The sequence below is a fragment of the Shewanella sp. A22 genome (assembly GCF_053850585.1).
Window position 1 is genome coordinate 1 of the sequence record NZ_JBSQBN010000008.1, and the last position, 57671, is coordinate 57671.

40 protein-coding genes and 1 tRNA gene (1 of these 41 running past the window's edge) are annotated in these 57671 nt (G+C 40.3%); 22 read left to right on the forward strand and 19 right to left on the reverse strand.

The window, feature by feature from the left end; translation table 11 throughout:
• Positions 1 to 222: 222 nt before the first annotated feature.
• The 3 genes from ACWXWT_RS02845 to ACWXWT_RS02855 form a co-directional block, all read right to left on the reverse strand.
• Positions 223 to 939, reverse strand: a complete 717-nt coding sequence (locus tag ACWXWT_RS02845) for a 3'-5' exonuclease (protein ID WP_456040108.1) — start codon at positions 937 to 939, stop codon at positions 223 to 225.
• 17 nt (positions 940 to 956) lie between these two features.
• Positions 957 to 2834 (reverse strand): DUF294 nucleotidyltransferase-like domain-containing protein, encoded by a 1878-nt coding sequence (locus tag ACWXWT_RS02850; protein WP_456040109.1) that lies wholly within the window; start codon positions 2832 to 2834, stop codon positions 957 to 959.
• A gap of 366 nt (positions 2835 to 3200) precedes the next feature.
• On the reverse strand, positions 3201 to 5018 hold the full coding sequence (locus tag ACWXWT_RS02855) for a hypothetical protein (RefSeq protein ID WP_456040110.1): 1818 nt from the start codon (positions 5016 to 5018) through the stop codon (positions 3201 to 3203).
• A 1133-nt stretch (positions 5019 to 6151) separates the two neighbouring features.
• On the opposite strand from ACWXWT_RS02855, the gene ACWXWT_RS02860 reads away from it, so the two are divergent.
• Positions 6152 to 6577: an Hsp20/alpha crystallin family protein gene (locus ACWXWT_RS02860; RefSeq protein ID WP_456040111.1), complete on the forward strand. Its 426-nt coding sequence runs from the start codon at positions 6152 to 6154 to the stop codon at positions 6575 to 6577.
• Between the two features lie 102 nt (positions 6578 to 6679).
• On the opposite strand, the gene ACWXWT_RS02865 is transcribed toward ACWXWT_RS02860, so the two are convergent.
• The gene (locus ACWXWT_RS02865; protein ID WP_456040112.1) at positions 6680 to 7651 is read right to left on the reverse strand and encodes a methyl-accepting chemotaxis protein; all 972 of its coding nucleotides are present in this window, start codon (positions 7649 to 7651) and stop codon (positions 6680 to 6682) included.
• Between the two features lie 710 nt (positions 7652 to 8361).
• Positions 8362 to 9762, reverse strand: a complete 1401-nt coding sequence (asnS, locus tag ACWXWT_RS02870; protein WP_456040113.1) for an asparagine--tRNA ligase — start codon at positions 9760 to 9762, stop codon at positions 8362 to 8364.
• 180 nt (positions 9763 to 9942) lie between these two features.
• On the opposite strand from asnS, the gene ACWXWT_RS02875 reads away from it, so the two are divergent.
• A complete protein-coding gene (locus tag ACWXWT_RS02875; protein ID WP_456040114.1) occupies positions 9943 to 10278 on the forward strand; it encodes a hypothetical protein in 336 nt (111 codons plus the stop codon).
• 51 nt (positions 10279 to 10329) lie between these two features.
• Here the strand turns inward: ACWXWT_RS02875 and ACWXWT_RS02880 are convergent, their stop codons facing one another.
• Positions 10330 to 10920 (reverse strand): CoA pyrophosphatase, encoded by a 591-nt coding sequence (locus ACWXWT_RS02880; RefSeq protein ID WP_456040115.1) that lies wholly within the window; start codon positions 10918 to 10920, stop codon positions 10330 to 10332.
• 1085 nt (positions 10921 to 12005) lie between these two features.
• On the opposite strand from ACWXWT_RS02880, the gene malQ reads away from it, so the two are divergent.
• The 6 genes from malQ (at position 12006) to ACWXWT_RS02910 (ending at position 24188) form a co-directional block, all read left to right on the forward strand.
• Positions 12006 to 14222, forward strand: a complete 2217-nt coding sequence (gene malQ / locus ACWXWT_RS02885; RefSeq protein WP_456040116.1) for a 4-alpha-glucanotransferase — start codon at positions 12006 to 12008, stop codon at positions 14220 to 14222.
• Between the two features lie 13 nt (positions 14223 to 14235).
• Positions 14236 to 16449, forward strand: a complete 2214-nt coding sequence (gene glgB / locus ACWXWT_RS02890) for a 1,4-alpha-glucan branching protein GlgB (RefSeq protein WP_456040117.1) — start codon at positions 14236 to 14238, stop codon at positions 16447 to 16449.
• A gap of 52 nt (positions 16450 to 16501) precedes the next feature.
• Positions 16502 to 18601 carry a glycogen debranching protein GlgX gene (gene glgX, locus ACWXWT_RS02895; RefSeq protein WP_456040118.1) on the forward strand — a complete coding sequence of 700 codons (2100 nt, stop codon included), beginning with the start codon at positions 16502 to 16504 and terminating at the stop codon, positions 18599 to 18601.
• Positions 18601 to 21117 (forward strand): glycogen/starch/alpha-glucan phosphorylase, encoded by a 2517-nt coding sequence (locus ACWXWT_RS02900; RefSeq protein WP_456040119.1) that lies wholly within the window; start codon positions 18601 to 18603, stop codon positions 21115 to 21117. The genes glgX and ACWXWT_RS02900 overlap by 1 nt, the downstream gene beginning before the upstream one ends.
• Positions 21118 to 21212: 95 nt before the next feature.
• Positions 21213 to 22475 carry a glucose-1-phosphate adenylyltransferase gene (gene glgC / locus ACWXWT_RS02905; RefSeq protein WP_456040120.1) on the forward strand — a complete coding sequence of 421 codons (1263 nt, stop codon included), beginning with the start codon at positions 21213 to 21215 and terminating at the stop codon, positions 22473 to 22475.
• 9 nt (positions 22476 to 22484) lie between these two features.
• Positions 22485 to 24188, forward strand: coding sequence for a glycogen synthase (locus tag ACWXWT_RS02910; protein ID WP_456040121.1), 1704 nt, complete (start codon positions 22485 to 22487; stop codon positions 24186 to 24188).
• Positions 24189 to 24259: 71 nt separating this feature from the next.
• On the opposite strand, the gene ACWXWT_RS02915 is transcribed toward ACWXWT_RS02910, so the two are convergent.
• The 5 genes from ACWXWT_RS02915 to pabB form a co-directional block, all read right to left on the reverse strand.
• Entirely contained in the window at positions 24260 to 25324 is a 1065-nt protein-coding gene (locus ACWXWT_RS02915; protein ID WP_456040122.1) for an NAD(P)H-hydrate dehydratase, read from the reverse strand.
• A 433-nt stretch (positions 25325 to 25757) separates the two neighbouring features.
• Complete coding sequence (locus ACWXWT_RS02920; protein ID WP_456040123.1) at positions 25758 to 28151, reverse strand: TonB-dependent receptor plug domain-containing protein; 2394 nt, start codon at positions 28149 to 28151, stop codon at positions 25758 to 25760.
• Between the two features lie 239 nt (positions 28152 to 28390).
• Positions 28391 to 30112, reverse strand: a complete 1722-nt coding sequence (locus ACWXWT_RS02925; RefSeq protein WP_456040124.1) for a phospho-sugar mutase — start codon at positions 30110 to 30112, stop codon at positions 28391 to 28393.
• A 245-nt stretch (positions 30113 to 30357) separates the two neighbouring features.
• A complete protein-coding gene (locus ACWXWT_RS02930) occupies positions 30358 to 31035 on the reverse strand; it encodes a glutathione S-transferase family protein (protein WP_456040125.1) in 678 nt (225 codons plus the stop codon).
• 604 nt (positions 31036 to 31639) lie between these two features.
• Complete coding sequence (gene pabB, locus ACWXWT_RS02935; RefSeq protein WP_456040126.1) at positions 31640 to 33061, reverse strand: aminodeoxychorismate synthase component I; 1422 nt, start codon at positions 33059 to 33061, stop codon at positions 31640 to 31642.
• A 193-nt stretch (positions 33062 to 33254) separates the two neighbouring features.
• Between pabB and ACWXWT_RS02940 the strand changes: the two genes are divergently transcribed.
• From ACWXWT_RS02940 to ACWXWT_RS02985, 10 genes are all read left to right on the forward strand, one after another.
• The gene (locus ACWXWT_RS02940; RefSeq protein WP_456040127.1) at positions 33255 to 34814 is read left to right on the forward strand and encodes a fumarate hydratase; all 1560 of its coding nucleotides are present in this window, start codon (positions 33255 to 33257) and stop codon (positions 34812 to 34814) included.
• Positions 34815 to 35005: 191 nt separating this feature from the next.
• Positions 35006 to 37057, forward strand: coding sequence for a dipeptidyl-peptidase 5 (locus ACWXWT_RS02945; RefSeq protein WP_456040128.1), 2052 nt, complete (start codon positions 35006 to 35008; stop codon positions 37055 to 37057).
• Between the two features lie 548 nt (positions 37058 to 37605).
• Positions 37606 to 38229 carry a YchE family NAAT transporter gene (locus tag ACWXWT_RS02950; protein WP_456040129.1) on the forward strand — a complete coding sequence of 208 codons (624 nt, stop codon included), beginning with the start codon at positions 37606 to 37608 and terminating at the stop codon, positions 38227 to 38229.
• Between the two features lie 230 nt (positions 38230 to 38459).
• Positions 38460 to 38549: transfer RNA gene (locus ACWXWT_RS02955), tRNA-Ser, on the forward strand.
• Positions 38550 to 38745: 196 nt separating this feature from the next.
• Entirely contained in the window at positions 38746 to 40062 is a 1317-nt protein-coding gene (locus ACWXWT_RS02960) for a DEAD/DEAH box helicase (RefSeq protein ID WP_456040130.1), read from the forward strand.
• Between the two features lie 609 nt (positions 40063 to 40671).
• On the forward strand, positions 40672 to 42471 hold the full coding sequence (locus tag ACWXWT_RS02965) for a DUF885 domain-containing protein (protein WP_456040131.1): 1800 nt from the start codon (positions 40672 to 40674) through the stop codon (positions 42469 to 42471).
• 158 nt (positions 42472 to 42629) lie between these two features.
• Positions 42630 to 43292: a response regulator transcription factor gene (locus tag ACWXWT_RS02970; RefSeq protein ID WP_456040132.1), complete on the forward strand. Its 663-nt coding sequence runs from the start codon at positions 42630 to 42632 to the stop codon at positions 43290 to 43292.
• A 101-nt stretch (positions 43293 to 43393) separates the two neighbouring features.
• Complete coding sequence (locus ACWXWT_RS02975; RefSeq protein ID WP_456040133.1) at positions 43394 to 44518, forward strand: M14 family metallopeptidase; 1125 nt, start codon at positions 43394 to 43396, stop codon at positions 44516 to 44518.
• 56 nt (positions 44519 to 44574) lie between these two features.
• On the forward strand, positions 44575 to 44892 hold the full coding sequence (locus tag ACWXWT_RS02980) for a zinc ribbon domain-containing protein (RefSeq protein ID WP_456040134.1): 318 nt from the start codon (positions 44575 to 44577) through the stop codon (positions 44890 to 44892).
• A complete protein-coding gene (locus ACWXWT_RS02985) occupies positions 44889 to 45170 on the forward strand; it encodes a YeaC family protein (protein WP_456040135.1) in 282 nt (93 codons plus the stop codon). Before ACWXWT_RS02980 ends, ACWXWT_RS02985 begins: the two co-directional genes overlap by 4 nt.
• A gap of 129 nt (positions 45171 to 45299) precedes the next feature.
• Here the strand turns inward: ACWXWT_RS02985 and ansA are convergent, their stop codons facing one another.
• Positions 45300 to 46313 (reverse strand): asparaginase, encoded by a 1014-nt coding sequence (gene ansA / locus ACWXWT_RS02990; RefSeq protein ID WP_456040136.1) that lies wholly within the window; start codon positions 46311 to 46313, stop codon positions 45300 to 45302.
• A gap of 132 nt (positions 46314 to 46445) precedes the next feature.
• Positions 46446 to 48290, reverse strand: a complete 1845-nt coding sequence (gene sppA / locus ACWXWT_RS02995) for a signal peptide peptidase SppA (protein WP_456040137.1) — start codon at positions 48288 to 48290, stop codon at positions 46446 to 46448.
• 163 nt (positions 48291 to 48453) lie between these two features.
• Between sppA and ACWXWT_RS03000 the strand changes: the two genes are divergently transcribed.
• Positions 48454 to 50469: an oxidoreductase gene (locus ACWXWT_RS03000; protein ID WP_456040138.1), complete on the forward strand. Its 2016-nt coding sequence runs from the start codon at positions 48454 to 48456 to the stop codon at positions 50467 to 50469.
• A gap of 115 nt (positions 50470 to 50584) precedes the next feature.
• Here the strand turns inward: ACWXWT_RS03000 and yghU are convergent, their stop codons facing one another.
• Both yghU and ACWXWT_RS03010 read right to left on the reverse strand, forming a co-directional pair.
• Positions 50585 to 51442, reverse strand: a complete 858-nt coding sequence (gene yghU, locus ACWXWT_RS03005; RefSeq protein WP_456040139.1) for a glutathione-dependent disulfide-bond oxidoreductase — start codon at positions 51440 to 51442, stop codon at positions 50585 to 50587.
• A 144-nt stretch (positions 51443 to 51586) separates the two neighbouring features.
• Complete coding sequence (locus tag ACWXWT_RS03010; RefSeq protein WP_456040140.1) at positions 51587 to 52267, reverse strand: haloacid dehalogenase type II; 681 nt, start codon at positions 52265 to 52267, stop codon at positions 51587 to 51589.
• Positions 52268 to 52506: 239 nt separating this feature from the next.
• Here ACWXWT_RS03010 and ACWXWT_RS03015 point away from each other — a divergent pair, with 239 nt between their 5' ends.
• Positions 52507 to 52800: a hypothetical protein gene (locus ACWXWT_RS03015; protein ID WP_456040141.1), complete on the forward strand. Its 294-nt coding sequence runs from the start codon at positions 52507 to 52509 to the stop codon at positions 52798 to 52800.
• A 62-nt stretch (positions 52801 to 52862) separates the two neighbouring features.
• Here ACWXWT_RS03015 and ACWXWT_RS03020 read toward each other — a convergent pair whose 3' ends face one another.
• Positions 52863 to 53234, reverse strand: a complete 372-nt coding sequence (locus ACWXWT_RS03020; protein ID WP_456040142.1) for an EF-hand domain-containing protein — start codon at positions 53232 to 53234, stop codon at positions 52863 to 52865.
• Between the two features lie 281 nt (positions 53235 to 53515).
• Positions 53516 to 54379, reverse strand: a complete 864-nt coding sequence (locus ACWXWT_RS03025) for a PA4780 family RIO1-like protein kinase (protein WP_456040143.1) — start codon at positions 54377 to 54379, stop codon at positions 53516 to 53518.
• Between the two features lie 472 nt (positions 54380 to 54851).
• Between ACWXWT_RS03025 and ACWXWT_RS03030 the strand changes: the two genes are divergently transcribed.
• On the forward strand, positions 54852 to 56000 hold the full coding sequence (locus ACWXWT_RS03030; RefSeq protein WP_456040144.1) for a BamA/TamA family outer membrane protein: 1149 nt from the start codon (positions 54852 to 54854) through the stop codon (positions 55998 to 56000).
• Between the two features lie 120 nt (positions 56001 to 56120).
• Positions 56121 to 56840, forward strand: a complete 720-nt coding sequence (locus ACWXWT_RS03035) for a hypothetical protein (protein WP_456040145.1) — start codon at positions 56121 to 56123, stop codon at positions 56838 to 56840.
• 32 nt (positions 56841 to 56872) lie between these two features.
• Here ACWXWT_RS03035 and yfaE read toward each other — a convergent pair whose 3' ends face one another.
• Together yfaE and nrdB are read right to left on the reverse strand one after the other, a co-directional pair.
• On the reverse strand, positions 56873 to 57271 hold the full coding sequence (gene yfaE, locus ACWXWT_RS03040; RefSeq protein WP_456040146.1) for a class I ribonucleotide reductase maintenance protein YfaE: 399 nt from the start codon (positions 57269 to 57271) through the stop codon (positions 56873 to 56875).
• Positions 57261 to 57671, reverse strand: partial view of a class Ia ribonucleoside-diphosphate reductase subunit beta gene (gene nrdB, locus ACWXWT_RS03045; protein WP_456040147.1) — the final stretch only. Its footprint extends 720 nt past the window's final position; the window shows 411 of its 1131 coding nt (coding positions 721–1131); its start codon lies off the right edge, out of view — the gene reads right to left on this strand; it ends in the stop codon at positions 57261 to 57263. The genes yfaE and nrdB overlap by 11 nt, the downstream gene beginning before the upstream one ends.

Consider the following 57671-nt stretch of genomic DNA (forward strand, 5'->3'; position numbering starts at 1 on the left):
GAATGTGTTATTTTTTATGGAAAAAAATAGACCATGCAGTCGTATTTTGAAAGCATCTAACGAAGCATAAAGGACTTTGAAACCCGCCAGAATGGAGTCTCTCAGGTATTCCACTTCTGTGTTACATTGATTTAAAAGGCAACAACCATTTCTACATCAATGTGCCTTGAATTGAAAAACCTGAGAGACTCTGAACTGACCAGATATTTAATGAGATTGGTATTATAACCATAATTTTTTAATCTCAGTGTCTGGACTAAAATGATACCTAATTTGAGCTTGCAGCAGTTCTGCAGTGGCTATCGCATCGGTTAAAGCATTGTGTGACGAATAGGCGGGCAAATTGTAACGTTCACGGCTGTTAGCAAGACGAATTGAAACGGGACGTTTTCTTTTAAAGGCATTCCATAACCCCTGAGATTTAGCTCGTTGCAAATTAGCCTCTATTTGCATGGTATCGATAACTGGAAAGATAATCCCTTCATCAATTAACTGGCGTAGTGTATGGTCAAGGAAATCTCGTTCGATGTGTCTATAATGCACCACGACAACTTTACCTGCCAATTCATCTAACAATTGTTCCAAAATCAATAAAAGGTCGGGTGCACCTTGTAAATCTGAATGGGTAATTCCATGAATAATAATCGAGTTTTCTTGTAGCTTATCTTGTGGATTGAGATACCACTCTTTTGCTTGGCGGCAATAAATTCGCTGTATATTAAATGGCACCAAACCAATACTAATAATGCTGTTCTGTTGTGAATCAAGGCCTGTGGTTTCAAAATCGAGAGCGACAAACTCGATATCACTTAATGGCGTTTCATTATGGTAAGTTCCCGTATTATAAAAATCGAGTAAGCGGCGATCTTTACTTTCCATTGCTTGTAATTTTAGAAAGGCTTCCCAATTTAAAATCTCTTGGTTATTGAAATTGTCCATGAGTTAACCTTTAACCTTTAACGTTTATTGGCATTGTAGCGATACTTTAAAAAGTTTTGTGCATTGCTAAGCACTAAAAAAGCATCTTTTAAGTTACGTCTTTCAAAATCAGACATGCTTTCTGGTTCAATATTATTATCAGGTTCGATGCCAGACTCTATATCTGTTGACTGATGTCGCAAACGTACTAAAGAAATAAGCTCCATTGCATGTTGTAAGTCTTCGCCCTTAGATGTGGGCAGAATACCGGCTTCGATAATATCTTCTAAGCGCTCAAAGGAGTTTTGCGATAACGAACCAATTGCCAAAGCGTGCACGCGAATAAGATCCGCCAATGGTGCCGTTCCACGACGCTTTAAATTGATAGAATTATTATGACGACCATCTTTTTCCATCACGAAATCTTTGAAAAATCCAAGAGGAGGGGTACGGTTTAGGGCATTGTGAGCTAAACAAGCTAAAAAGCGGTTATTTTTCTTGGCTTTACGACGAATAAAAGCATTTAATTGTTCTGCCCACTTAACTCGGCCATAGACTCCAGTCAGGTCAAAAAAAATAGAGCAATTCAATAATGCTTGAGGATTGGGGTTATCTATCCAGTCACCAAAACATTCTTCCCACTGCGAACGAGTTTTACGGTACTCAGGGTTACTGGCCATAATATCGCCGGTACAATAACTGTAACCGCAGGCGGCTAAACCATCACAAACAAAATTCGCTAGTTTTTCAAAATATTCACCGTGCAATGCTACTTTGTAGCTATTATCAAGAATGATGGCATTATCTTGGTCGGTCACCATGAGCTGTTCGTCTCGGGCCATTGAACCTAGTGCTAAAAAGCAATAAGGAACAGGTGGAGGACCAAACTTTTCTTCTGCAAGCTCTAATAAACGTTGTTTAAAGTTGCGGCCAATTTCAGACATTGCTCGTCCGACCATATGTGAATTGGCATCTTCATTAACCATACGCACAAAACAGTCTTTTAACTGTGCAGAAAGCAACACTAAATCTTCGCTGCTTTTTTGTTGGAAGATACTACTGACAAATAACAGACTATTTTGCGATTCGTAACGGATAATATCTGCAACTTCAATTAATCCGATCGGTTTTTTGTTTTTCAGTATAGGCAGATGATCAATATTATTCCGAAGCATGAGCAGCATTGCTTCAAAAATGTAAGCGTTGTGATCAAGTGAAACTAGGTCGGTAGACATGACTTGTGAAATGGGGGTATCAACACTTATTCCAGAAGCGACGACCTTAGCGCAAAGATCATGTTCGGTAATAATACCAACAAAACTATTTTCTTGTTTATCCTCACTATTAGGATCATTAATTAATACTGCCGAAATATTTTCTTCGGCCATGATTTTGGCAACATCTTGTATGCTGCTATTACAAGGAATAACCAGTGGTTCTCGTGTCAGTAACGTTTTTACTTTGGACGTGGTCAAAGCATTAGCATTATCTGTGTTGCCTTTTACCGCCTGTTTTAAACGGGTGCTATCCTCAACTTCAACAAAATCAGCAAAGTCGTCATAATGCTCGCACAACTCATTGAATACAGCTTCTGGGATACTGTATACAAGGGTATCTTTTACTGCTTTAGCAGGGAAGCGGACTTTATTATTAGTAAGTAAACCCATTTGTCCAAATAATTGGCCCTGATCAAGGCGATTATACAATTCACCTTTACGGCGATATAACTCAACAACCCCGCTGCGGATCATATAAAGTTCATGAATTCTGTCATTGAAATTAATAATCATACTATCAGTACGGTAATAAGAGATTTCAACACTTTGTGCAACCTCTAGTATTGCTTGTTCAGGAAGCTGATCAAAAGGGGCATGTTGAGAAATAAAGCTTTGAATTTCGAGGAGTTCAGCTGTCATTTATGGGCCTGCTATTTATCGATGACTGGGGCTTGTGATTATGTAATCTAAGCTCGGGATAATATGGCTTATTTATCCCATCCCTTATTCGAGTTGCGGTTATTTGTTTATTATACGAGTAAATGCCAGCATATGTGAGCGATAATTATTGGCCAATATATCGTTAGTATTCAGCTTTTAGAGTTGTTTACATAGGATGTGAGGCGAATAGTAAAAAACGTCGTATTATGGCATCAATTGTCGTTACCATTAAGCGTAAATTACACTGTTGTTTCAAGCCGACTTTCTTGCATTATTGCTGGCTTATTTGACGGCTAATAAGGTAAATCAGTCGTCAAATAAGCTTGATTAAGATGTGGTTAGACGTTATTTGTACTTAGCGAGTTTTTCTGCAACGTCTTCATTAATCATTTTGCGATTCATTTCAAATATTGGCTTTACCAATTCCCATGCGCGAGTGCTATTTGATTTATTCATTCGGCTTGTGATCGGGTAATCCATAAATAAAAGTGTAAAAAATGACAACAGACCTAAGCCCCAATGCTCTAATGAATAAGAGAACGTGGGTAGTGCGAAATGAGTTATTTGATATTGTGCGCTATTAATCACATCAAAGTTATAGCCAATGAATATCGCTAACACAAAATAAGCATAAGGTAGTAGTTGCTCAAGAATTGAGTTTTGTTGGTAATCGCGAATGTCGTAGGGTAATGAGCGAATATTCTTGGTAATATTATGAGCTATCATTCGATAGTTTGTAGGCTCTTGATGACCATGTTGAATGTTTTGATGAGCTAAAAATAAGTAATCACCCGCATCGAGTGTGCCGAGTATTTCAGAATAAACGGTTAGCTCTTCAATGTTGCCATCATGGTCTTCAACTAGCACCTTACCATCGATATCAACTTTGGTGGTTATTGTTGTGTGACTTGAATTAACGCTTGTTCCAACATAGCCACCAACAGAGTTACGTGTTTCCGTATAACTGACTTGAGTACTTGATGATGTGTTTTTACCTGCATATAGTGTACGGTCTAATACGCGATAAGTACGGGCTTCTGCGCTACATAAAAAATGTTCTGTGGTACCTAAAAATTTATGGTATTCAAATTTTTGTTCTGGTATATCGCATTGGTATTGCTTCATCAATGCCAATCTTTTGTCTTTAATAGATGTGCCGGTGGCATTGTTAAGAGGTTCTGGTGTGAGATCTGAAGTCTCCAGTGAATCTTGGTTAATGCTCTGCTCAAGTGGTTCTGTTTGCTGTGCAGTGCCACAAGAAAAACAATGTTTTAGATGTTGAGGAAGTCGTGTGTCACACGAGTTGCAGAATGCATCCGTGTCAGATTTTTTAGGGGAATGCTGGTGGTAGCCTAATTCTTTATAGGTTACATCCATCAGTGTTTCAATGACTTGATCATAAGCTTCAACAGTGGCGAAGTGTTGTTGCGCACGGGTAAGGTGGACATAATACCCAATGCCTCCCGTGATAGCACAAATGATTAACGCTATTTTGGGTGCGTCTTTAGAGTCTAATATGGGCACTAAATCAATGAGATCAGGAAAAGCAGGGCCCATCCAAATACACATGAATGCAATAAAGCCAGTTAAAAGAGAGACCATAAAACCATTTGCAAATGCTTTTACAATGGAGGGTTTAATTGGATTAAAATTTTCAGAACAGTTCTTTTTTGAATAACGAGTACCGTCTTGGTTATGAACAATAAATGCATCGGCTAATCTATTATTGAGCATATGACTAATACCACCTGGTGCAGGCATCGTAATAGTCAGATTAGTGGGTTCCAATATTGAAATGGCATCGCCAACGTGTACTTTATTTGCTGCTTGGCCATTGCCGTCAATGTTTAATTTAACGGTTTCCCCATTTTCAGTCTCAACCGTAATGAAGTTAAAGGCTTCTTCAAAGGTTTCTGTGGTGGAATCTTTATAGGTACCAGATTTAACCGTTTTGGATCGTGTATACAGATGGGTGTCTAATACAAGACCCGTAAATGTAGTGGTATTTGGGTAAAAAGGTTTGATTGGATCAAGTGCGTTGGGCTTTATTTTTTCTGCATTACTCAGTTTAGGGATATTGTCGAGTTTATTGCCGCAATCTGGACAGTGTTTATAGGTTGAAAAAATTGTTGTGTCGCAATGAGACATCATTCCTGTAGACATATATCATTCCATTATGTAAAAGCAAAATTGGGTAATGTTTTTTAGTTCTATAATTATTCGCTCAATAATTAAACAATTGCGACTTAGTTATTAAGAGCCATAGTAATGTTGTTATATATAACATAAAAGTGGTTGTGAGCAAGGTGAATGTTCACATATTAAGTCATTAATAGATAAAGTATTCATTTATCTAAAGTACTTTAGATAAAAATCATACTACCTTAAATAATAAAAAGTGTTCAATATTTACTATTGTTAACAGTGTAAAGATAATCGCTCTCTGTTAACTATCTGATTATATGGATAATAATCAACAGTGGCGATAAAGGGGGGCAACTGTTCGAATAGCATCAATTATATAATAATTAACTAAGTAAATTACTTTTTTCTAATATTAATTCTTTAATATGGTTATAAATAACCGTTTACTTAACCTTATAAGGAATAGAGGTGTAGAGGTATATAAGTATTATATTGTCAAATATTGTACTGAGCTTAATATAGTATTTATTGTTAAAAGTTTCCCTGTAATTACACGGATAAAACCACTATCACTCGATTTTTGAAATCGACAGTGATAAGTTGGTGTTGGTTGATTATTAATCGATTATAAACTCCATGAGTATGTTATTTACTGCATATTCCAATGTATTCTTTTAGTGAATAGACGCTACGGTGGCAGCCTTGTTATTCCCCATCAGCATTTACGTCAACCGAACACGCTTTATTTGATTGAGATTGTCTTTAAAAATGTCTGCAGTGAGATGGTAGGCGGGCGGTATCAATACCATTTGGCTTGACAGCGCTATTGTACGCTTTGCCTCTTTAATGCATTTTCCAATATCATTATCTCTAAGGTTGAGAAAGTATCATCTCCTTATTTTTATTTTTTTGACAGATTATCAGTAGCTTATGTTTTAATCGCTAGGGGTTACGTTGACTTTAAACGAGGTTATTTACTGAGCAAAAAATCATATAAGTATTACCTTACAATGGCAGTAATGTTTGATCTATATCATGTTGAGTGGATAATTTGACCGTTAAAATTGATAGGTCAGCTGAGGTTTGGCTAAGCGAATTAGCTAAAGCACTCAACTTTTTCAACCTGATTATTGATAAAAGGAGATTTTGTTATGAACATAATTCCTAAAAATTCACTATTTGATATGACGGACTTTTTTGGAAATTTCTATTACCCCACTCTTGAAAGTGACAGAGATTTGGACTTATTTAGCCCACGAGTCAACATCAATGAAAAAGAAGATCACTATGATATTACTGCCGATTTACCCGGTGTAGATAAAAAGGATCTTCAGGTATCACTTGATGGTGATGTGCTCACCATAGAAGCCACGACAACCAAAGAAAATGAAGAAACAGACAATGGACGAGTGATAAGAAAAGAACGTCGCTCTGGGAAATATGTCCGCCGTTTTACGTTAGGTGGCAAACCGAATGAAGAAGATATAAAGGCGTCATTTAATAATGGGGTGTTGCAGCTTCTTGTGCCTAAAATGGATGGAAAAACAGCTGAGAGCAAGAAAATAACCATATTATAAAAAATCGATATATTTTTTTTTGCTGTTCACGTATAAAAGCCCGCTTATTTAGCGGGCTTTTTATTTATATCACAGGTTAACTTATTATTTATCGGGGTAAAATCATATTTGAAACTGATTTATTTGTGTTCTGAGTTGCTGCGATAATTGATCAACTTGGACACTGGCTGCATGTGATTGTTCGGCATTGGCGACTGTTAAATGAGTTTCATCGCGAATATTCACAATATTACGGTTAATTTCGTCACTTACCGCAGTTTGCTCTTCTGCAGCGGTTGCGATTTGGGTCGCCATATTAGCGATAGTCGCAACTGACTGGGTTATTCTTGTTAATGCTTCCCCCGCCTGAGCCGCTTGTTTTGTGCTATTTTTTGCCTGTTGGCTGCTTGTTTCCATAACAGATACCGCGCCTTTCACGCCAGCTTGCAGTTCATCAATCATCTGTTGTATTTGATTGGTAGAATCTTGTGCACGTTTAGCTAAAGTACGTACTTCATCTGCCACAACAGCAAAACCGCGGCCTTGTTCTCCAGCTCGTGCAGCTTCAATTGCAGCATTTAATGCCAGTAAGTTAGTTTGGTCTGAAATACCCCGAATCACGTCTAAAATAGTGCCAATATTATTGGTATCGCTTTCTAATTTATAGAGTGCACTGGCTGCTTGCTCAACCCCTTTTGCTAGGTGATCAATTGAATCGATAGTTTGGCGAACAACCTTGTCTCCTTGTAGTGCTTGTGCATCTGAATCATGTGCTGCTTGCGTGGTAAATTGTGGCGCAAATTCAATCAGCTTATCGATATGGTGCAAAGCATCTTTCATACTATCAAGTGCTTCTGCTTTGGCTTCATCACTTTTAGTGGCGCCAACATCGGTTAAAAATTGTTGTATTTGTACTACATAATAGCGAGTATCTTTTAATGCAAAAATTGCATGTACTTGTTGTTCTTCACGTTCAACGTCCAAATGAATGCGATCTTGTTGGATACTCATCACCCAAGACAATAACGCTAACGCTGACAGCGTCAGTAAGATGGTGATTTGGAGCATTCTCTTAATCGAGAACGTAATATTCATATATAAAATACCTATAAATAATAAGGACTAGTGCTTCGATTGGTAATAGCATAGCGTGTTATATAATGTAAGTCATTTAAGCTTTTAGTCTTTTTAGATCTATCTCTAATAAATCTTTACATTTGTTAACGTTGAGTACTGTGATGTTAACGCTTCAATTTGTTAAGCAAGGGGAAATGGTTCACTGAAGTGAAAAAATGGTCGTAAGGCTTTTTTCTACATCAATTAACCTATACCAAGTTCAGTTATGTTCTTTAGGTTTATTGGTGTTTATCGGCTTAATATTATGAAATTATTGGAAACATTTACGAACGCGATGAGTTAGGCAGATGGGTTGGGATATCACTATCTAATAATACCAATCCTATTAACTATGTGATCTTTCAGCGGGAGTTCAAAGTGCTGTAGGCAAGGCAAATGATTGAAGCGAATAGTGATTTTATTTTGAAAGCATCTAACGAAGCATAAAGGACTTTGAAACCCGCCAGAATGGAGTCTCTCAGGTATGCCACTTCTGTGTTACATCGATTTAAAAGGGAACAACCATTTCTACATCAATGTGCCTTGAATTGAAAAACCTGAGAGACTCTGAACTGACCAGATATTTAATGAGATTGGTATAAGATTGGTATAACAAAAAAGATAAAAATTTATAACAAAAAACGCGCCGTTAGGCGCGTTTTGACAGTTTAAAATCATGATGGCGATAATTAGAAACTGGCTGAGCGTGGCGCACGTGGGAAGGGGATAACATCACGAATGTTGTTAACGCCAGTCACATAGGATACTAAACGCTCAAAACCTAAACCAAATCCTGAATGAGGCACGGTGCCATAACGACGTAAGTCTCGATACCACCAGTAATCTTCTTGGCTTAAATCCATTTCAGCTAAACGTTTATCAAGCACATCTAAACGCTCTTCACGCTGTGCTCCACCGATAATTTCACCTATACCAGGGGCTAATACGTCCATCGCGGCAACGGTTTTACCATCGTCATTTAAGCGCATGTAAAAAGCTTTAATGTCTTTCGGATAGTTTTTCACTACCACAGGGGCTTTAAAGTGTTCTTCAGCTAAGTAGCGCTCGTGTTCAGATTGTAAGTCAATTCCCCATTCAACTTGGAATTCAAATTTTTTGCCACAGTTTTTAAGGATTTCAACGGCATCAGTGTAATCTACTTGAGCGAAGTCACTGCTAACAAATGACTCTAAGCGTTGAATGACCGTTTTATCCACTCGTTCATTAAAGAAGCTTAAATCATCCATGCGTTCTTCAAGTACCGCTTTAAATGCGAACTTAAGCATTTTTTCAGCTAACTCAGCCGCATCATCTAATGTGGCAAATGCGACCTCTGGTTCAACCATCCAGAATTCTGCAAGGTGGCGAGTGGTGTTTGAGTTTTCTGCACGGAATGTTGGTCCAAAGGTATATACTTTAGACAACGCACAAGCATAGGTTTCTGCGTTTAATTGACCCGATACGGTTAAGAATGATTCTTTGCCGAAGAAGTCTTTATCATAATCCACTTTACCATCGGCAGTGCGAGGTAAATTTTCCATGTCTAATGTTGACACACGGAACATTTCACCCGCACCTTCACAATCAGATGCAGTAATTAATGGGGTCGATACCCAAATAAATCCTTCTTCATGATAGAAGCGGTGAATGGCTTGCGATAAACAGTTACGTACACGGGCTACAGCACCAATAATGTTGGTACGTGGACGTAAATGGGCAAGTTCACGTAAATGCTCAATTGAGTGGCGTTTGGCCGACATTGGATAAGTGTCTGGATCGTCAACAAAGCCTGTTACTACAATTTCAGATACTTGTAGTTCAAATGCTTGCCCCGCACCTGGCGAGGCGACTATTTCACCAGTCATTACGACAGAGCAGCCAGCAGTCAATTTCAATACATCGTCATTGTAATTGGCTAGGCTATTTGGCACGACACCTTGAATAGGGTCGAAACATGAACCGTCATAAACGGCCAAGAAAGAGATACCCGCTTTTGAATCACGACGAGTTCTTACCCAGCCACGGACAGTGACTTGCGAACCAACGGCGTGTTCACCTTTAAATACAGAAGCGACAGATGCAATGCTCATTGTTGCTTTATTCTCCAACGTATCGAATATAAATAAAAAATTGGGGTTTATCTTACCTTGCTGGTGGCTTTTCTCAAGCTGAAAACGCTATTCTATAGTGATTATTGTGATACTTTTAAGTAAGTCGGTTAAATATATGGCGAATTAGGCTTATATTCTCTCGTTAACCAAGGAAAGACCATGTCACGTTTAGGTATTATACAAGTCGTGTTGACGATTTTGTCGTTGTTAGGCTGGAGTTTAGCAATATACGCGTTGATTATATTTGGTGAAGCAAGACCCGATCGCGCAGTAGGCTATTTTTTGAGTAAAGGGGTGTCAGTACGGTTAAACTGGGATCCAACATTAACCATTCAGTTAGAACATCTCATTTGGTGGTGCGCGGGCATTAGTTTTCTTAACTTATTAGTAAACTTCTATGCAAAAACAACCGAAAGAATTGGTTTTTGGGTCAATATTCCATTGTTGTTTTTGGTGTCACTGTCTGCGGGTTTATATATTCGCTACGTAGTATAAAGCAAAGTACAGAAGAAACACTTTTGGGGTTCGTTTGTTTAAGTGCAATAATTAACTACTCTGTGACTCATTAACGTCTACGTGCCTACACAACAGATCAATGATGGCAGCGGTTACGCCCCAAATAAATTTGTCTTCAAATGGCATAAAATGCACTTGATAATGTTCGCCGTGGCGGTAATAGAACATTTTATGATGGTTACTGCGCTCGATAAAAAACTTAAGCGGCACTGAAAAACAGTCATCGACTTCTCCTGGATCGAGTACAAGTTGAAATGGGTGTTTTACCATTGCCACAACAGGAGTTATCTCAAATCCTGTAAATGTTTTATGGGGCGGGAATACGCCTAACACATCAACATTTTTTGGTGATAAGCCAATTTCTTCGTGGGCTTCCCGAAGTGCTGTATGGATGCTATCAACATCTTCTGGCTCAACTTTACCCCCTGGAAAACTGATTTGTCCTGGATGATGGCGTAAATGCATTGGACGCCGGGTTAATATGAGGTGCAGTTGTTGTTCTATTTCAATAACAGGAATTAATACCGCAGCTTGGCGGCCAAGATATGATTGCGGCGCCGAGGGGATGCTCGAACCCAAACGATGTAAATTATAGCGTAAGGTGAACTCGTGTTTATTCATTATTTTTTATATCCATTTATACCAATCTCATTAAATATCTGGTCAGTTCAGAGTCTCTCGGTTTTTCAATTCAAGGCACATTGATGTAGAAATGGTGTTCCCTTTTAAATCGATGTAACACAGAAGTGGCATACCTGAGAGACTCCATTCTGGCGGGTTTCAAAGTCCTTTATGCTTCGTTAGAAGCTTTCAAAATACCACTGCATGGTCTATTTTTTCCATAAAAAATAACACATTCCCACCATCCATGGCGGTCAGATACTGGAGGTAGAGTAACGCAGGAGCTTGTTACCGAGGATCACTATTCGCTTCAATCATTTGCCTTGCCTACAGCACTTTGAACTCCCGCTGAAAGACCACATAGTTAATAGGATTGGTATTAATAGGTTATTAGGTGTTAAATACTCGGAAATGAGTGTCGCCCAATGACCCATTAAATCAAGCCTGAACCAGCCTATCAGAATGCTCAATTATTTGTGAATTTTGTTTTGTACCCGTTTAATGGTTTCCACAAATACTAATTATCTACACAGTAACCTTCGTCATAATAAGTATAGGGACTGTTGATCTACAAAGGTTGTTTTTACAGCGAATTATTGGTCATTACTTAAACATGAGCGACAAGACAGAGGTTTTGTTGTGTCGTTATTCTACATTAAAAGCCGATAACGCAGTAGAAATGACCACAAACGCTGCCTGACGGGGCGGCTAAAAACATTTTACTCTTAGTTAGGTGCATCTTCTCGAAGTGATAGTTGCTTAGATTGCTAGGCTGCAATCAACTCGCCTTGATTAACACGTTTTTATCTCGAAAAACATTTGACTTGCAAAGTTCAACAGCTCCAAGTGACTTTGATTGCTTAATTGCACCATTTTGTGACCTATGCACGGTTATCGTGCGTAAAATGCTCCTAAAATGATTGAGTGTTCAAACATTCCCGCGTTAACAATAATGGATAAGTGATTGATTTTTATTCAATCGTCGTTGTCATTTTATTGCCATTAATCTGTCTTCAATTTGTTATGATTAACTGGCATGTTAACTGCTGGAATTAATGCAGTTAATCATCGCGAGGAAGACAAATATGGGACTGGAGAAGTTGCTATATTTGCAAGGCGTAGGGGCAGAATTTATCGATTGTTTCGGTAATGTTGTTCATATACCCGCTAAGGACAGACAGGGTATTTTAACCACTATGTTGTTGGAACCATCGTTTTATCAACAACTCCAGAAAACGAGTTTGTCGACATTAAGTGCACAATCGTTAACGGAACATTATTTATCACAACAAAACATTGTCGCTAGAATTGAGCAACTTGATGTGTTGCCTTGGTTGATGCCGCTGCATCAATTTCAATGGTGCTCTATCGATAAGCCTTATGTTGAAATTTATCTACCTGATAATTATTTATTTCCTTTTGTGGTGACCATCAGTGGCGACAACATTGATACCACTTCGATAAATGTTCATGTAAGCGACTGCATTATAACGGGGGAATATCATGTTAATGAACAACGATATTGCCAATATCGATTATTGCTAGATAAACCACCGCGACATGTTGGTTATCATCAAGTTAGCCTAGCGTTTTTGAATGACCCCGCAAGAACTGAGATTCTACACGGACAATGGATGGTTGCGCCTTCTATGGCCTACCAGGGGCGTTTTGAACATAAGCCAACTGGTAGTAGAGAAGCGTGGGGCTTGAACGCTCAACTGTATGCATTACGTAATGATGCTCAGTGGGGAATAGGTGATTTTGGCAATTTAGCTGAATTGATTGATTACGCCGCTAATGCAGGGGCTGATTTTATTTTACTTAATCCACTGCACGCGTTAGATGTCGGCCAGCCAGACAACCCAAGTCCATACAGTCCAACAGATCGTCGTCGGTTAAACCCGTTATACATTCAAATTGAAGCCGTTTATGAATATAACGCCCTTAATGGGGAGTTATTATCACAAAAATGGCAGCAAAAAAGGCTTGTGTTGAATCAAACCCCTTTGATTAATTATGAAGAAGTTCAAAGCCTAAAATATGCAGCCTTTGATAAGTTGTATCAAGTCTTTTGTTCACACCACATTAAATACGAAACGCCGAGATATAAAGCCTTCTTAGCGTTTGTTGAACAAGATAAAGCAGCGTTAATGCAGTTTGTTGATATTGAAATAAAATTAGCATCTAAATATGTTACCAAAGATGCCGATTTCTATTTGTATCTGCAATTTATTGCCAATGAACAATTACAAGCGTGTCAACTCAATGCTAAGCAGTGTGGTATGAGTATCGGGCTTATTCGTGATTTAGCTGTGGGAGCGGTGAGCCATGGTGCCGAAATTATTGCGAATGCCGATTTGTTTTGCGCTAACGCCAGTATCGGAGCGCCTCCAGATCCTTTTGCTGAACATGGACAAAATTGGGGGTTAACACCCGTTGATCCTGTTAAATTGAAACAGAATGACTTTAGCCATTTTATTCAGTTACTTAGAAGTAATATGCAACATTGCGGTGCGCTGAGGATTGATCATGTTATGGGCCTGCTACGTCTATGGTGGTGGCCATTACAAGAAGAACTTGGCAATGGCAGTTATGTTTATTATCCGCTTGACACCTTATTAGCGATTGTTTGCTTAGAAAGCCAGCGTGCACGTTGCATTATTATTGGCGAAGATTTAGGCATAGTACCACCCGAAATTGTTTCGCGTTTACGTGATGCAGGTATTTTTTCGAATGAATTATTTTATTTTTGTAAAGAACATCATGGCTTTAAAGCGCCTAAAGACTATAAGCGTCAAAGCTTGATGATGCTTGCTAATCATGATGTGCCAACACTTGCTGCATGGTGGACTGGCGCAGATTTACGCTTAAGGCGTCAACTGGATTTAATTGAAACCGATGACAAGTTACAAGTCGTTATGGCCCAGCGTCAGCAGGAAAAGCATCAATTAATTGATTTGCTAATACGTGAACACGGGTTTGAACTCTCTGACCCCACGGCATCCGTTGATCAATTAGATTTTGAACAAGTGTTGCTGGCATGGATAAGCGTTGCCGCCAAAGGAAATGCCCAATTGTTTAGTGTCCAGCTCAGTGATTTGGTGGCGGATAAGCATGGCGTCAACATTCCTGGAACATGGAAAGAGTTTCCAAATTGGCAGCGCCGGTTACCTATGTCAATTAAGCAAATGTCTCAAAGCCCTAAAGTGCAGCAACGCCTCAACACTATTGGTTCTGCGAGAAAATTACGTAACAAGACTAGCACTGCAGCTCCTTATCCATCCGATAAACTTGCCTATTAATGGATTATTGAATATGACTTTAGCGACCCCGTATTTTCAACAAGGTAGTGAAATAGCCTTATTAAATGGTGAATACACAGATGTGTTTTCGCTACTAGGAATGCACAGTATTAATGACGGTAAATCTTTAGTTGTCCGTTGCTTGCTTCCTGGTGCTCTGAGTATTGATGTACTGAGCGCCAAAGATCAGCGAAAAGTCGCGACACTTGAACAAGTAAACCCGCAGGGCTTATTTGCAGGAAAAATGGGCCGTCGAGTTAAGCCTTTTCGGTACTTATTACGGGTGCAATATCCGTTGTGTGAGCAGCTTATTCATGACCCATATCAATTTGATAGTTTATTGAACCCTGATGATGTGTATTTGTTTGGCGAAGGAAGTCAATTGCAAACCTACCGATTCCAAGGCGCTAATTGGCGCCAACATCAAGGGATCAATGGCATCCACTTTTGTGTTTGGGCTCCTAATGCTAAACGAGTGGCCGTGATAGGTGATTTTAATTTATGGGACTCTAAGCGTCATACATTGCGTCATCACCCCGCGAGTGGCTTGTGGGATATTTTTATAGCTGATGTCGAAGCAGGGCAACATTATAAATTTGCTATTTACGATGTGCATGGTCATGAGGTTATTAAATCTGATCCTTATGCTGTTTCGATGCAGCCATCGCCCCATAATGCGTCAATCATTCCGAACCCCGATGGTTATGATTGGCACGATTCACAATGGTTAACGCATAGAGCCAATCAACATCCTCATGCACAACCCATGTCAATATATGAAGTGCAACTCGCCTCATGGCGTCGTACCGGTGAAGATGGCCACGGTTATACCGATTACTCACAGCTCATTGCAGAGTTGGTGCCATATGTTAAAGAAATGGGTTTTACTCATTTGCAATTAATGCCGATCAGTGAGTATCCATTTGATGGATCTTGGGGGTATCAACCCGTGGGGTTGTTTGCGCCAACTTATCGATTTGGTGACGCAAATGGTCTTAAGGCGTTTATCGATGAATGCCATTTACAAGGTATTGCAGTATTGCTTGATTGGGTTCCCGCGCATTTTCCTCGCGATCCTCATGGCCTTGTACGGTTTGATGGCAGCTGCTTGTATGAACATGAAGACCCTCGTAAGGGAGAGCAACCTGATTGGAATACCTTGATTTATAACTATGGTCGCGCAGAAGTTCGCAGTTTTTTATACAGTAACGCTTATTACTGGTTAAACGAATTTCATTTTGACGGCTTACGCCTTGATGCCGTGTCGTCCATGTTATACCTCGATTACAGCCGTAATGCAGACCAATGGATCCCCAATGAACTCGGTGGGCGTGAAAACCTACAAGCCATTAGTTTTTTACAAGAGTTAAATGCGCGTATGTATCAGTGTTTCCCTGGCATTAACATGATTGCTGAAGAATCAACGGCTTGGCCTGGCGTGACCCAAGCCACGAATAATAATGGCTTAGGTTTTGGTTTTAAATGGAACATGGGATGGATGAACGACACGCTTCGTTATATCAGCTGTGATCCCCTCTTTAGACGTTATCATCATGGTGAGCTGACATTCAGTTTAGTGTATGCCTTTACTGAGCAATTTATTTTGTCTCTTAGCCATGATGAAGTGGTTCATGGCAAGGGATCTTTATTGCATAAAATTCCCGGAGATGATTGGCAAAAATTTGCCACATTACGCGCCTATTATGGCTTTATGTGGGCACATCCCGGCAAAAAACTGCTGTTTATGGGGAATGAGTTTGCACAACGTAATGAATGGAATCATAACCAAAGCCTTGATTGGCATTTGCTAACCTATGCACCTCATCAAGGCATTCAAGATTGGGTGCGCGATCTCAATCAATGCTATCAGCAATATCCAGCATTATATCAACTTGATCACCATAGTGACGGCTTTAAATGGCTCGACTGTAATAATGCCGATGACAATATTTTAGTTTTCTGCCGCTTAGATGCCGATAAGCAACCTGTGGTGATTGTTGTCAATATGTCTCCAGAGGTTTATCACGGTTTTAGAATAGGACTGCCCACTGAAGACCACTATAACGAAATACTCAACAGTGACCACCGTCATTATGGTGGTAGTCATGTGGTGAATGACGGGACTTATAAAGCTGAAGCAACACCATGGCAAGGAATGCCTCAAAGCATCGTTATTACTGTACCACCGTTAGGTTGCAGCATTTGGGCTCCCCAACAGGTTGAGTAACAAACGCAACAGATTGTAATGACATTAAGGTTTTATTTCACAAGGGCATGTTATGGATATGACTAGCGGTTATGCTTATCCACTTGGGGCGACAATTGATGACAACGGGGTTAATTTTTCGTTGTTTTCGGCTCATGCCACAAAAGTTGTGTTGTGTATTTTTGACCCCACAGGCAGTGTAGAGTTGGCGCAATATATCATGCGTCATCAAACGCGACAAATTTGGCATTGCCACTTATCTGGCGCTCAAGCGGGGTTATTGTATGGGTATCGAGTTTTTGGGCCTTACCAGCCTAAACTTGGCCACCGATTTAATCATCACAAATTACTGCTTGATCCTTACGCCAAAAAATTAGTTGGCGAAGTAACCTATCACCCTGCGCTTTATGGTTATGATATCGAGGCCACCGATGAAGATTTATCATTTGATACTCAAGACAGTGCACCTTACATGCCCAAATGCGAGGTGTTAGACAGTCGATTTGTCAATGATATTCCAATTGCACCACTCAACATTAGTCTGGCAAAGAGCATTATTTTTGAAACCCATGTAAAGGGTTTTTCTCAACAACATCCCGATATTGAATCGTTGCAACAAGGAACATTTGCAGGGTTAGCTAGCCAACCCATCATCGACTATTTACAAAACTTGGGGATAACCTGCATTGAGTTATTACCTGTACATGGTTTTTTTGATGAACCTTTTTTAGTCCAAAAAGGCCTTAATAACTATTGGGGTTATAACAGCATTGCTTTTATGGCTCCGCATTCAGCTTATTTATCAGATAAAAGCGATATTGGCGAATTTAGACGAATGGTCTCTACACTTCACCTTGCTGGGATAGAAGTGATCCTCGATGTGGTTTTTAACCATACAGCAGAAGGAAACCATTTAGGACCGACGTATAGCTTTCGTGGTATCGACAATGCCAGCTACTATCGGCTATTACCTAATGAAAAACGTTTTAACATTAACGATACTGGTTGCGGTAATACTTTTAATCTTAATCACCCGCAAGTGTTGATGCTGGTGATGGACTCATTACGATATTGGGTTGAGGTGATGGGAGTTGACGGATTTAGATTTGATCTGGCCAGTTGCCTAGGCAGAGAGGTGTATGGCTTTGATCCTGGGAGTGGCTTTTTTGATGCCATTACCCAAGATCCTGTTTTGTGCAAAGTGAAGTTGATAGCTGAGCCTTGGGACATTGGCCCTGGCGGATATCAGTTGGGTAATTATCCGGTAGCGTTTAGTGAATGGAACGACCGTTATCGTGATGCGATGCGTCGATTTTGGCGCGGCGACAGTGGCTTATCGCCCGAGTTTGCCAAGCGATTCCACGGTTCCAGCGACTTCTTTGAACATAACGGTCGTGGTCCTGCCGCCAGTATTAATTTTATTACCAGTCATGATGGTTTTAGTTTGCATGATCTTGTGACTTATCGTGATCGACACAATTTGGCCAATGGTGAAAATAATCGTGATGGTCATCAAGAAAACTGCAGTAGCAATTATGGGATTGAAGGTGAATGTGACGATGCAGTAATTAATGCGATTCGATCTCGTCAAAAACGCAATTTGCTAACGTGTTTGTTGTTATCTCAAGGTGTACCGATGTTATTAGCTGGTGATGAGTCTAGCCAAACTCAACAAGGTAATAATAATGCCTATTGTCAAGATAACCCTATTGGTTGGTTTGACTGGCAACACATAGATTGGGCATTAGTCAATTTCACCGCGCAGTTAATCAGTTTGCGAAAACGCTTTCCGATGCTGTGCCACCAAGCTTTTATTCATAAACCCGAGGCGTTATTTGATAACGGCTTAGCGTGGTTTAACCGCCAAGGTCAGGTGATGAACAAATCCCATTGGGGTGAGTACCAAACCCGCACCTTGAGTGTCATTTTAACGGGTAATTTAGCGCATGCTGATGTAGGTGCGGTTGCAGAAAGCACCGAAGCATTGTTGTTGATGATTAATACGGACGAATTAGCACATACTTTTACTCTGCCGCAATTACCCCACCTTCGATATTGGCATTGTTTATTACATACCCAAGACAGTGAGCCTACAGTGGATGAGGATCAGCAAGTCAGTTTAATGAGTCGAAGTTTAATGTTATTTCATACCGAGTTTACAAGGAGCAATTGATGACCACAGCGACAGATAACGCAAGTGGCAGTATCAGTAAAACCAATCGTAAAGCTGAAGTCACTGCTGAAGTAGTAAAAGATGAGCAAAACTGTTCTCATGAAGAACCTTGCGACAGTTTAAAGGCTTTATTAGCACGACATATGCGCTATGAGTTATGCCGAGATGAGCATGATAAACATGAACTGTTTAATGCCTTAGCACAAAGTGTTAAAGAGCAAATGCTTGATGACTGGCGTCAAACACGGCTTAAGGATAATCAATATCAACAAAAACAAGTGGCTTATTTATCTCTTGAGTTTCTGATGGGCCGAGCTTTAGGTAATGCATTGTTAAGCTTAGACATTACCGAGGATGCACAACAAGTGCTCACTGAGTACGCTACTAACTTAGAACATATTGAACAAGTCGAACATGATGCCGGCCTAGGTAACGGTGGCCTTGGACGCTTAGCGGCTTGTTTTCTTGATAGTTGTGCAAGTTTAGATTTACCAGTTACAGGCTATGGTATTCGATATCAATACGGTATGTTTGTACAAAAAATAATAGATGGGTATCAGGTAGAACGACCCGATCGTTGGTTGCGAAATGGTAATCCTTGGGAAGTGCGTATTTCTAATCATATTGTTTCTGTGCCTTTTTATGGCCATACCGAAACTCATTCTTTTAAGCAAGGACATCGACATCATGTATGGGTTAACACTCAAAAAGTCTTAGCAATTCCATATGACATGCCCATTCCCGGTTTTAAAAACAACCGTATTAACACTTTGCGACTGTGGAAAGCGGAAGCCAATGATGATTTCGATTTGGCAGAGTTTAACGAAGGTGATTATGCAGAGGCTGTAGCGACTAAAAACTTAGCTGAACAAATTACGATGGTGTTGTATCCCAACGACGCTAGCGTTAATGGTAAAGAGTTGCGATTGAAGCAACAATACTTTCTTTCGTCAGCCAGTTTACAGGATCTACTTGCCCGTTATGTTGACAAATTTGGTGAAGACTTTAGTCATTTTAGTGAGCTTAACGTACTTCAGCTTAACGATACTCACCCAAGTATTGCCGTACCGGAATTGATGCGACTGCTGCTTGATCAATATGGTTTAAGTTGGGAGACCGCTTGGGCAATTACAAGTCAGTCGATGGCGTATACCAATCACACTTTATTGCCAGAAGCATTAGAGCGTTGGTCTGTACCTATGATGAGAAATATGCTGCCTCGTATTGTCGAAATCATCTTTGAGATTAATTCGCGGTATTTAGAGTTGGTAGCACATCATTGGCCTGGTGATATTCAAAAACTGACTGATATGTCAATTATTGAAGAGGGCGATGAACAACAAATACGTATGGCCTATCTAGCCATCGTTGCCAGTTTCTCGGTTAATGGCGTGGCTGGATTGCATACTCAGTTACTCAAAGAAGGGTTATTTAATAACTTTTACCAATTATGGCCGCATAAATTTAATAACAAAACAAACGGTGTTACCCCAAGACGTTGGTTAGCATTTTGTAATCCTAAATTATCATCGCTGATTTGTGAACGATTAGGCGATGATTGGATCAATAATTTGTCACGTCTAAAGGGGTTGAATGGCTGTATAAATGACAAGGCATTTGTTAAGCAATGGGCTCAAGTAAAATTTGAGAATAAACAAGCATTAACTAAATTTGTAAAACAACAGTGTGGCATCGAATTTGATCCTACGATGATGTTTGATGTGCAAGTTAAGCGTGTTCATGAGTACAAACGTCAACTGCTGAATATCTTACATGTCATCCATTTATATCGTCGAATTTTAAATGGCGATACTCAAGATATGGTACCACGTTGTGTCTTAATCGGTGGCAAAGCTGCACCTGGCTATGCGATGGCAAAACAAATCATTAAATTAGCCAACAATGTCGCCCATATGGTCAATTCTGATCCGCTGGTTACGCCATATTTACGCATGGCATTTTTACCTAATTACAACGTCAGCGCGATGGAGAAAATCTGTCCAGGTACCGATTTATCTGAGCAAATATCAACAGCGGGTAAGGAGGCTTCAGGCACTGGCAACATGAAGTTTATGATGAATGGTGCCCTAACAATAGGAACGTTAGACGGAGCCAATATTGAGATGCTTGAAGAGGTTGGTCATGAAAACTTCTTTTTATTTGGGTTAAATGCGAGTGAAGTGATGCAAGCTCGAATGAATTACCAACCTCAACAAATCATCACTCGTTCACCCGCTCTGCAAGGGGTAATGAACATGCTAAAAAGTGGTCATTTCAATTTGGTTGAACCGGGGATTTTCGACAATATTCTAGCGTCGATTGTCGACCCCAATGACCAATGGATGACGGCCGCTGATTTTGACAGTTATTGCCTGGCACAAGAGTTGGTGGCAAAAACGTATCTTGATCAAGATAACTGGCAAGAAATGAGTATTAGAAACACGGCTGCTAGCGGTCGTTTTTCAAGTGATAACACCATAGCGGGTTACCGCGATGATATTTGGATGAAAAAGTAATACAGGGAAAGTGATGTAATGCCACTGAATAAGATAAATCAGAGATTAATGTTTATTTATTAATGGCTAATTAACTAGCAAAATGGAGTCTGCTTATGAGTAATGTTCGTTATATTAGTAATTTAACGCGTGATACCTATGCGTTGATCTTAGCGGGTGGGCGTGGTTCTCGCTTGTATGAGCTAACCGATTGGCGTGCTAAACCCGCGCTGTATTTTGGCGGTAAATATCGCATTATTGATTTTCCATTATCAAACTGTATCAACTCAGGAATACGACGTGTGGGGGTAGTAACACAATATAAGTCGCATTCATTAATTCGTCATGTTACTCGTGGCTGGGGACACTTTAAAAAAGAGCTTGGGGAGTCGGTTGAAATACTACCGGCTTCACAACAAACTTCTGGTAATTGGTATCAAGGTACTGCTGATGCGGTATTCCAAAATATTGATATTATTAGACAGGAAATACCTAAGTACGTGATGATCTTATCTGGTGATCATATATACCGAATGGATTACGCAGGCTTGTTAGCCGCCCATGCCGAGTCAGGCGCAGAAATGACAGTGTGTTGTTTAGAGACGCCCATTGAAGAAGCCGCTGGTGCTTTTGGGGTAATGGAAGTGGATAGCACTCATCGGGTGATTGGTTTTGAAGAGAAACCAACAGAGCCCAAGCCCACACCGGATGATCCGACAATGTGTTTAGCTTCAATGGGCAACTATGTATTTAATACTAAGTTTTTATTTGAGCAGTTAAAAAAAGATGCTAACAACGAAAAGTCTGACCGTGATTTTGGTAAAGATATCATTCCAGCCATTATAGAAAATCACAAAGTGTTTGCATTTCCCTTTTCTAGTGCGGTTGAAGGACAACCTTCATATTGGCGTGATGTAGGTACATTAGATTCGTTTTTTCAGGCGAATATGGAACTTTTGTCACCCACGCCACCACTTAACCTTTATGATGCAAAGTGGCCAATTTGGACTTATCAAGAGCAATTACCTCCCGCTAAATTTGTTTTTGATGATAACGACAGACGCGGCATGGCAGTAGACTCTATTGTTTCTGGTGGTTGTATAATTTCAGGGGCTAAAGTTAAGCGAAGTGTGTTGTTTGACGAAGTTCGCGTGTGTTCCTATTCGTTTGTAAAAGATTCGGTATTGTTACCCGATGTGGTGGTACTCAAAAACTGTAAAATCCAAAATGCCATTCTCGATCGGGGGTGTATCATCCCTGAGGGTATGGTGATTGGGTATAATCAAGAACATGATAAAGCAAGAGGATTTAGGGTATCCGAAAAAGGCATTACCTTAGTAACACGTAAAATGTTGGGTTTACCTGTTGGCTACGAATAAGGACTGTAAATGACTCAAGAGAGTGTAAAACGAGTACTGCTGGTGGCAGCAGAAAACGATGCACTGAAAGGGGCGAAGGTGGGTGGCATGGCGGATGTTATCCGAGATTTGCCCCCCGCACTAGCAAAGTGCGATGTGATAGCCGATGTTGCTATGCCAAATTATGGTTTTTTGGCCCAGCGATATCGTGCTTCATATATGGTTGATGTTGAGGTGTACTTTGCAGGAGAACGACATACTGTCACCGTGTATCGGATGCCAAGGCCGCACAACAAAAATGACATAACCGTGGTGAGTCAACATGATGCAGACCAAGCCATTGCGCAAATCTATTTATTTGATCATCCGTTATTTAATCATCACGGCAAGGTCTATTGTGACGGCTCTGCCGATAGGCCCTTTGCCGAAGACGCGACAAAGTTTGCGCTGTTTTCACTTTGTGTTGCTACCAGCCTAGTGCGAGAACTATTGCCGCGAGTGGATGTGCTACACCTGCATGACTGGCACACCGGCATGGTAGCAATGCTTCGTAGTTGTGTTGATGAGTTTGCGCTATTAAAAGCGTTACCTTGTGTATTTACGATTCACAACTTGGCATTACAAGGGATCCGGCCGTTTAGTGGCGATGATTCTTCTTTTGCCCATTGGTTTCCGCAATATATGGGTAAATTAACTCAAATAGCAAAAAACAGCTTGTTTGATCCACGTTACAGCAATTGCATCAACCCAATGCGAATGGGGATTGTACTGAGCGATAAAGTGCATTTGGTGTCACCTACTTATGCTCGAGAAGTACTACTGCCATCGGATTATATTAAAGGCTTTTTTGGTGGTGAAGGATTAGAGAACGACTTAATTGCTAAATTTGAGCAAGACAAGTTGGTCGGGATCATTAATGGTTGCGTTTATGAGGACGTGAATACAACCGATGAACCACATCAGAATGATTATGAGGCACTATTACTTCAAGCTGAAAATACCGTGATTAAATGGCAAGCTAAGGCTGCTAATGTCAGTGTTATTGATTTGATCGCCATGAGCCGAATTAGGCAATATAAGCATGCATTATTGGCCGACACTCAGTTATTAACATCCAGCCAGCTGAATCGAGAAACAAACCATTTTTTGTTGACCTATGTGGGACGGTTAACAGAACAAAAAATGTTAATTCTATTACAACCTTTTGTCGATGCTGAAGGCGAAACCAGCACAAAAATAGTGCTGGAGGTGATACTAGAGTCGTTAAAGCAACAGCAACCTGAGGGCAAGTTTTTGCTGTTAGGCAGCGGTGATCTGCATATTGCAAAAGTACTACAAGCCACAGCGGCTCGTTATGATAACTTTGTATTTTTACATGGTTATGATGAGAGATTATCTGAGATATTGTATCAACAAGGAAGTTTATTTTTAATGCCAAGTTCATTTGAGCCTTGCGGGATCAGCCAAATGCTCGCAATGAGAACAGGGCAGCCTTGTTTGGTACACGGTGTGGGCGGTCTTAATGATACGGTTAAAGATAATGTCAGTGGCTGGGTGTTTAATGGTGATACGTTAGCCACACAGAGCCAAGCTTTAGTTGAGCGCTTTAACCAAGTAGTAGCACTGTACGGTAGCGAAACTTGGCAACATGTTAAGCAAAATGCTGCTGCGCAGCGATTTACTTGGAATGAAGTGGCTAAGCAATACCTCGATAAATTGTATAATAATCAATGAACAATAGTTAATTACCAAGGTTTCTGCTCTTATCTACATTTGTTTATTGCCACTCAATTTAAGCCTTTAAGTCAATCGGGTTTTCCATGCTGCACATGTTGTATTGCCTTAGGGATATATTCAAGCAGTTCCGATGCCAGTAAACCGTAGGCACTCAATTGTTCAGCCGCTAAATCGCCCGCTATGCCGTGTAAATAGACACTTAAACAAGCTGCCTCTAGTGGTGCTAAACCTTGCGCACAAAAACCCGCAATCATACCCGTTAAAACGTCGCCAGTACCCGCTTTTGCGAGTGCACTATTGCCTGTAGGGTTAATAAAGGTTTTCTTACCGTCGGTGATAACGGTGTGTTGACCTTTTAATACAATCACAGCGTTAAAAGTTGTCGCGGCTAGATTAGCGTAATGTTCGCGCAGCCGTTGGATCATTGTGACATCCACAGCTAATAAGCGTGCAAGCTCTTTGGGGTGTGGCGTGAGAATACTACGCAGTGGAAGCGTAAAAGACGGTAATATCTCTTTTGTTTTTAGGTGGTTCTTTTTGGCTAAAAAATTAATTCCGTCGGCATCAAGAACAAGTGTTGCTTTAGTGTTTTCAATGGCTTTCATTAAATGACAGAAAAAAGTGAAATTGCCCTGTTTAGGAAGTGGCTCTTGTTCTTGTTGAGCTGTCATGCTGTTTTTGGTAGGCGCTGTAGTAACATGAAGTTGATCATCGGTACCCATTAAGCTTAAACCTGAACCAACGGCTATCACTCCGGTGTGTAATAGTTTAGCCAATAATGGCTTAACAGCATCAACAGCAATCGCTTCTGGATCGGTGTTTTCATATTGTTCAAGCTCGGCCATTATTTTTGTTGTAGAAGTTAAAGCGGATATCAATACTGTTTGTGTTATTAAGGGGATGGTAACAATATTAGGTGTTTGGGCGCTGATGCTGTTACACACACTTGGACTGCTGGCTAACGACACATAACCTGCTCCTACTCGAAGTGCGGCCATACTCGATAAATATGCCGCTCCACGATAATTAATTGAGCCAGCAAGGTTGAGAACATTGCCAAAAGTCATTTTGTGGCTATTGTCAGGTCGAGTTGGCAATAATGTTTTGATGTAATCAAGCGTTAACATGTTCATATCAACTCCAATCCGAATGTTTACTGACTCATTATAACGATAAGCAACACTTCCGATAGAGGCATAAGCCCGTTTACAGTAATAAGATTATCGTGCGGTTTATCAGTTGTTATGATAGGTGAGTCAGTTCAAATCACTTGAACTAAAAAAATAAACAATGATTACAAATTATATTATGTCGTGAATGCTGTGGCATTAGCTTGCATAAGGTTGAGAGTGTTGGCGCGAACAATCAAGGCATCTTGTTAGGCAAATAAAATATACGTTTAAGATGAAGTGAGCATGTTCCTGAGTAGGGGGTAAATCGAATTGGTTTTTGACGAGGAATGACATTGTGATATTAACGTCAAAAGACGATATTGTGGCGTCTAATAACGCCACAATATCGTTGCTGTATTAAGTGGGTAACAACTTAATGTGTATGTTGTAGCTACTAGTAGGTGTAGCGCAGATCTAAATAATAGTAACCACCGTTAAACCCAAAAGGAGTATTGGTGAGCGGGTATACAAATATTCCATTAAAATTATTATCTTCTGGACGTTTTTCTGGATAAGTATCAAACAGATTTTGTACCCCAAGCGTTACAGCTAATGAATCAGTTGCTTGGTAACGGGTGCTAATGTCGGTAGTCCATTTAGCATCATATTCCACCTCACTTGACGAATAGCCGATGGTATACTCACCGAAATAGCTGAAACGTAAATTGGTGGTGAAATCATCATATTGATGAGTAAAACCAATATTGGCAGTGTTCTTAGGATTCGCTTCTGTCATGCGAACCACTTCAATATGATCAAATAAATCATCTTCTAAGCCATCAAGGATTGATGGTAAGGACACTGACTTAATTTCTGTTTCTTTATAAGAGTAAGCCACATTTGCTTTTAAGTCGCCATACTCGCCAAGATCAAAACCTTGAGTAATGACTAAGTCTACACCTTGAGTTTGTGTGTCGACGGCATTCATAAAGAAACGAGCTGAGTCGGCATTTGTGCCTTCAAGGATAGCCGCAATCGCTGGTGAGCTTTCTTTGTCGATATCGCCAGACAAGATAATTCTGTCGTCAACATTGATTTCATATGCATCCAATGTCACTGCAAAGCCATTATTACCAGTGTAAACAATACCTGCACTATAAGAATGCGATACTTCTGCTTTTAGATCTGGAATACCGAGTTCAGTTTTAATCGGTGATAACTGATTGAATGTGCCAGACTCTCTAGGCACAAATTCACCAGTGACTGGATCGGGATCAAAAAACGTTGATACGTTAGTAAAATAAAGCTGTTGTACGCTTGGTGCACGGAAACCGGTGTCTGTGGTTAATCGTAAAGCAAGATTGTCTGTCAGTTCATAACGACCTGATAGCTTCCAACTGGTGTTGCTGCCAAAATCAGAATAATCTTCATAACGCACGGCTGCAGCCCAGTAAAAATCATCGGTGAGTTGGTTTTCTAGCTCAACATACAAACCTAAGTTAGTACGATCTTCATCGACTTCAGACTCTTTAGTAAAACCACCAAAGCCTTGGCTACCTCCAGATTTTCCTTGGTAATCACCCTTAATATATGATTCTTCTTGGCCAGCCTCAATTTGATAACCACTTTCGCGCCACGTTACGCCCATTGCCACTAATAAATCTGAGTCATTGGCAAAATCATAATAGGTTGATGCATCTAAGTTAAGATTGACTTCAGATGTAGAGAGCGTGCCAGCATCAAAATCTGTTGGACTGGTTGGCCCAAGTGAGGCGTTAATCGTATTTTCGACCTTGTATTCAAAGCTGTTGCTACCATATCCTGCAGAAGCATCAACTTCCCATTGACCAAGTTCAAACTCATAACCCGTTACCAAAGAGTAATCAATAATCTCAGGGCTAATTTGGGGTAAAAAACCGTCAGGGTATACTTCGGGGACGTTACGCGTGTCGAGGGCGCGACGATAAAAAGCACCAGAAGTTGAAGTACGTTTGCTGATACCACCAAAGGCATAAAGCTTACCATTAGTGTCAAATCCTTGTTCAGCATTTACAAATAAGCTGTAGTTGTCATAATCGCTATCACCAACATGATGATTTAGGCGATCGAATGTTGCCTCTCGTGGATCTGGGCTACCATCGGCTAATGTAGGGTATTGCTGACGAGAGTCTAAGCCTGCACGATTGGTAGCATTTTTTTGATGTGCTTCAAAAGAAACATTAACAAAACCATTTTCATTTGTTTGAAAGCCTTGGTTGACCCCTAAACGAACTTGCTCACCATCACCTTCGTAGGTTTGGCCTACTTGTGCGGCAATACTGCCACCTTCGTCACTGTCTTTTAGCACGACATTGATGACGCCAGCAATAGCATCTGAGCCATAAAGTGCTGATGCACCGTCACGTAAAATTTCTATCCGTTTTATCGCAGTCATTGGAATGGCATTAAGGTCAACGTTTGATGCGCCTTTCCCTAATGTTCCCCCTAAGTGGACTAATGCAGAACCGTGACGACGTTTACCGTTAACCAATACTAAAGTATGGTCAGGTGACATGCCTCGTAAGCTTGCAGGACGCACAGCATCGCTACCATCTGTAATAGATGAAAAAGGGAAGCTATAACTTGGGGCCGCAAACTGCAATGCTTTGGCTGTTTCTGTTAATCCTGTCGCTGCGAGTTGATCGGAGGTAATAATATCCACCGGAGTTGCACTGTCAGTGGCTGTACGAAGGGCGATACGTGAACCAACAACTTCAATACGTTCAAGGTTTTGATCTTCTTCGGCAGCTATGGCTACTGGGGTTGAAATACTGGCAACAACGGCCAAAGAAACGAGACTTTTATACATTAGCAATCCTGCGATAACGTTATATTAAATTTCGTAACATTATAGGCATTTATGTTTGTGCATAGGTTGCTTAAATTTGGGCTTAGTTAGTTCAATCGGTCATATCTCATGACACTCTGATCTAGCCACTCCTTCAAACGCATACTTTTTATTAACAATTAGCGACACATAAAAACAAACACCTGAAATATTAACAGGCGCTTTACAAGTGATGTGGTGTGCGGTCGAATGGCAAGTAGTTAATTAGGTAAGCTGGCTTGATGAGATGTAATCAATGCTGACATAGCTTGTTCGGCACGAGCTTGCGCTGATTGCCAAGAGTCAGTCGGCAACATTGTTTCTACCACTTCGTAATAACATTTAATTTTAGGTTCTGTGCCGGATGGCCTAACAATGACTCGAACACCTCCCTCTAAAGCATAAATCAATACATCACTGCTAGGTAAATCAATCGTTTGTTTACTACCGTCCGCAGCAGTACGTTGAAGGCTTTTTAAATCGTCAGTTGATATAACAACATATCCACCAATGTTTATTGGCGGATTTTCGCGTAAATACGCACCAATATTGGGCGTGTCGGCTTTAAGAGCAATACTCACTTGGGCATTAAGGTGGAAACCGTGTTGACGATAAATTTGTTCCAATTTATCCCAGATGGTTTGGTTATTGGCAGCCAGTTCCGCGGTGAGTTGGGCAAAAGCCACTAATGCCGTTAATCCGTCTTTATCCCACACTAAGTTACCTATGGTGTAACCGAGCGCTTCTTCATATGCGAATAAAAATTGATTGTCAGTTTGGTGTTTAGCAATACCAACATTCATTAACCACTTAAAGCCCGTTAAGGTTGTATAACTTTGGCTGCCAAACTCGTTGGCGATTTTAGACAACAGGCTTGATGACACAATCGTCGTGCCAGTAAGACGCTGATTTTTAGGTGCGTGACTAAGTAAGTAATGACCAAAAAGCACACCAACTTGATCGCCGGTGAGCATCTTGTATTCGCCATTTTCAGTGCGAACAGCAACGGCGAAGCGATCAGCATCAGGATCATTGGCACAAGCCAGCGTGGCATTATGTTTTTGGGCCTCTGCTATCACTAAATCCATTGCACCTTTTTCTTCTGGATTTGGAAAGTTAACGGTAGGAAAGTCACCATCGGGTTCACGCTGTGCTGCGACTGAGTACACTTTGCTAAATCCGGCATCGTTTAATACTGTTTCGGCCATGTCGGCACCGACACCATGCATTGCAGTGTACGCTAAACTGACATCGTGTTGACCAGTGTGGTTTTGAAGTTCTTTGGCCGTAGAAACCCCTAGACGGTAAGCTTGATAAAAATCGTCTTTTAACCAAATGAGTTTGTGTTGTGAAACAGCCTTATCTAAATCTAAAAAGGGAATGGTTTGTGTTGCTGCAAGGGCAATTTGAGCAGCAATTCCGCTATCATGTGGTGGAATAATCTGCGCACCATTTTCCCAATAAACTTTGTAGCCATTGTATTGTGGTGGGTTATGGCTAGCGGTGACAACAATACCCGCGGCGGCATTAACGTGTTTAACCCCAAATGCCACTAGCGGGGTAGCGGCTACTTTGGTGGTTAAGCGAACCCTAATCCCCATGGCGGTAAGCACACTTGCGGCGTCATGTGCAAAAACATATGAGTCATGCCGGCCGTCATAACCAATGACTACACCTCGTTCTGCAGCATTGTCGATTTGTGCAAGTAGGTATGCGCCGAGTCCAGCGGTTGTTTGACGAACCACCAAGCGGTTCATTGCCATAGGGCCTGCACCAACAATACCGCGAAGACCCGCGGTACCAAATGCTAAACGGCCAGAAAATTTAGCGGCTAGTGCGGCATCATTGCCTTCATTGATTAATGCTTGCAATTCGTCACGGGTTTTAGGGTCTGGGTCTTGTTGTATCCAATGGTTAATTTGATGCTGTAAGTGAGTATTCATGAGTAACCTCATTGAGAATCATTTTCAATAACTGTAGGTTAACAGTAGAAAATTAACGGCCTAAGAACAAGTGAAATCGATGTAAAATCTGTCTAAACAGTGTAATTGATACATATTAGTAACTTATTATTGTCAAAACAGAAACAGAGCGAATGATGAAGTAAGGATGATGATAATAAAAACGCGTTCAGAATATTAGAACGCGTTTATTGAAATTAGTCAGTTAAACTGAGCGAGGACAGGGGTTAATTTTTTGGGAAATTTTGCGGGAAGAAAGCGCGCTTAGCTTCTTCATCAAATTCAGCTTTAAAAGCAATGCCTTTACCTAAGTTACGTGCAATTTCGATAGCAGGACGAGCGCTAACCTTGTCAAACCAACGTTGAAGATGTGTATAAGGTGTTAAGCCTTCGTCACCTAATACAACAGTGGCCTTATCAATCCATCCCCATGCAGATACATCCGCAATACTGTAATGATCACCAACAATATATTCACGATTGGCAAGGTGTTCGTTCAACACTTCGTAATGGCGTTGCGCCTCACGTAAGTAACGGTTAGTTGCATAAGCAATTTTGTCTGGCGCATGATGTCTAAAGTGAACCGCTTGACCAGAGTAAGGACCTAAACCTGTACCGATAAACATTAACCAAGACAGTAACTCACCGCGGTCTTCAGCTTTGCCTAAAAGCAAACCTGTTTTATCTGCCAGGTACAACAAAATGGCATTTGAATCGAATACTCTCACACCATTGTCATCAATTGCTGGCGTCTTAGCATTTGGGTTAATGGCTTTAAATTCAGCAGTATGTTGTTCACCCTTAAGTGTATCTACCGGCACTAATTCAAATGGAAGGCCTGTTTCTGCAAGGTACAGAGCGACTTTCATTGGGTTAGGCCCGGGGTGGAAATAAAATTTAAGCATGTGAGATCCTATTTCAGTATTTACTCTATTGAAACAGGTTTTGAACGAATGCTCAATAACTATTTGAACATTTGTTCATCTTGATTGCAGTTCATCTATTTAACAGCTTAAATATAATATTTACGCTGTTTTATACCAATCCGAATTAGATTTGCTCTTTTAGCGACAATTATCAGTGAGGTATTCGAGACAGCCTTTTGAAGACATAGTCGTTCCAGGCAACTGCTCCTGCGTTGCTCTACCTCCAGCATCCATGCAGTCGTTCGTTAAGAAAGGCGAACAAAGAAGACCACGCTGACAAATTCGCCCCTCGGGGCTGTGTCACAAGCCCCATTACTGCTTCAAATGACTGTGATGTAGAAGACTACACCTACAGTCATTTTCATTGAACTGGGCCTAGTGACGCAGCCTTAAATAGATCATATTCTAATAAGGATTGGTATTACTCTATATAAACCGTTTATATTGAGGAGATGTGTATCACGAAAGATTAATTGCGTTAATTAATCATTGCCATTTAGGCTGATTCATTCAATTAAGCAATTGTTGGCGTGCGCAAAAGCATGATAAATCATGGCGTAAGGCGGTAAGATGGGTGACAGCCTTACTGATTTAACTTGGCCAATAAAGGTAAAATTTTACTTACTTTATCAAAGCTTTCTTGATATTCCGCTGCTGCATCTGAATCAGCTACTATCCCACCGCCAGCCCAACAATAGATAGATTGTTGCTCGGTGACTAATGTTCTAATCGTAATGCTGGTGTCCATGTTACCGTTTTGACTGATGTAACCAATACTACCGCAATACAGGTTACGTCTTGAAGGTTCTAATTCTTCGATAATTTGCATCGCACGTATTTTAGGTGCACCAGTAATAGAGCCTCCTGGAAATGCGGCACAAAGTAAGTCAAAAGCGTTATGGTTAATGTCTAGCGTGGCTGTCACAGTACTCACTAAATGATGAACCGCTGGAAAACTTTCGATAGCGAATAACGAAGGTACTTGCACACTTCCTGGTGCAGCCACTTTGCCAATGTCATTTCTGAGTAAGTCAACAATCATGACATTTTCTGCACGATCTTTTTCAGATGTACTCAATTTATCTGCCGCTTGTTTATCTAATAGTGGGTCAACATTTCTTGGCATTGTTCCTTTAATCGGTTTGGTTTCGATTTGTCGGTCTTGCAAGCGGATGAAGCGCTCAGGTGATATCGATAACACGCAATGATTTTGCAAACGGATAAAAGCTGAAAAGGGCGCAGTGTTGGCTTTTGACAGCGCACAATAAGCTTGCCATTCGTCACCTTGATATTGTGCTTCAAAACGTTGAGTTAAATTGATCTGATAGCAGTCGCCACTGAGTAAATATTGTTGTACTTGAGCAAATTTTTGTTGGTATTGCTGCTCCGTGAGTTGATTTTTCCATGGCGTCGACAAGCTGAAATTTTGTGTTGGATTGGTCACCACACGAGAGTTATTGATTCTTGATTGAATTAAATTCAATTCATATTCTAAGGCTTTTCTTCCTTGATAATGATAAGCATACCAAGACTTTTCTGCGTAACTATAAATTAAGCTAAAATCATAAAAACCTATATTCATATCACCTAGGTGAATATCTTTAACGGCAATGTTTGACCGTTTCTCAATACTTCGCCCTAAATCATAACCCCAAGCACCTAACGCGCCAACACTATATGAATGTTGGCTTTCTTGAGGGGTTGGGTATAGCAATCGGTGAATATGGCTGAGTGTATCAATCGGTGTTTGGTTAGGGGGAAAGGTAATGTTAAGTTGCTGAACGTTTGGATTGATGGCTGTAAAACAGCATTGATTATCATCACTGGTTAGTGTTGCAATTGGGTTTATGGCAATAATATCCAACTGAGCATCAGGGTGCACTCCATTTGCTGAGTCGAGTAACATGGCCCAAGGTTGATGACTGAACAGCGCAAATAACTGTTTTGTTTCAATTTCCCAATCTAATCTCTGCCAATATAGTGATTTTGTCGCCCGCGCAAACATCGATATCCCTTACCTAAAAATGTGATGTAGCCCAAAAAGGATGGAAAGAGTATCATATTGGTCTAAATAGTTAACCTCAGTTTGGTAACCGTTTAATAACCTTTCGCTGAGGTCAATCAATCGATAGTTACAAAAACGATTCTTTTTACAAAAATAATAATGTTAGGCCGCAATGGCTGCTGGAGCGCCCCATATGTCGAGCAATACCACTACAAAGACTTCTGATAACCCTGTTGTGATCAAACAGGCTGATTTTATTGAAAGTATCGCAGATTCACTGCAGTATATTTCTTACTACCATCCAAAAGATTTTGTTGATGCTATGTATAATGCATATCAGCGTGAACAAAGTACAGCTGCCAAAGATGCTATTGCACAAATCTTAATTAATTCGCGGATGTCTGCCGAAGGCAAACGACCATTGTGCCAAGACACAGGTATTGTGACCACTTTTGTTAAAATAGGTATGTCGGTTCAGTGGGATAAAACAGACATGACAGTGCAAGAAATGGTCGATGAAGGTGTACGTCGTGCCTACACTAATCCTGACAATCCATTACGTGCCTCAATAGTATCAGACCCAGCAGGGGCGAGAAAAAACACCAAAGATAACACGCCATCTGTAGTGCATATTGACATGGTTGCGGGTAACCAAGTTGAAGTGATGATAGCAGCCAAAGGTGGCGGATCAGAAAACAAATCCAAAATGGCCATGTTAAACCCGTCTGATGACATTGCTGCGTGGGTAGAAAAAACATTACCAACAATGGGCGCAGGCTGGTGCCCGCCAGGTATGTTAGGTATAGGGATTGGTGGTACAGCAGAAAAAGCAGCAGTGATGGCAAAAGAATCCTTGATGGACCCTGTTGATATCCATGAATTAATGCAACGTGGGGCGGTCACCACAGAAGAAAAACTTCGTTTAGACATTTTTGAGCGTGCTAACAACTTAGGTATAGGTGCTCAAGGTTTAGGTGGGTTAACAACGGTATTAGACATTAAAATTAAATCAGCACCGACACATGCAGCGTCTAAGCCTGTGGTGATGATCCCAAACTGCGCGGCAACTCGCCATGTCCATTTTCATTTAGATGGAACTGGGCCAGTAGATTTAGTGCCTCCATCGTTATCTGATTGGCCCGAAATTACTCGCGAAGCGGGTGAAAACACCCATAGAGTTAATTTAGATAAGGTCACGCAAGCTGAAATAGAAACGTGGAAAAGTGGTGATACCTTATTACTTAACGGTAAAATGCTTACTGGTCGTGATGCAGCCCATAAGCGTATTCAGATGTTACTTGATTCTGGTGAAGGATTACCCGAGGGCGTAGATTTTACTGGTAAGTTTATTTACTACGTTGGACCTGTTGACCCAGTTGGTGATGAAGTCGTTGGCCCTGCAGGCCCAACAACAGCAACTCGTATGGATAAGTTTACTGACATGATGTTAGACAAGACAGGCCTTATGGGGATGATCGGTAAATCTGAACGTGGACCAGAAACGGTTGCTTCAATTAAAAAACACAAAGCAGTGTATTTAATGGCCGTTGGCGGAGCCGCTTATTTAGTGTCAAAAGCGATTAAAAAATCCCGTGTCGTTGCATTTGAAGATTTAGGCATGGAAGCAATTTACGAGTTTGATGTTCAAGATATGCCTGTCACTGTTGCGGTTGATACTAATGGTGTTAATGCTCATGAAACGGGTCCGGCAATCTGGAAAATTAATATTGCCAACAGTAAAGCTAACATTTAAACCATACAATACGGTGCTTACACAGATGGGATAAGTGGCAATGTGATCAAACGCTCGGGTTTACAGCTTTTTACAAAAGGCTTGTTGCCTGAGCGTTTTGCTTTCGCTAGTCTGCAATACATATTTATGATGTCGAGCTGATGGCTTATCTTGACATTTCGTTTACTGAAAACAACCGAGACTCAATAACAATGAAAAAGTCCTCCGTATTATTTGCACTGGTTGCCGCAGGAATGGCAACGTCAGTACTTGCGGCTGAGCCAACAGCCTTTAATGTGCAGCAATTAGTTAAATTAAATAAATTGCATTCAGCTGCAGTGTCTAACGACGGTAAAAGTTTGGTATATGGTGTGAAAGTCGTTGATGAAAAAGGTGAAGCCAGTTCTGATCTGTTTTTACTCGACTTAAGTCATAAAAATGCTAAGCCTAAACAGCTCACAGCAGCTGCTGGCACTGAGCATGATGTCAGCTTTGCTGCCGATGGCCAGTCTATTTATTTCCTCGCGAGCCGAACTGGTAGCAGCCAGTTATATCAGTTGGCTCTAAATGGTGGGGAAGCGATAGCAGTTACAGATTTACCATTAGATATTAATGGTTATAAATTGTCTCATGATGGTAAGCAAGTTGTCATGAACTTGCGTGTATTTCCAGAATGTAAAGACCTAGCGTGTTCTAAAGATAAATTGACTCAAGAAACTGAACGAAAAACCACTGGTCGCCTTTATAAACAGTTAATGGTACGTCATTGGGATACGTGGGAAGATCACGCTCGTGATCATTTATTTGTCGCCTCGTTAAATGGCAGCAAAATCACTAACGCTATTGATGTCACTTTGGGCCGTGACACTGAAACACCCCCTAAACCGTTTTCAGGCATGGAAGAGGTTACCTTTACGCCTGATGGGAAATACGTTGTTTACAGTGCTAAAGCTCCGAGCCGAGATCAAGCTTGGACTACAAATTACGATTTATGGCAAGTGCCCGTTACTGGCGGCGAAACTGTTAACTTAACCCCAGATAATCAAGCATGGGATGCTCAACCCACGTTCTCTGCAGATGGCCGATATCTTGCGTATTTGGCCATGATCAAGCCTGGGTATGAGGCCGATCGCTACCGGATAATGTTACGTGACAATGTCACTGGTCAAGAAAAAGAAGTGGCCCCATTATGGGATCGCAGTGCCAGTTCACTTAACTTTAGTGCAGATGGTCGAACTTTATACGTGACGGCTCAAGATGTAGGTCAAGTGACTATTTTTGAAGTTAACACCCAGTTTGGCGATGTTCGTCCTATATACAATCAAGGAAGCAATAGCCTAGTTGCGGTGACTCAGGATCGTCTTATTTTCAAAAAGTCATCATTGGTGGAGCCTGGCGACTTATTCAGTGTGTCACTTGAAGGAGAGCAGCTTAAACAGTTAACTCATGTCAACAAAGACAAGTTAGCAGAGATAAAATTTGGCGAGTTTGAACAGTTTAATTTTAAAGGTTGGAATGATGAAACCGTTCATGGTTATTGGATTAAACCCGCTAATTATGAAGAAGGGAAAAAATACCCCATTGCTTACTTAGTACATGGTGGCCCACAAGGCTCATTTGGTAATGGGTTTAGCGGACGTTGGAATGCTCAGTTATGGGCCGGAGCAGGTTATGGCGTAGTGATGGTCGATTTTCACGGTTCTACGGGCTATGGGCAAGCGTTTACCGATTCAATCGGTAAAGATTGGGGTGGAAAGCCGCTAGAAGATCTTAAAAAAGGCATGGCCGCCGTGACCGCGCAACAACCTTGGTTAGATGCAAATAATGCATGTGCGTTGGGTGGTTCTTACGGTGGCTATATGATGAACTGGTTCCAAGGGAAATGGAATGATGGATTTAAGTGTTTAGTCGACCATGCTGGTTTGTTTGATATGCGCTCTATGTATTATGTAACCGAAGAGTTATGGTTCCCTGAATATGAGTTTGGTGGTCCATACGATCAAAACAAAGCACTGTACGAAAAGTTTAACCCAGTTAATTATGTTGAAAACTGGAAAACACCAATGTTAGTTATTCACGGTGAAAAAGATTACCGCGTGCCTTACGGTCAGGGTCTTGCTGCATTTACCTTTATGCAGCGTAAAGGTATTCCATCTGAATTATTGGTATTCCCTGATGAAAATCATTGGATCTTAAATCAAGATAATTTACAGCTATGGTACAAAAATGTGCTTGGTTGGATGGATCGTTGGACGGCAAACTAATCGCATTTTGCCTTTTGGTTACCAATATGAGTATTTAAAGTAATGTTAAGTTTTACTTAATATTAATTCAAAGAGATGTTGCTACTGCCAACATCTCTTTTTTATTCCTAAGCTATTTTAGCAAAGACCATTTAAGTCAAATTTATCATTAAAAAAAGTTCAGATAAAATAGCAACTGTATTGCACATTGTTTGGTTGTGTTTTTTTGACTTGATGTTAGTATTTTTCATCTTAACCATAGTTTGGGGTTGTGTGACTTCTTGTAGGTTAACAACCTATATCGCCGTATAAAAAAGCGATTAGCGGGTTAAATAAACCAATCAAGCTGTCACTGTGAAATAAAACAACCGAAAAAGCGTGTGCTGGAGATATTTTATCTGTTAAATAAAAAGGGCGTTAACAGAGTAGTATTAGTTTTTGTATTGAAAAATGCCTCATTAAATATAAAAAAATTCATTTGGGAAACGTTAAGGTATCAGCTACATTAGCGCCCTCAGAATTGAGCTTCAAATCAGGTAATATCAAGAGGGTTATACCAAGTGGATTTCATGCTTTATATCAAGTTCTTTCTAGGACTGTTAGCCATTATTAACCCTGTAGGGTTATTACCTGTGTTTGTGAGCTTAACCAGCCATCAAACTGAAGCAGATCGCCAAAATACCAATCGTGATGCAAATATGGCCGTAGTGATCATACTATTGGTGACGGCTATAGCAGGGCATTACATTCTTAGTATGTTCAGTATTTCATTATCGGCATTCCGTATTGCGGGTGGTAGCTTGATTTGTATTATTGCGATGTCGATGTTGCAAGGTAAAATCAGTGAAGTGAAACGTAACCAAGAAGAAGACCGTGAGTCATCAGGCATGGAGTCTGTTGCAGTTGTCCCTTTAGCCTTGCCATTAATGGCTGGTCCTGGTGCCATTAGTGCGGTGATTGTGTTTGCGGCGGAGCATCACCAAATAACCAACTACATAGGTATGTTTTTAACCATTGTTACCTTAGGTCTTGTCAGTTGGGGTTTATTTCGTATGGCGCCAATGCTGTTTAAACTATTAGGTAAAACAGGCATTAACGTGATTACGCGTTTAATGGGGCTATTGATGTTGTCTTTAGGCATTGAAGTCATTTCTGCTGGTATAAAAGGACTTTTCCCAACCTTATTAGGTTAATTAGGCATAAGTTGCTGAGCATTTGTGCAAACACTTGATAGTGTAGTTTTTTTACTTGACCCGCTATCAGCATTTGCGTAAAGTACGCCACGATTAGCAATATCGCTGTTAGTATTAAGTGGTTTTGTATTATTGAGAGGTAATTATTCCACTCAATAGAATCAAATATTAAGTACTGCCTTTTTATCTGATGTCTTTTAATAGTATGGATAAAAAGTAAGTCACAAATTGGTGAGCTGGCTGAGTGGCTGAAGGCGCACGCCTGGAAAGTGTGTTTAGGTTTATCCCTAACGAGAGTTCGAATCTCTCGCTCACCGCCATATTATGAAAAAAGACGTCTTCGGACGTCTTTTTTCATTTGTGCTATTAAACAATGACATTGTGAATGACGTCTATTGTTATGGTTGTCTACACATGGCGTTATCTAGCATATTTTTAAATTAAATAGGTGTTAGCGCTTGTTACGCGCAAGCTCTATAATGCTTTATTCTTGTTTTACTATTGAGACCCACTTTCATGCCTTTTTCGCCCCTTGGATTGCGCGACACGATTGTCAATGCCCTACATGAAGTGGGATACAGTCAACCAACACCTATTCAACAGCAAACTATTCCGGTTATTCTACAAGGGAAAAATTTACTTGCCGCTGCACAAACAGGTACCGGTAAGACGGCCAGTTTTGTGTTGCCGATATTAGAACGTTTAGCCGATAGTAAAACTGAACGCAAAAAACGTATTCGGGCACTTATTTTAACTCCAACACGCGAACTCGCTGTGCAAGTACAAAGTAATATTGTGTCTTATGCCAAACATGTGGGGGTCACTTCGTTTGTGATATATGGCGGTGTTGATGAAAAGCCGCAAAAACAGGCTATGCTTGATGGCGTAGATATATTGGTTGCTACCCCGGGTCGATTACTCGACTTATATACCCAGCGGGCAGTGCATTTTGATGAGTTAGAAGTACTTGTTTTAGATGAAGCTGATCGCATGTTAGACATGGGTTTTATCGAAGATATTAATAAAATCATTGATAAGCTCCCATCGGAACGACAAAGTTTGCTCTTTTCGGCTACCTTGTCTAATCAAGTACGTGCGTTAGCAAAAACGGCTATTCACCGTCCGGTTGAAATTTCAGTGATTGCCGACAAAAATTCTGCACCTAAGATTTCGCAGTGGTTAACAACCGTAGATAAAGACAAAAAATCGGCTTTATTGAGTCATTTGATTAAAGTGGAAGCTTGGGATCAAGCACTGATTTTTATTGAAACAAAGCAAGGTGCAGCGAAATTAGTCAGTCAATTAGAAAAGCGTGATATTGCCGCTGAATGTATTCACAGTGGTCGCAGTCAACCTGTTCGAGAACAGATTTTAGCGGACTTTAAGTCAGGTAAGATAAAATATCTTGTTGCTACGGGGATTGCTTCTCGCGGTATTGATATTGACGATCTTTCCCGGGTGGTTAACTACGACTTACCTTATCCAGCAGATGATTATATTCATCGTATTGGTCGTACGGGACGTGCAGGCGCTGTAGGTGAAGCAATATCGTTTGTGTCTAAAGATGATTTTAAAAACTTGTGCATGATTGAAAGTCGTTTAGGCCACTTATTAACACGTAAAGTGATTGAAGGTTTTGAGCCAAACAAACCCGTACCAGAATCAATACTTAATCATGTTCCTAAAAGTCGCCAAAATAAGCCGAAAATCCAAGCAGAAAAGCCGACGCTCAGTTTAGGTAAATCTAAAAACGACAGTACTGATTTTAGAAAAACCAAAACTCAAAAAGTGTCAGTAACCAAAGGGCCAAAGCCTAATCCTTGGAACATATAATGTTATGGGTGTTGAACATAGACAAATAAGACCGCGTACCATTCGCTATGCGCATGGTACAGCGTCAAAATACTTGGCTAAAGTTTACCTCTAAGGGGTAAATTAGCGAGGTCGTAAGCTAATTTATACCAATCCTGCTTATAAATGCCTATTTGGAATGGCTGTTAATGACCTTAATGTTGATGATGCTTGTGCTGAAGACGGCATGAATAGCGTGCTATGCCCCCAGTCTTATTAGTAGAAATATATTTGTCACAACAGCGGTAATTGGCCGATTGGCGATCGGTTAACATTGCATTGATGACAAAATATCAACTATTTAATTTTACTGAACTATATTATCACTGACTCGCTTTACAGCCTTGTCATCACAGCGTCTTCAATAATGATTTTGTCTAAAGTAAATATTAATCACAAAGGCTAACTCGATGCTAGGTCATCATCGGGGGGATTTTGTGTCACAAAAGATATCTTGTTGCTGCAAACAGGCAGTGAACATGATTAACTATATGGCACTGTGATCAATCCATTTTTTTAGCTCTACCGTTAACGATTTTGTTAACGTCAAAAACACAATAAAATACAAAACGATAAATTTAGGGATAAAACATGAACAAAGCAATTTTGCCTTTGGCTGTCTCTTTCGCATTAGCAATATTAGCAGGATGTGGTGATAATCAGGCGACTACAGCGGTCGATAAAAGCGCACAATCAGAAAATAAAACAACTGTGGTTGTTCCAGTTAGGTTAAGTTTTAACGAATACTCTCAGCAATTTATTGATGAGTTATGGGTGTTATCACCTACATGGGCACTCTATAGTGGTAAGCATGTTAATGATGGTTATTTGGACATTCCAAACCAACAAAGTCGCAATAACACATTAGCTTTTGTTGAAAAACAACAAACCGCATTGGCGCAGTTTGATCCACAATCATTATCGGCTAATGAGTTAATTGATTATAAATTACTGACTAATCTTGTTGCGTCAATGCAATGGGAAGTGACTCGTTTTAAAGCGTGGCAGTGGGATCCATCTAACTACAACGTGGCAGGTGGTTTTGCACAAATTATTAATGAAGACTTTGCTCCGTTAGATGAGCGACTTTCATCAGTGATTGCACGTCTTGAAAACGTACCGGCATATTATGAGGCTGCACGTAATAACATCAGTGATCCGACCCTTGAACATACCCAATTAGCCATTATGCAAAATAAAGGGGCTTTTTCGGTATTATCAGAAGCGTTAGTTCAACAAGTCGCTGATTCGGGGTTAAACACTGAACAGAAAACATTATTTACCCAACGATTTGATGCAGCCATTTCTGCGATTAAGCAACATATTGAGTGGTTAACCGCGCTTGAACGTCAACTCACTGTAAAGGGAGCGCGTGATTTTCGTATAGGTGAAACCTTATACGAAGAAAAATTCGCCTTTGATATTCAATCTGGTATGACCGCAAAACAACTGTACAACAAAGCCGTGGCTGATAAAAATCATGTACAGCAAGAAATGGCTAAGATCACTGATTCCATTTGGTCAAAGTATATCGACACACCTAAACCAGCTGATGAGAGACAAGCCATCCGTCAATTGATTGATATTTTATCGACTAAACATGTAAAACGTGAAAACTTTGTTGCTGAAGTACGTAAGCAAATTCCGCAATTGATCAAATTTGTGAATGACAAGCAATTGGTCACACTTGATCCTAAAAAGCCATTAATAGTCCGCGAAACGCCGGAGTACATGCGTGGTTTTGCTGGCGCATCAATCAGCGCTCCCGGTCCATATGACAAAGGCGGTAATACCTATTACAACGTATCGCCATTAGATGATATGAGTGATGAGTCGGCAGAGAGTTATTTACGTGAATACAACCATTGGATTTTACAGGTTTTAAATATCCATGAGGCCATCCCAGGGCATTACACTCAATTAGTTTTCTCAAACCAATCTCCAAGTTTAGTGAAAAGTTTATTTGGTAATGGCGCCATGATTGAAGGTTGGGCAGTGTATACCGAACGCATGATGCTAGAAGAAGGGTACGGCGACTTTGAACCAGAAATGTGGTTGATGTATTACAAGTGGAATTTGCGGGTTATTTGTAACACCATTTTAGACTACAGTATTCAGGTTAACGGTATGGGCGAGCAAGAGGTGATTGACTTACTCGAGAATGAAGCGTTCCAACAACGGGCCGAAGCTGAAGGGAAATGGCGCCGTGCAACGTTAAGCCAAGTACAATTGACGAGTTATTATGCTGGGTATCGTGAGATTTACGATTTCCGCGAACAGCGTAAAGCCAAACAAGGTGAACACTTTGATTTAAAAGAGTTTCATGAGCAATTCTTAAGTTATGGTAGTGCACCTGTTAAATTTATTAAGCAGTTAATGACTGAAAAGTAACTCGACACTTTTTTGCATTATTGTGTGACGCATGTCACAAGGCCTGAAATTTCAGGCCTTTTTTTGTTAATAGAAAAGCTAAAAAGGGGATTAAATCTGGCTCAAAGTAAATCGCTATGATAATCTTAATGGTAATCGTTATCATTAAGTGGCTGCCCATGAACAATATCTTATTCATTGAACATATAAATTCTGATAAAACCAATGTAGAGCACCAATTGAAAGAACAAGGCTACTGTGTTCATAAGGTCAATAATGCCTTTGATGCACTAATCCATATGGAAACCCTTGAGCTGAATGCAATCCTATTGGATTTTTCGGTGCCTAAAATGGACTCATTTTGGTTATTAGTTGCCAGACAGACTCGCGTGCCTATTATTGTGCTCGCAGACACAAATAGTGAACTTGAGCGTATCAATGCGTTGGAGTTAGGTGCCGATGATTATCTTTCTAAACCCATTAATACTCGAGAATTACAGTTGCGTCTTAATGTGTTAAATCGGAGGACACAACCGCCTTTGAATGATAACGCACATGATTGTGTTAGCTTTGATGATGCCTGTTACACCATTAGTTTTGCCCAACAATCATTAGTTCTAACCCAGACTGAATACCGACTGTTTAAATATTTGTTTGAACGACAGGGTGAAGTTGTTACAAAAGCAGAATTACAACGACGCGTGTTGCATAAAGAATTGGGCCGTTTTGACCGTAACTTAGATATGCATATTAGCAATACGCGCCGTAAATTAGTTAAACGCAATTTACCACGCGAATTAATTAACACCGTTCGTGGTCAAGGATATAGCTTTAGCTTTTAATGGTTCACACTAATTGCCGCATTTGGTAAGCTATGGCGCATAAAATAAGGCTGATTTTTTTAGCCAATAAAATAAGCGCAAGCACATTAAAGGATAATCTAATGCGGATTACAGCAAACTTTGACGGCGGTAACATTGACGTCATTAATCTCGATAAGCATGACGACATACAACTCGCGATACGTCCAGACTTTGGCGGTGAGTTTTATCAATGGTTTAACTTTCGTCTAGAAGGTGAAGTAGGCCAAACTTATACCCTTAATATTCTTAATGCCGGTAGCGCATCTTACCCTAAAGGTTGGGAAGATTATCAAGCCGTTGCCAGCTATGATCGTCAAACTTGGTTTAGATTGCCTACGCAATATGTCGATGGCAAATTGACTATCCAAGCAGAGCTTGATTGTGACGCGATTCAGATTGCTTACTTTGCGCCTTACAGTTACGAACGTCATTTAGATTTAATCAGTGAAGTGCAATTACATCCGGCCGTTAGTCTTGAGCACCTTGGTTTGACACTTGATGGCCGTGACATGACCTTGCTTAAAATTGGTGATGCAAATCCAGATAAAAAGAATATTTGGATAACTGCGCGTCAACACCCAGGTGAAACCATGGCAGAATGGCTTGTTGAAGGGTTATTAAATCAACTACTCGACAGTGACTGTCCTACTTCGAAAGCCTTATTAGACAAAGCCAACTTCTATATTGTGCCAAACATGAATCCCGATGGTAGTGCACGGGGACATTTACGCACTAATGCGGTAGGGACCAACCTTAATCGTGAATGGCAAACACCTAGTTTAGAAAAAAGCCCTGAAGTGTTTTATGTTGTTAATAAAATGCACCAAACCGGTGTCGATTTATTTTACGATGTTCACGGCGATGAAGGTCTACCTTATGTGTTCCTTGCGGGGTGTGAGGGCGTACCAAATTACAACGATAAGCTGGCGCAATTACAACAGCAATTTCTGAATGCATTGACCATTGCCAGTGCAGATTTCCAAACCGAGTTTGGTTACGATAAAGATGCTCCTGGTAAAGCGAATTTAACCGTTGGTTCAAATTGGGTTGCCAATACGTTTAGTTGTTTATCAAACACGTTAGAAATGCCATTCAAAGACAATGCTAATTTAGCTGACCCATTTGTGGGCTGGTCTCCTGAGCGGTGCGTATATTTAGGTGAAGCATCATTAGTTGCCATGTTAGCTGTGGTTGATAGTTTATAAACGCGGCAATATCCGGCAGTTATTATCTTGAGCTAATCAAGCAGGTAGAGTGAGTTATGGCCTTAGTTGCATGTCCTAAATGTCAGAAGAGAATTTCTAGTCTGGCTAAACAATGTGAGCATTGTAAAACCGACTTAAGTGGTAATACCGAATCGTTGACGATTATCAGTCACATTGAGCGTTCCAATAGCTTGATGAACCAAAGTTTTATTTTTTTGACATTATTTATCGCCGGAGTCGTGGTGTGGTTTTGGGGCGGAGAGCCTGCGCAAGGGGTGACTTTCTATCTAGCGATGACCAGTTTTGTTATTGGCTTTGCGGGCTACCTTGTTACGCGGATAAGAATAGTGTTACATAAACGGAAATCAGTATGAACGATATTAATAAAGTCATTGATGAAATGCCTGAAGCAGTATACCAACGCTTATTGTCTGCAACTGAGCTAGGTAAGTGGGATGATGGTACGGTTTTAACAGAGCAACAGCGTGAGTCAACATTACAAGTGGTAATGTTGTATCAAGCACGTAAACTGCATCAAACTGAACATTTTACTATCGCAGCGGGTGGTAATATTAATGAGTTGTCTAAATCTGAGCTGAAAAAACAATTTAAAGGCGATCCTATTGCTGAGTTTAAAGAAGCTGATTTGTAATCATCTGATATTAAGTAATATTTGTTATCAGTAATGGATATTATAAGACAAAAAATGCGAGCCAAATGAGCTCGCATTTTTTAGCTGTTATCTGGTTGAGATAATAAATAAAAATATGAATAACGTTATTTAGTCCGTCGTTAGTTCACCAATGAGATTTTCCTGCATACGTTGCTTAATTTGCGCAGGGGTTAATCCAATAGACAACAAATAATGTAGTTTAGCTAATGCCGCTTCAATGGTCATATCTGCACCACTAATGACCCCTGCTTGTGCCAAGGCATTGCCAGTTGCATACCCGCCCATGTTGACTTTACCTTGGAAACACTGGGTTAAATTAACCAATATAATGCCGCGTTCATCAGCTTGTTTAAGTGTATCCAGTAGTTGCTTATCTTGTGGTGCATTACCTACACCAAACGTTAATAAAATCAGTGCTTTTACTGGTTGCTGTAAAATATTGTTAAAAATATCAGTGGAAATCCCAGGGTAAAGCGTCACCACACCTACAGGTTGCGGGCTAATGGTCACAACCTCTAAAGGAGCCCCTGTTGGTTGGCTAATTTTACCCGCTTTCAGGTTAATTTTTATGCCAGCTTCGAGCAACATGGGAAAGTTAGGCGAAGCAAATGCATCAAACCCATCGGCATGGGCTTTGGTGGATCGATTACCACGAAATAGTTTGTTATTAAAAAATAAGCAAACTTCGGCTACAGGGTAGTTAGCAGCAATATAAAGTGAATTGAGCAAATTTGTTTGACCGTCTGAACGTAATTGAGCCAGCGGAATTTGAGAGCCTGTGACAATGACGGGTTTAGATAGGCCTTGCAACATAAATGATAGTGCAGATGCGGTATAAGCCATGGTGTCAGTGCCATGCAAAATCACAAAGCCGTCGTATTTTTCATAGTTTGCTTGAATATCGTTAGCAATCATTTGCCAATCTGTTGGTGCCATATTAGAGGAGTCAATTAGCGGGCTGTATTCCTGTATCACGAACTGAGGCATTTCGGTATGGTAAAACTCGGGCATAGACTGAACACAATCGGTTAAAAACCCCGCTACTGGTGCAAAGCCATTCTCTGTTTTTTGCATTCCGATGGTACCGCCTGTATAGGCTACGTAAATTGAACGTTTAGGCATTGATGTAGGGCTCTTATGTGGCGATAAATACAGATTGTGCGAATTATACGAGTTTATTTATCGATCCCCAATAAAAAAGCCTGCTGAGCAGGCTTTTTTTGAATAATCTTTATATTACGATGATATCAGTGACTAATAATTACAGTTCTCACAATACAGATAAGTATTATTGGGATCATCAAACATTGATAATGCTTCAAATGCACTAGCCCATTGTTTGATAAACTGTTCGAAAACACTGGTTTGACGAACACTATCGGGCAAATATGCCGCCGAAGCGCCCATAATTTGCTGTATAAATTGTTGCTCAGCACTCAGCTCTTGCTCGATAAGTTTAACATCAAACTTATCCATTTTAGCCAAATCAGCTGCTTTGGCTAATGCAACATCTATATCGCCTAATTCATCCACTAGGCCTAGTGCTAATGCACGTTTGCCAGTCCATACACGACCTTGAGCAATATTATCAACTTGCTCTAGTGTCATATGTCGTTCTTTAGCAACTAGCGAAATAAATTCATGGTAACCTCGTTCAACATGACGTTGTATTACCGCTGCAACTTGTGGACTTAATTCCCGCGCAGGAGATAATCCCGCCCAATCGGATGTAGCCACACCATCAGAGTTCACGCCTATATGATTAAGTGCTTGCTCAAATGTAGCAAACATACCAAAAATACCAATTGAGCCTGTGAGGGTGGTTGGTGTTGCCACAATATAGTCGGCACTTGCAGATATCCAATAGCCACCCGATGCAGCAAGGCTACCCATGCTCACGACTACTGGCTTTCCAGCCTTTTTAAGTGCTAAAAGTTCTTGACGAATTTGCTCGGAAGCAAATGCACTACCACCAGGACTGTCAACACGCAGTACGACGGCTTTCACTTTATCGTCAAAGCGTGCCTTCATGAGTAATGCAGAAGTGCTTTCACCACCAATTTGTCCTGCCGGTTGCTTACCATTAAGAATGTTACCCTTTGCAACAATGATCGCTACAGAGTCTTTCTCAACAAATTTAGGTATTGGTGCTGTTAATGTTCGGTAATCATTAAAACTAATTTGTTTAAAGCTTTTACCTTCTTTATCGCTACCAATTCGTTCTATCATTGCAACACGAAATGCATCAGCAGATACTAATTCATCGACCCATTTCATGTTTATAGCCACTTGAGCACTATCACCTTCCGCTTTGTCTAGCTGAGCCAAATACTCATCTGTGCTTAATACAAGTTGGTCTGGGCCTATTTGACGGTTACTTGCAACAATGCTTGAGTAGTTTTGCCAGATGTCATTTAACAATACTTTACTGGCTTCTTTATCTGCTTCAGACATATCATCGCGGATAAAAGGTTCTACAGCAGATTTAAATGTACCCACTCGAAAGACATGAGTGGTGATTTTTAACTTTTCGAGCGCAGCTTTGTAATATAAGCGGTAACGACTTAAGCCATCAAGCGCGACTCTACCTTGGGTGTTGAGATAAATTTTGTCAGCAAAACTGGCTAAGAAATATTGGTTTTGATCATAACCATTTGCCATAGCGATAACCGATTTATTCGCAGCTTTAAATTGCTGTAAAGCTTCACCAATAGAGGTCATTTTACTGATCCCAGCACTTTTTAAGTTAGCCAAATCTAAAATGATATGACTAATGCGGGCATCTTCAGTGGCATTATTGATGGTATAAAGCACATCAGATAAAAGTATTTCACCTTCAGGATCATTAGCTTGCCCTTGACTAAAGGCCATTTCTATTGGATCTACATAATGTTTTTGGTCCACTATGCTTCCAGACAAATTCAACACTAACGCTGATTGATCTTCTACAACAATTTCGTCTTCGCTGTTGAGCAACACCACAGCAATAACGGCCAATAAACCAAAAAATATAATATTGATGATGAATTTACGGATACCGTTTACTGTATTCCATAACAGTAAAAACATCCTTTTTAAAAACGAGGGTTTAGCGGACATTTGCCACTCCTTTATCTGTCTAATGTACACATCGTAACTGAAAATCAGTAAAAATGTGAAACTGAATTGTAAAGGTTTTTGACTAGCAATCGTTTAAATGATTGAGCAAAAATTATTGTCGATGTATGCTGGATTAAATCACTTGTTTAAAAAGGATGTTTGAATGTCGTTTCCACACTTATTAGAACCTTTAGATCTAGGCTTTACACAGCTGAAAAATCGCGTGTTAATGGGCTCAATGCACACAGGCTTAGAAGAAGAAAAAGGCGGATTTGAGAAACTGGCAGCGTTTTATAAAGAACGTGCTCAAGGTGGTGTAGGCTTAATAGTAACTGGAGGTATTGCCCCCAATTTACGTGGACGCTTAGCACCACATGCTTGTCAGTTAAGTTTTTCATGGCAAGTCGGTAAGCATAAAATTGTGACTGATGCTGTACATGACGCAGGCGGGAAAATTTGCATGCAAATTTTGCATGCGGGTCGATATAGCTATCATCCATTTAGCTTAGCTCCCAGTAAAATAAAATCACCTATCACTCCATTTACGCCTTCTGCAATGTCTGCACGACAAGTACGCTCTACTGTTAAAGATTATGCCACCAGTGCCGCACTTGCTAAAAAAGCGGGTTATGACGGTGTTGAAGTCATGGGTTCAGAAGGTTATTTAATCAATCAATTTATCAGTTCTCGGACCAATAAACGCACCGATGAGTGGGGAGGAAGCTATGAGAAACGCGTAAAATTCCCCATTGATATTGTTAATGCTATCCGTGCCAAAGTAGGTAAAGATTTCATCATCGTATTTCGTTTATCAATGCTCGACTTAGTCGATAACGGTTCGACTTGGGACGAAGTCGTTCAACTGGCAAAATCCCTTGAACAAGCCGGTGTAAGTATTATTAATACTGGTATTGGTTGGCATGAAGCACGAGTTCCGACAATTTCTACTAGTGTGCCTCGTGGTGCGTTTGCTTGGGTGACAGAAAAACTCAAAGCTGAAGTTAAGGTGCCGTTAATTGCAACCAATCGTATTAATACTCCAGAAATTGGTGAGAAAATCATAGCATCGGGCCAGGCCGATATGGTGTCTATGGCTCGCCCATTTTTAGCCGATGCAGAATTTGTGAATAAAGCGGCTGCCAATACTCCTGAATTGATAAATACTTGCATTGGCTGTAACCAAGCCTGTTTAGATCATACCTTTTCAATGAAGCGAGCAACATGTTTAGTTAACCCTCGTGCGTGTTATGAAACTGAAATTAACTTTACGCCAACAACGGATAAAAAGCGGATTGCGGTCATGGGGGCTGGTCCTGCTGGGATGGCATTTTCAGTTTATGCAGCGACCCGTGGTCATGAGGTTGTATTATTTGAAGCTAAATCCGAAGTGGGTGGTCAATTTAATTTAGCGCGCAAAATTCCGGGTAAAGAAGAGTTTAATGAAACGATTCGATATTTCATAAATCAACTTAAACTACATAACGTAGAGTTGCGTTTAAATACCAAATTAGATGCGGCGGTGTTAGCCAATGAGAAATTTGATGAAGTGGTTATTTCATCTGGGGTTGTACCTCGAGCATTAGATTTACCCGGTTTTGATAACCCTAAAGTGGTTGATTACCAACAAGTGTTAACGGGTCAGGTTGAAATAGGCCAACATGTCGCGTTAATTGGTGCCGGTGGCATTGGTTTCGATATTGCTCATTTCTTATGTGAGCGTGAATCCAGTACATTGCAACCCGACAAGTGGTTAGAGCAATGGGGTATTGATAAAAGCTATCAACATGCAGGCGGTTTAACTGACGAAGCTGAACATAATCCTGGCCGTGATGTGTATTTACTGCAACGTAAAACCAGTAAAATGGGTAAAGGTTTAGGTAAAACGACTGGTTGGATCCATCGAAGTGTGCTGAAGCAACATGATGTGCATATGAAAACAGGCGTAAACTACGAAAAATTTGACGAAAAAGGACTACATATTACCGTCGGTGAGCAAACTGAAATCCTTAATGTCGATAATGTGGTGCTATGTGCTGGACAAGTGTCTAACCGTACATTAGTTGATGAAATAAAAGCCACTGGCTTACCTGTTCATTTAATTGGTGGGGTAGATGTGGCTGCTGAATTAGATGCTAAACGTGCTATACGTCAAGGTGCTGAATTGGCGATGAGCATCTAAACATCATAAGATGTTTGGTGTGTAATGATGATATAAAAAAGAAAAAGCCTTCTGTAACACAGAAGGCTTTTTCAGTAATAAAATTATCATAATAGAGTCAAATTAAGGGCTGACTCTAACTGCGTAGTTTAAGCACTTTATCAATATCTTCAGCTGAATGACGTTCTGCAACTTGTTCCCATGCTTCACCCCATGAGCGATTGACGATACGACCTCGTTGTACCCCTTCACGACTTTGCAATAATTTAGCCCAACGAACGACATGAGTATAAGCTTCAACTTGAAGAAATTCGGCGGCATCATACAAATTACCAAGCACTAAATTGCCATACCACGGCCAAATTGCCATATCTGCGATAGTATATTGATCGCCTGTGATATACGTATTGTGAGCAAGTTGTTTATCTAGCACATCTAATTGGCGTTTTACTTCCATGGCAAAACGGTTAATAGGGTATTCCTGTTTTTCATCAGCGTAAGCGTAAAAATGACCAAATCCGCCGCCGAGGAAAGGTGCCGAGCCTTGAGCCCAGAATAACCAGTTAAAGGTTTGGGTTCTGGCATTTCCACCTTTAGGTAAGAACTGGTCGAATTTCTCTGCGAGATGCACCAAAATTGAAGCAGACTCAAACACGTTAACATTTTCATCAGAAGATCTATCGACTAAAGCAGGGATTTTGGAATTTGGATTCACTCCAACAAATCCAGATGAGAATTGTTCAGATTCACCAATGTTAATAAGATAAGCATCGTATTCAGCTTCTTTAATGCCTAAAGCAAGCAGTTCTTCTAAAAGAATCGTCACTTTTTGTCCGTTTGGTGTGCCAAGGGAATAGAGTTGTAAAGCATGCTCACCGACAGGCAGTGTTTTATCGAATCTGGCACCTGACTCTGGACTATTAATGTTTGCCCATTTATTAGCACCTTTGGCATCATTTACCCAAACTTTTGCAGGGGTGTATTTGTTACTCATAACATCTCCTCGTGATAACCCGTTACAGGTTATCCATACAAATTTAAAATACGCTTAGCACAATATGGCTAGTGTAACGTGTATTGATTAGTTTCATTAGTATCAACTCGCATGAGATATACTTTTATCATTTACAGGCCCTAGTTATTGATTACACGAACCAAGTTGTTCACTTAGTTCTATTAAATTGGTTACTGTTAAATCTGGCTCAAAACCCCAAGGGTCAAAAATTCTTTTACAGTCTCTCTGGACCCAAACCGTTTTTAGACCAGCAGCCTTGGCACCAATGACATCCCATGGATTACTCGACACCATCCAACAACGCTTGGGGCATGATTGAGTGCGAGACATTAAATAATGGTAAACGGCAGGGTTTGGTTTAAATGTTTTAAGATCGTCAACGCTAATAACATCATCTAGCTGGGGTAGCACACCAGCATTGTCCATTAATGTACGAACGGCCATTTCTGGTCCATTTGAAAATGCGGCGAGTGTATGACCTTGGCTACGTAATAGGGCTAGCCCAGGAATAACGTCTTCAAATGCGGTTAGTTGGCTAAACTTTGCCAATAACGCTTGTTTTACATCGTCTGATAGTGTCACATTGAATACTGTTAAGCAGTATTGCAGTGCTTGTTGAGTACAAATACCGAAATCTTCATATTGCTGCATTAAACCGCGACGAAAAGAATACTCCACTTTTTTATCATGCCACAGCTGAGCAAACTCTTGTGCTTTGTCTCCCATCAGTTGTTGCAGGTGTTGGCTTATATCGACGGGGTCCACTAATGTGCCGTAAACATCAAATCCAATCATTTTATCCATGTGCATTGTTCCATTTGGGTTTTTAGCCAAGAGCGTAAGCTCCGAGTCGTATCATGCGTTAGTGACTTACTATAAAGTAACTAGATCATGGGTTCAATCACTATTTGAACGAACGTTCTAAATGGTGGTTGAGGTGAGAAAAGTGAGCAAACATAAGCTTAGTGACGAAGTATGAAGGCTTTAATGAAACGTTAATCCATTGTATTATATTAATTAAAATAAATTGAAGGTGATGTTAGATGGAGTGTCCTCGTTGTCAAGGTGTACTGACCCGAAAAGCACTTAAACAAGTGCGCAAAGGTAAACATGGTGTTGAAACCCAATGCCCTAAATGTGAACAATGGCTGATGTTTGAACCTAAGATGATGATGACCAAAAATATTGGTTTGTTGATTTTGTTAGTGTTTAGTGTGGCTAACTTTTTTATCGACAACAATGACTATCGTTTAATATGTTCATTTTTAGGATTTGCGGGGGCTTGTATTGCTTTTTATGGGGTATTTAAAGGTAAGCTCATCGCAGCAGAATGTTGATTAAAAATGTAAACGGTTTATTAAGAGAGGCCATTAATTCGGACCTCTCTATGCGATATTGATTATTTAGAACTTCTCATCATATCGCGATGAGTTTGAAATTCTTTAGCATCAATAAACCCATCGTTGTTCAAATCGATACGTTCAAACATATCGTCACTACGAGATGAGTTTTTTAACAGACGCCCATCAGATTTACGCAACTCTTGCCTTGTATTTAGTAATTGTTCAAATTCTTCTTCAGATATTAATTCATCCTGATTGGTATCAAAATCAGAAAAAACAGGTCTTTGTGACATTCCCATTCCACCATTTCCCATTCCACCATTTCCCATTCCACCATTTCCCATACCTCCGTTTCCTATACCAATAGCATTAACCGACAGCAATATAGTCAGGCAGGCGAGTAATATCAGTAACAAATAGCGATTCATAGCTTTCTCCTTGTATGTTTTACAATCAAATTATACACCCAATTAACCTTGTAAAGTGTAAGGTTATGTAAAGTGTATGGGTTGAGAAATAGCTCGATGATGACCGCCAATCCTCATTCGAGACGATGTTAAGCAAGGAGAGGAGAGAGAAGCTGGGAATAGTAAAGAACGATAAAAATGGAATTAAGCCAGTAAACTAACAAAAAATAAGTAGACAAAATCGTTTGATAATTTGTCTACTGAATGATTTTAGAGCTTACAAGCGTGAATAAACAATAAGGTTAATATTCATCGCTGTTTGCTTCGTTTATGCGCTCGCGTCTTTCTTGCGCTTCTTCAAACGCGGCGTTAATTTCTTCCAGTACAGAATCGACATCTGCAGCTGTGGTGTCTTCTACAAATAAGCCTGTTAATTCTGTTTCTGGAGTTAACTCACCTTGTTCATACAAGGCCCACATCTCTTTTGCATATTTTGTTGCTGTTAATTCTGGTGCAAATTGCGAATAATAGTCGGTCATATTATTCACATCGCGAAATAGCATTGCTTTGGCATTATTATTCGCCGAAGCGTCAATAGCTTGGGGGAGATCGATGATTACGGGTCCATTGTGATCAACCAGTACATTAAATTCTGATAAATCCCCATGGACAATGCCTGCGCATAGCATTTTAACAACATAGCTCATCATAACGTAATGCTGTGTTTGTGCTTGTTCTGCACTCATTGTTGTTACGTCATTCAATCGAGGTGCAACATCACCATGAATATCAGTGATTAATTCCATCAACAATACCCCGTCAAAGCAACCATAGGGCACTGGTACTCTAATGTTAGCCGCTGCGCATTTATATAGCGCATCAACCTCGGCATGTTGCCAAGCTTTTTCTTGTTCTTCTCGGCCATATTTAGAGCCTTTTTCCATGGCTCGTCCACGGCGAGTGTTTTTCGTTTTTCGACCTTCTTGATATTGTGCTGCTTTTTTAAAACTGCGTTTAGTGGCTTCCTTGTACACTTTGGCGCAGCGGATCGCATCGCCACATCGGATCATGTAGACGGTTGCTTCTTTGCCACTCATGAGTTGGCTTATCACTTCATCGACGAGACCATCGTCAACCAGTGGTTGTAATCGTATAGGCGTTTTCATTGCGTCGTTATACCTTACTTGCGCGCTGGATGATATATCTAAGGAAATAATTTTCATTTGGCAAAGTTACCAATATGAATTGAGTTTGATGTGTCATGAATTATTGGTCGCTACACTCTTGTTTAATGATGTTTAATGATGTATTGATTCACCTAAACATAGTCTAAATTGAACATTGTATAGTACAAAAACAGACTGTTTTAGCTTGGGTTAATAACCATAAACATTGCCAAATATGGTATATTACCTAACATTCGTAACCCGTTAATATCAATATTATCTTATATATAACGTATAATGGTCGGTTTACGGTGAGATGGCACTTCAGCAAGCGTTAAGTTGTTATTCAGTCTATATTGACCGATGGCTGGAATAATCATTGACGATTTAATTACAATTTACCCCTTGTTATCACCGATTTTTTGCATGACTTCATCATGCAAATTTATTTTAATATGTTGATAGAGTTTTTATGAAACGGACCTTACTTGTAGCACTATTTGTTTTTTCTAACACCGCCACCGCAGTAGAACCTTTATTTGAAACACCCAAAGATATGGAACCAACCTGGGTTGATGAATTACTGACTGTTTTCGGTGCCGACGGTAAGTTTGATGACTCTAAAACCATTGATATGAGTTATTTACCGACAGCTTATTACACACCAGAAAAGAAATTTGGTGTTGGGTTATTAATGGTTGGATTGTACAAAACTGACAATGCTTTAAGTGAAGAGCAACCTTCATCTCTGGTATTGAATTCATTTGTTTCGATGAATCAATCCTATGGTGTAAATGTTGAAAATATGACATTTTTCAACCAAGGGAAACAACGGTTGTTGCTTGATCTCGAGTTACATAATGAGGCTGCCGTTTATTATGGTGTGGGGATCGAACAAGGAGATCAAGACCTTAATAATCATGAGTTTGACGAACAACTTTATAGTTTTAAGCCTCGTTGGATGAGTGAATTTGCGGACCATTATTTTGTTGGTGTAGGGGCTGACCTTATTTATGCCAGTTCAGACAATTTAGCGCTGGTTTCCACTGGAGCAACCGTTAATTCGAGTAATATTTTACCAAATAATTTTAGTTCAGGTGTTGTTATCACCAGTATTTATGACTCAAGAGATTACCGTTTAAACGCGACAAAAGGGTGGCTTTTTCAGATTGATGCAGGCTTATATAAAAATGATAAGTTTGATTCATTTTCGACCTATAATATTGAATTAGCAAACTATATCGATTTAGGGCCAACACCGGGATTGATAGCTTGGCAAGTTCAAGGCCATTTAACCAGTGGCGACGTACCATGGAATTTATTGCCTGATCTTGGTGGTTCTGACGCGATGCGCGGTTACATTAGAGGTCGATATCGTGATGAACAAATGATGATGGGGCAAATTGAATATCGCTTACCAGTATTCCAGCGCTATGGCATGGTATTTTGGGGAGCGGTAGGAAGTGTTGCGCCTAAAGTGAGTGAGTTAACCGATACGTTATTAACCGCCTATGGCACAGGATTTCGATTCAAAATTAAAGATAATATCAATTTACGTTTAGATGTGGGGGTTGGTGAAAATGAAACTAACTTTTACTTAAATGTGAATGAAGTATTTTAAACCATGAGAAAACCGCGTATACCTGCAAGTTTGACGACATTAATAGTGCCTTTAAAACGAATGATGACAATCTTATTGAATGTTTCTTTATCCAAGGGCAAGTGTGTGTTGCCGAAGAGAATGCTGAAGCTACTCTGCTTATCGACGGTTTTACTGCAAAGCAAGAGTGGGTGGGCCGATGACTTTCAACCTGAATGTTTTCGACATTTCGATTATTCAATTTATCTGAGTGGATTACATACAGGGAAAATGACTCGCATTGAAAACTGGGTGGGTAAATCAGCCGTTATCACGTCAAATAGTGAAGCCAGTATTTTAGGTATTGGTACGCAATATCAACAACGTAGTGAAATATTTTGGTCAAATGTCAAAAATGAATGGTTTACCAATAACTTTCATCAACAGGTTAGCGGTTTTCGTTCCAGAGACTTGAAAGTGACCGTTGCTAAAAGTGGGCTTGAATCTCGTGTTGAGCTTGATGGTGATATTACTGCTTATCAATCAAAAAGCATTCCTTTACGAGATGTTGATACTTTAGCGATACAAATACGTGAATACCTACTTCATGGCAGACAACAATTTGCGCTTATCAGACAAGCTTCTGATGCAGTTGAGTTTTATCAATATTATGTTAAAGATGCACTCACGGCCAATATCGCTCAGTGGGGAGAATTGCAACTGATACCCGTTGAACAAACAGGGGCTGAAGAGGTCACTTATTATTTTGCACCAAGTATGAATTTTCAATTGGTAAAAGCCCATTATCATGGCCTTATTTTGCAAGGTGTTATCGAGCTTGATAGCTATGCTTCATCCTGCGATGCCGCAACAAAAAGTTAAGTTATATCAGTCATACCAGAAAGGCAGTTCGATTATCGTTCGTGGGCAAGTTTAGCGGGCGTCTGTAATACTTGGCTTAATGTTGTGGTTGTTTTGTGAATATCATTATCTGTGGCATATTGACGTTTAGCCACTACCTGTACTCCCTCAGTTGAGAGTTTGAGATTAACATCTCCATCGGGTACACAACAACAGGGTAGACATTCATCTGATTTGAGCTCTGCAAGTGGCTCGGAGAAGTAATTAACTTCTCCTGATATCAGTGTGGTTTTACAAGCACCACAAAATCCATTACGGCACTCTGAAAACACTTTTACTTTTTTTGATTCAAGCGCTTCTAATAAGCTTGAGTGCTGGCCGTCAAATAAAATAACCGGCTGTCCTTTCAAGCTTACAATAGGTGCTTTATTAAACAGTTTTTTATAAGTCAAAATCTAAAAACTCATCGCCATCAACTGAAGAATCAATTTGTCCTACAAGGTATGAAGACACTTCTACCTCTTGTGGAGCGACCTGTACCGCATCACTTTCTAACCAGTTTTTCATCCACGGTAGTGGGTTAGACTGTTCTTGGTATGGTTGCGGTAAATGTACCGATTTCATCCGCTGATTGGTAATAAACTCAACGTATTGACATAAAATCTGTTCATTTAAGCCAATCATTGAACCATCTTTAAATAAGTATTTAGCCCAGTCTTTTTCTTGTTCTGCTGCTTTTACAAATAAATCGTACGCTTCTTGCTGACATTCAAGCGCAATTTCAGCCATTTCAGGGTCATCTTTACCCCCTTGCATTAGGCTTAATATGTGCTGGGTGCTGTTAAGGTGTAA

Excerpts from the sequence above, each read along its gene's own strand:
- ACWXWT_RS02845 (WP_456040108.1), bottom strand. The coding sequence starts at position 939 with ATGGACAATTTCAATAACCAAGAGATTTTAAATTGGGAAGCCTTTCTA.
- ACWXWT_RS02850 (WP_456040109.1), bottom strand. The coding sequence starts at position 2,834 with ATGACAGCTGAACTCCTCGAAATTCAAAGCTTTATTTCTCAACATGCC.
- ACWXWT_RS02855 (WP_456040110.1), bottom strand. The coding sequence starts at position 5,018 with ATGTCTACAGGAATGATGTCTCATTGCGACACAACAATTTTTTCAACC.
- ACWXWT_RS02860 (WP_456040111.1), top strand. The coding sequence starts at position 6,152 with ATGAACATAATTCCTAAAAATTCACTATTTGATATGACGGACTTTTTT.
- ACWXWT_RS02865 (WP_456040112.1), bottom strand. The coding sequence starts at position 7,651 with ATGAATATTACGTTCTCGATTAAGAGAATGCTCCAAATCACCATCTTA.
- asnS (WP_456040113.1), bottom strand. The coding sequence starts at position 9,762 with ATGAGCATTGCATCTGTCGCTTCTGTATTTAAAGGTGAACACGCCGTT.
- ACWXWT_RS02875 (WP_456040114.1), top strand. The coding sequence starts at position 9,943 with ATGTCACGTTTAGGTATTATACAAGTCGTGTTGACGATTTTGTCGTTG.
- ACWXWT_RS02880 (WP_456040115.1), bottom strand. The coding sequence starts at position 10,920 with ATGAATAAACACGAGTTCACCTTACGCTATAATTTACATCGTTTGGGT.
- malQ (WP_456040116.1), top strand. The coding sequence starts at position 12,006 with ATGGGACTGGAGAAGTTGCTATATTTGCAAGGCGTAGGGGCAGAATTT.
- glgB (WP_456040117.1), top strand. The coding sequence starts at position 14,236 with ATGACTTTAGCGACCCCGTATTTTCAACAAGGTAGTGAAATAGCCTTA.
- glgX (WP_456040118.1), top strand. The coding sequence starts at position 16,502 with ATGGATATGACTAGCGGTTATGCTTATCCACTTGGGGCGACAATTGAT.
- ACWXWT_RS02900 (WP_456040119.1), top strand. The coding sequence starts at position 18,601 with ATGACCACAGCGACAGATAACGCAAGTGGCAGTATCAGTAAAACCAAT.
- glgC (WP_456040120.1), top strand. The coding sequence starts at position 21,213 with ATGAGTAATGTTCGTTATATTAGTAATTTAACGCGTGATACCTATGCG.
- ACWXWT_RS02910 (WP_456040121.1), top strand. The coding sequence starts at position 22,485 with ATGACTCAAGAGAGTGTAAAACGAGTACTGCTGGTGGCAGCAGAAAAC.
- ACWXWT_RS02915 (WP_456040122.1), bottom strand. The coding sequence starts at position 25,324 with ATGAACATGTTAACGCTTGATTACATCAAAACATTATTGCCAACTCGA.
- ACWXWT_RS02920 (WP_456040123.1), bottom strand. The coding sequence starts at position 28,151 with ATGTATAAAAGTCTCGTTTCTTTGGCCGTTGTTGCCAGTATTTCAACC.
- ACWXWT_RS02925 (WP_456040124.1), bottom strand. The coding sequence starts at position 30,112 with ATGAATACTCACTTACAGCATCAAATTAACCATTGGATACAACAAGAC.
- ACWXWT_RS02930 (WP_456040125.1), bottom strand. The coding sequence starts at position 31,035 with ATGCTTAAATTTTATTTCCACCCCGGGCCTAACCCAATGAAAGTCGCT.
- pabB (WP_456040126.1), bottom strand. The coding sequence starts at position 33,061 with ATGTTTGCGCGGGCGACAAAATCACTATATTGGCAGAGATTAGATTGG.
- ACWXWT_RS02940 (WP_456040127.1), top strand. The coding sequence starts at position 33,255 with ATGTCGAGCAATACCACTACAAAGACTTCTGATAACCCTGTTGTGATC.
- ACWXWT_RS02945 (WP_456040128.1), top strand. The coding sequence starts at position 35,006 with ATGAAAAAGTCCTCCGTATTATTTGCACTGGTTGCCGCAGGAATGGCA.
- ACWXWT_RS02950 (WP_456040129.1), top strand. The coding sequence starts at position 37,606 with ATGCTTTATATCAAGTTCTTTCTAGGACTGTTAGCCATTATTAACCCT.
- ACWXWT_RS02960 (WP_456040130.1), top strand. The coding sequence starts at position 38,746 with ATGCCTTTTTCGCCCCTTGGATTGCGCGACACGATTGTCAATGCCCTA.
- ACWXWT_RS02965 (WP_456040131.1), top strand. The coding sequence starts at position 40,672 with ATGAACAAAGCAATTTTGCCTTTGGCTGTCTCTTTCGCATTAGCAATA.
- ACWXWT_RS02970 (WP_456040132.1), top strand. The coding sequence starts at position 42,630 with ATGAACAATATCTTATTCATTGAACATATAAATTCTGATAAAACCAAT.
- ACWXWT_RS02975 (WP_456040133.1), top strand. The coding sequence starts at position 43,394 with ATGCGGATTACAGCAAACTTTGACGGCGGTAACATTGACGTCATTAAT.
- ACWXWT_RS02980 (WP_456040134.1), top strand. The coding sequence starts at position 44,575 with ATGGCCTTAGTTGCATGTCCTAAATGTCAGAAGAGAATTTCTAGTCTG.
- ACWXWT_RS02985 (WP_456040135.1), top strand. The coding sequence starts at position 44,889 with ATGAACGATATTAATAAAGTCATTGATGAAATGCCTGAAGCAGTATAC.
- ansA (WP_456040136.1), bottom strand. The coding sequence starts at position 46,313 with ATGCCTAAACGTTCAATTTACGTAGCCTATACAGGCGGTACCATCGGA.
- sppA (WP_456040137.1), bottom strand. The coding sequence starts at position 48,290 with ATGTCCGCTAAACCCTCGTTTTTAAAAAGGATGTTTTTACTGTTATGG.
- ACWXWT_RS03000 (WP_456040138.1), top strand. The coding sequence starts at position 48,454 with ATGTCGTTTCCACACTTATTAGAACCTTTAGATCTAGGCTTTACACAG.
- yghU (WP_456040139.1), bottom strand. The coding sequence starts at position 51,442 with ATGAGTAACAAATACACCCCTGCAAAAGTTTGGGTAAATGATGCCAAA.
- ACWXWT_RS03010 (WP_456040140.1), bottom strand. The coding sequence starts at position 52,267 with ATGGATAAAATGATTGGATTTGATGTTTACGGCACATTAGTGGACCCC.
- ACWXWT_RS03015 (WP_456040141.1), top strand. The coding sequence starts at position 52,507 with ATGGAGTGTCCTCGTTGTCAAGGTGTACTGACCCGAAAAGCACTTAAA.
- ACWXWT_RS03020 (WP_456040142.1), bottom strand. The coding sequence starts at position 53,234 with ATGAATCGCTATTTGTTACTGATATTACTCGCCTGCCTGACTATATTG.
- ACWXWT_RS03025 (WP_456040143.1), bottom strand. The coding sequence starts at position 54,379 with ATGAAAACGCCTATACGATTACAACCACTGGTTGACGATGGTCTCGTC.
- ACWXWT_RS03030 (WP_456040144.1), top strand. The coding sequence starts at position 54,852 with ATGAAACGGACCTTACTTGTAGCACTATTTGTTTTTTCTAACACCGCC.
- ACWXWT_RS03035 (WP_456040145.1), top strand. The coding sequence starts at position 56,121 with ATGCTGAAGCTACTCTGCTTATCGACGGTTTTACTGCAAAGCAAGAGT.